We start from the raw sequence: 57,671 nt of genomic DNA on the forward strand, positions 1-57,671 counted from the left end.
CTGTTGAGTTCTCAAGGAACGAACGCTTCCTTCGTACTCACCCGAGAGACTCACTCTCGCGGCTTTCCTCCGGGCGCTTCCCTCCGGTCTTGCGTTTCCGACTCTATCAGATCTTTTCTCGACCTGATCCCCAGTCAGCGGGGTTTGCCTTCCCGGCCGTTGGGCCGTTCCGACGTCCCAAACTTTAGCGGATCCTCTCGGCAGTTCCTAATCGGAGCCGCCGAGCCCCATTCGAATTGAATTCGGGCACGCCGAATTCGACCCCATTGGGAGATCGTGCTGGTGGTTTGGGTGCCGCTGCTGCGGCGGAGGCGCTACCGCAGAACCGTTACGGCTCCGTGGCAACCCGAAGAACTCTACGGATCGACGGGCGGACTGTCAAGTCTCCCCCGAGAGACCTTCCGGCAAACGTCGAAGCCCGTCAGTCCAGGTCGTTGAGTCGCCCGCCGGCGTCCGGCTGAGCGTGCTCCACCCTACGGAGCAAACGGGTCAGGACCTCGCCGAGGGCGGTGCGCTCCCCCGGCGAGAGATCCTGGAGGAGGTCCTCCTCGAAGACCGAGGCGAGCCGCATCGCCTTGAGCCACTTCTCGCGGCCCTCCGCGGTGAGCTCGACGATGACGCGGACGCGGTTGGTCTCGTCGCGCTCCCTGGTGACCAGCCCCTCGGCGACCATGCGGTCGATCCGGTGGGTCATCGCGGCCGGTGTGAGGCCTAGGCGCTTGGCGAGGTCGCTGGGGCCCATGCGGTACGGGGCGCCCGAGAGGACGAGTGCCTTGAGTACCTCCCACTCGGCGTTGCTGATGCCGAGGGCGGCGGTCTGGCGGCCGTAGGCGACGTTCATACGGCGGTTGAGGCGGGACAGCGCCGAGACGATCTTCTCGACCTGGGGGTCGAGGTCCTGGAACTCGCGCTGGTAGGCGGCGATCTGCTCTTCGAGTGTCGGCTCGCTGAGGCCGGGGGTGTCGCCCATGAGTCGAAGTATCGCATGGGCCTGCTTGGCGTCGAAGTCCTTCAAGGTGTACTGTTTAGGTCTAATTTTAGCTTTGAAGTCTTCAGGTTTGAGAGAGGTGGACGTGTCCAGGGCGATGGGCGCAGCGATGCGCCGGATTCATGTGGGCAACGCGCTCAGCGCGTTCGGTCTCGGCTTCACCGTCCCGTATCTGTACGTCTATGTGGCGCAGGTGCGGGATCTTGGTGCTGTGACGGCGGGGCTCGTGCTCGCCGTGTTCGCCGTGGCCGCGCTGGTGGTCCTTCCGTTCGCCGGGCGGGCCATCGTCCGGCGCGGTCCACTGCCGGTGCTGCTCGCCGCCCTGGTCACCGCCGCCGTCGGAGCGCTGAGCCTGGGGCTGGCGGGCAGCGCGGCGACCGTGCTGCTCTCGGCGGCCGCGCTCGGGGCCGGGCAGGCCGTGATGCAGCCCGCGCTCGCGACGATGATCGTGGACTGTTCGACGGCCGACACGCGATCGCGGGCCTTCGCCACGCAGTTCTTCCTACAGAACCTGGGGCTGGGGGTCGGCGGGCTCATCGGGGGGCATCTCGTCGACGTCTCGCGCGCCGGGTCCTTCACTGTGCTGTTCGCGATCGAGGCGGCGATGTTCCTGCTGCTGGTGGCGGTGATGGCGACCGTACGACCGCCGCGCGCGCCGAAGATCGGGGACGACGCACAGGCGGGGACGGACAGCGGGAGTTGGAAGCAGCTGCTCGGCAATCGGGCCATGGTGCAGCTGTGTGTGCTGGGGTTCGTGCTGTTCTTCGCCTGCTACGGGCAGTTCGAGTCGGGGCTCAGTGCGTACGGGGTCGAGGCCGCCGGGATTTCGACGTCGGCGCTGGGGACCGCGCTGGCGGCGAACACGGCGGTGATCGTGGTCGCGCAGTTCGCCGTGCTGAGGTTCGTCGAGCGGCGCAGGCGGTCGCGGGTGATCGCGAGTGTCGGGCTGATCTGGGCCGTGGCGTGGGCGGTGGCCGGGTACGCGGGGCTGGGGCACGGCAGCCAGGCCATGGCGACGGCCGCGTTCGTGTCGACGTACGCGCTGTTCGGGCTCGGTGAGGCGATGCTGTCGCCGACCGTGGCGCCGCTGGTGGCCGATCTGGCGCCGACGGGGATGGCGGGGCAGTACAACGCCGCTTTCGCGCTGGTGAAGCAGCTCGCGCTGGCGGTGGGGCCGGCGGTGGGCGGGCCGATGGGGGCCTCGCTGCACGCGCCGTACATCGTGACGTTTCTGCTGTTCTCGCTGGGCATCGCCGTGCTCGCGGTCAGGCTCGGGCGGCAGCTGACCCCCGTGCAGAATCAGCCGTCGTCGGCGAAGAGCCGGGTGGTGGCTCGTGGCGGGGCGCCCGCGGAGCCCGTGTCGGCGGGCGCCTGAGCCCGGTCAGCGGATGGCGGTGGCCAGCAGGGCCGTGAACGGGAGGCGGGCCGTGCCGTCGGGGGCTCTGTGGTTGACGAGGAGGTCGCACAGGGCTCGGGCGGCGTGGGCCATGGTGTCCGGGCCTGCCTCGGCGAGTGAGCGGGTCCAGGGGACGGACGACAGCTGGCCCGGGACCCAGTAGGTGAGCGGCGGGGTGACGACGTCCCGGGTGAGTTCGTGGACGGTGCCCTCGCGCAGGCCGGCCGCGGTGAAGCCGGCGGTGAGGCGGTCGGCGGTGCAGGAGAAGGCCCGGGTGAAGGCCGCGGTCTCCTCGGGGGAGCCGTGCTCCTCGATGACCCGGTACTGGGCGTCGAAGTAGGGGCTGAGCTCCTTCGCGGCCCAGACGGTGAGGGCGATACGCCCGCTGGGGCGCAGGACGCGGGCCGCCTCGGTGAGGGCGGCGTCGAGGTCGGGGAAGAACTGGGCGCCCTGCGAGCAGATGATGACGTCGAAGGCGGCGTCCTCGTAGGGGAGCTTGTCGGCGGAGGCCTGCGTGAACTCGATGTCCGGGTACATGCGAGGCGCCTTGGCGGCGGCCACCTGGAGCATGCCCTCATTGATGTCGGCGGCGGCGACATGGCCGGTGGGGCCGACCCGGGCGGCCGCGGCGCGGGCCACGAAGCCGGTGCCGCAGGCCAGGTCGAGCACCTGGGCGCCGGGGAACAGGTCGACGGCGTCGTCGAGCACCGCCTCGATGAACGGCGCCACCATGGGGGCGATGAACTGCTCGTAGCGTTCGGGTGCGTTGCCCTTGAGCTGGAAGCCTGTTTCGTCTGTCGTCATGGCTTCAGCTACTAGCACCACCCGTCACGGACGAGAAGGTGCCGCGCGGAAACATGCTCCCTGGGGGCTACGTGGCGCGCGGCAGCGCGAACTCGCACCACACCGCCTTTCCACCACCCGGCGTACGGCGGGAGCCCCAGGCGGAGGCGATCGTCGCGATGATGGCGATGCCCCGGCCCGACTCGTCGCCCGGTTCGGCGCGGCGGCGGCGCGGGAGGTGGTCGTCGCCGTCCGTCACCTCGACGATCAGGCGGCGGTCGGTGCGGCGCAGGCGCAGGCGCATGGGCGGGGTGCCGTGCTGGAGGGAGTTGGCGACGAGTTCGCTGGCGGCCAGGACGCCCAGGTCGTGCAGGTCCGGTGGGAAGCGCCAGCTGGTCAGCACGCCGGAGGCGAAGGCACGCGCGCGTGGGGCCGCTTCGACGCCGCCGAGCAGTTCCAGGGCCGCGTTGCGGAAGAGCTCGCTCTCAGGGCCGGTGCGGGCCGGGTGCTGGAGGACCAGGACGGCCACGTCGTCGTCGTGGTCGGCGCGGACGCCCGCCGAGCGGACCAGGCGGTCGCAGACCACCTGAGGGGTGCCCGTGGCGCCCGCGAGGGCCCGCTGCAGGGAGGCGATCCCCTCGTCGAGGTCCTCGTCCCGGCGTTCGACCAGGCCGTCCGTGTAGAGGACCGCGGTGGAGCCGGGGCCGAGCGGGACCGAGCCCGAGGAGTGCATCCAGCCGCCGGTGCCGAGCGGGGGTCCGGTGGGCTCGTCGGCGCGCAGGACGGTGCCGCTCTCGTCGCGTACGAGGATCGGGAGGTGGCCGGCGGAGGCGTACACCAGGCGGCCCTCGTTGGGGTCGTGGACGGCGTACACGCATGTGGCGATCTGGTTGGCGTCGATCTCCGTGGCGAGGCCGTCCAGGAGCTGCAGGACCTCGTGCGGGGGCAGGTCGAGGCGGGCGTAGGCGCGGACGGCCGTGCGGAGCTGGCCCATCACCGCGGCCGCCCGTACGCCTCTGCCCATGACGTCGCCGATGACGAGGGCGGTGCGGCCGCCGCCGAGGGTGATGACGTCGTACCAGTCGCCGCCGACCGCGGCCTCCGTGCCGCCGGGGTGGTAGACGGCGGCGACGCGCAGGTCGTCGGGCTCCTCCAGCTCCTGGGGCAGCAGGGAGCGCTGGAGGGTGACGGCGGTCTCACGCTGCTGGCGCTCGCTGGTGCGCAGCCGTTCGGCGGCCTCGGCGTGGTCGGTGACGTCGGCGGCGAAGATGAGCACGCCGCCCGCCTTGCCGTCCGTGACGCCACTCCCTTCGGGAGTGGCGGGCAGGTCGACGGGGGTGCACGTGAACGTGTACGAGCGGCCGCCGGCCGCCTTGCGGGACTTGACCGTACGGGGCTTGGAGCTGCGCAGCACCTGGTCGAGGAGGGGCAGCAGGCCGAGTTCGCCGAGCTCGGGCAGGGCCTCGTGGGCGGGCTCGCCGACCGGGCGGGTGCCGAAGACCGCCACATAGGCGTCGTTGACGTAGGCGATGCGGTGGTCGGGGCCGTGCACGAGGGCGACGAGGGCCGGGATGCGGTCGAGGACCTCGCGGGTGCGCAGGTCGTCGACGGCGGGCGCGTCCGGCGCCCCGTCGTCCGTCTGTTCGGCGCGGGCCGCGGGCACCGATCCCTCCCCCGGCCGGTCCGGGGAGACCGCGAGTTCGGTCCGCGCCGCGGCGCGGCGCTGCGTTCCGGGGAGCCGGGCGCTCCAGCGGGTGAAGTTCACCGATTCCTTGCCTCATGTTGTCGTCTCGGCCGGCTCCCGGTCCGGCCGGGGTCCCCGGGGGTGCCCCCCGGGGAGATGCAGCACTTGAGAAGAAGCCTCGTGGATTTGGTAGGGCGAGGGGTGCCCGCCCAAGGTCGTGGACCAGTCTGGCCGACCGGACCGACAACCGTCAGACGCCGTCGTGATCGGTGGAGTTCCTGGATCCGGTCAGGACGACCCCTTCGGGTCCTGAGGAGGCTTTCCACCGGCAGCGAGTTCGAACTCCGCACGGGGATGTTCGAGCGAGCCGAGGGACACGATCTCCCTCTTGAAGAGCCCTGACAAGGTCCATTCGGCGAGTACTCGGGCCTTGCGGTTGAAGGTGGGGACCCTGCTCAGGTGGTAGAGGCGGTGCATGAACCAGGCAGGGTAGCCCTTCAGCTTGCGCCCGTAGACATGGGCGACGCCTTTGTGCAGCCCCAGGGAGGCGACCGAGCCGGCGTACTTGTGGGCGTACGTTTCGAGTTCCTCGCCGCGCAGGGAGCGGACGATGTTGTCGCCGAGGGCCCTGGCCTGGCGGACGGCGTGCTGCGCGTTGGGCGCGGTCTCCTTGCCGGGCTCCCCGGCGGTGACGTCCGGAACTGCGGCCGCGTCTCCCGCTGCCCACGCGTGCGTGACGCCCTCGACGGTCAGCCGGGGGGTGCACTTCAGGCGCCCGCGCTCGTTCAGCGGCAGGTCGGTCGCGGCGAGGACCGGGTGCGGTTTCACTCCGGCGGTCCACACGACCGTACGCGTCGGGAAGCGCGCCCCGTCGCTGAGGACGGCGACCCGGTCGGCGCAGGATTCGAGGCGGGTCTCCAGGCGTACGTCGATGTTGCGCTGCCGCAGCTGCGTGACCGTGTACTTGCCCATCACCTCGCCGACCTCGGGAAGGATGCGGTCCGAGGCCTCCACGAGAATCCACTTCATGTCCTCGGGCGTGACGTTGTGGTAGTAGCGCGCGGCGTAGCGGGCCATGTCCTCCAGCTCGCCGAGCGCCTCGACGCCCGCGAAACCGCCTCCTACGAAGACGAAGGTCAGGGCCGCGTCGCGGATCGCGGGGTCGCGGGTGGAGGAGGCGATGTCCATCTGCTCGATGACGTGGTTGCGCAGTCCGATGGCCTCCTCGACGGTCTTGAACCCGATGGCGTGCTCGGCGAGTCCGGGAATCGGGAGGGTCCGCGAGACCGAACCGGGGGCGAGGACCAGTTCGTCGTACGTCACCTGCTCCGCGCCCGCGCCCTCCTCCTTGGTGGCGAGAGTGGTGAGCGTGGCGGTGCGTTTGGCGTGGTCGATCGCGGTGGCCTCGCCGATGACGACCTTGCACAGGCCCAGGACGCGGCGCAGCGGCACCACGACGTGGCGCGGCGAGATGTTGCCCGCGGCGGCCTCGGGGAGGAATGGCTGATACGTCATATAGGGGTCGGGTGAGACAACGACGATCTCGATCTCGCCACGCCCGAGCTCCTCCTTCAGCTTCCGCTGGAGGCGCAGGGCGGTGTAGAGCCCGACATAGCCGCCGCCGACGATCAGAACGCGCACACACTTCGGGGGTTCGGGGGTCGTCCCCCGATGGATAGCAGCCGTCACCATCCCATGACGCACCCACCTCGTTGGTTTGTCCACAGGCCCGGCAATTTGTGTGACCGGCGGCGGCGAACGCGCGGGGTTGGCCGATTTGCCGGAGTGTGAGGGAGGTTCGCAGGTCAGATGGTGCGAGCCCGGTGACAGGAGGGGGCGCAATCAGGGCGTAATCGGCCCGTACTCCGATCGGGGGGCGCTCCGTGCGGAACCTGCCTCTTCTGAATTGACTCCCTCTCAACTATGTTCGTGTGTCGACGGGGTGTAGGGGGATGCGCTCACGGTCCGCGACGGGCGGGCCCGTGAACCCGCGTGTGTTCCGGACGCTCCGGCTTTCATGGCGGGGAGAGTCTCCGGGGGGAGACGTCATTACCGGGGGAACACATATGCACATTCAGGACTCTCATTGGTCATCCGCATCGGCCGTCGCATCCGGCGGCGGCACGGTGAGCGGAATGATGAGCGCGACGGTGGGCAGCGGACGCGGCGACGGATCGCGTTCGGCACCGCTGCGCGTGGACGCACAGCGCAACCTCGAACACGTGCTGCGCGCGGCGCGTGAGGTCTTCGGCGAGCTGGGCTACGGCGCGCCGATGGAGGACGTGGCCCGGCGTGCCCGGGTCGGCGTCGGCACGGTGTACCGGCGGTTCCCGAGCAAGGACGTCCTGGTCCGGCGGATAGCCGAGGAGGAGACCTCCCGGCTGACCGACCAGGCGCGGGCGGCGCTCGGCCAGGAGGACGAGCCGTGGTCGGCGCTGTCGCGCTTCCTGCGGACGTCGGTCGCCTCGGGCGCCGGGCGGCTGCTGCCGCCGCAGGTGCTGCGAGTGGGCGTCGCCGACGAGGGCACCGACGGCACGGACGGGATCGTCACGGACGAGGCGCGGGTGCCGCAGCAGCGGCCCCGGCCCGCGGCCGAGCTGCGGCTGGTGTCGGAGGAGTCGGCTGTGGCCGACGATGCCGGTGCGGCGGCGCTGCTCGACGTCGTGGGGCAGCTCGTGGAGCGGGCGCGCGCGGCGGGTGAGCTGCGGGCGGACGTGACCGTGGCGGACGTGCTGCTGGTCATCGCCACGGCGGCGCCCTCACTGCCGGACGCCGCCCAGCAGGCCGCGGCCTCGGCCCGGCTGCTGGACATCCTTCTGGAGGGGCTGCGGTCCCGGCCGGCGTGAAACCCGTCCCGGGGGCTCGCAGGGGCGCCCGGTGGGGGCACGGCGGTTCGTGACGCCACATCCCGTACGGGGAGAGCCGGTTGGGCTTGCCCCGTACGGGTGAACGCCAGTACATGCGATCCGGGAAGACCCCACGGACGAGTGGTTCCTCGTACAGCCCGGTCCTGAACAAAAGCCAATATGGCACTCTGACCCGGTGTTTCGGGACTGGGTGCGCAGGCGGCGGGGGCTTTCCGCGATGAGCGTTGACGGGCGGGACGAGTCACCCGGCGAGGGTGACGCGGAGACCGGCGGACAGACGTCGCCGCAGGTGCCGAGCCAGGGCAGTTCTTCCAGGGGTGCTGCATCCGGGGGTGCTCCAGTGGGCGCTCCGGGCGGTGCCGCGGCCCCGGCGGGCGGCGACGACACGGGCGTCGGGGACGTCCCGGGTGTCCCGGGTGTCCCGGGTGTCCCGGGTGTCAGCGTGCCCTCGCAGCGTGAACGGCTGGGCCGGTACGACGCCTACGACACCCACGACAGCGTCCTGCCACCCCCGCGTGAGCGGGACGAGCTGCCGCCCTCCGACGCCGATCTGATCGGGCGGATGCGCGGCGGCGACGACACGGCGTACGAGGAGCTGTACCGGCGCCACGCGGACGCCGTACGCCGGTACGCGCGCACCTGCTGCCGGGACGCGCACACCGCCGACGACCTCACCGCCGAGGTGTTCGCCCGCATGCTCCAGGCCGTGCGCGGCGGCTCCGGCCCCACGCACGCCGTACGCGCGTACCTGCTCACGACCGTCCGGCGCGTGGCCGCGACCTGGACGAAGTCGGCGAAGCGGGAGCACCTGGTCGACGACTTCGCGGTCTTCGCCCAGCAGGCCGCGCGCAGCTCCGAGGTGTCCGACGACGACACTCTGGACCTCGGCGCGGACGTACGCGCGATGCACGAGGCCGAGCAGTCGATGGCCATGCAGGCGTTCCGGTCGCTGCCGGAGCGGTGGCAGGCCGTGCTGTGGCACACCGAGGTCGAGGACGAGTCGCCGAGCGAGGTCGCCACGCTCTTCGGGCTCGACGCCAACGGCACGCGCGTACTCGCCAGCCGCGCCCGCGAGGGCCTCAAGCAGGCGTACCTCCAGGCCCACGTCAGCACCACGCTCGTCACCGACGAGGAGTGCGCGCGGTACGCCGACCGGCTCGGCGCGTACGCCCGCGGCGGCCTGCGTACGCGCGCCGAGCGGGGGTTGCGCAAGCACCTGGAGGAGTGCGCCAAGTGCCGACTGGCCGCCGGGCAGATCAAGGAGGTCGCGAGCGGCATTCCCGCTGTCGTACCGGTCGCGGTCATCGGGTGGTTCGGCGCCGCCGGGTACGCGAAGGCGGCCGCGCTCGTCGCCGGTGGCACGGGCGTGGGCGCGGCCGGTGCCGCGGGTGCCGCCTCCGCGGCGAGCGGCTCCGGCGGGGCGGGCTCCGGTGGCGGGGCGGCGGCCTCGGAGGGGCTGGGCGCGCCGGTGAAGGCCGGTATCGCGGCGGGTGTCGTCGCGGTGGCCGCGGCGGTGGTGGCGCTCGCGCTGGTGGGCGACGACCAGAGGCCGAAGGAGCCGGTGGCCAAGCCGCCCGCCTCGCAGCCGGAGGCGCCCACGCCGACGGCCACGCGGTCGCCGTCGCCGCTTCCGGAGGAGCCCGAACCGCTGGTGGCCCCGGTGGTGGCCCCGGTGCCGACGTCGAGCCCGACGCCACGCCGACTCCCACACCCACTCCCGCTCCTACCCCACCCACCAGGCCTTCTCCGGTGCCCACGTCGCCTTCCCCGAGCCCGTCGCCGACGACGCCGGCTCCACCTCCCCCACCCGCTCCTCCGGCGCCTCCGGCGGGCTTCCCGTGGAACGAGCTGGAGTACGGCGCCACCGGCGACGGCACCAAGCCCGAGAGGCGGCTCGCCGAGAGCAGCTGGGTCTGGCAGCGGTACGGGCTGTCGATCGCGGACCGGACGTACACGAAGGGTGTGACCGTCCACGGGCAGTCCTCCGTCACCATCGACCTCAACCGCGAGTGCACCGCGTACGACGCCCTCGTCGGCGTCGACGACATGACGCACGGCCTGGGCAAGGTCTACTTCTCCGTGTACGCCGACAGGGTCCTGCTGTGGAAGTCCGGGATGATCAAGGGTGGGGACCCGGCGGTGCCCGTCCATGTGGACCTCGGCGGGCGCGAGACCGTACGGCTGGTCGTGGAACCGCACAGCCACTTCGACACGTTGGCGCTGGCGGACTGGGCGGAGTCGTCGTTCATGTGTGAGTGACGTCCCAGGCATGTGTGAGTGGCGTGCGGGCGTGTGCGAGTGGCGTGCGGGTGGGCCTGTGGTCGGTCAGACGGGCGGGTGGGCTTTCAGTGCCTCGGCCAGGTCGTCCAGGGCGTCCGACGGGGTGAAGGCCGTGCCTGCGGTGCACTCGGTCGCGCAGCGGTCGGGGCCCAGGGCAGAGAGGGCGGCGGCCTCGACGCGCTCGGCCTCGTGGCGTTCCGGGACGAGGCGCGCGTACTCGCCGCGCCAACGGGTGGCGGCGGCGAGCAGGCGGACCGCGCGCGGGTGGTCGCCGAGCCGGGCCAGAACGGCGCCCGCCGCGTCGGCCACGGCCGCCGTGACCGCCTCGGCGCACCGGCTCTCCACCGCGGCGCGCAGGGTGTCGGCCAGCTTCGGCAGAGCGTGCTCCGGGCCCGACTCGGCGGCCGTGACCAGGCCGTCGACCAGTCCCAGATAGGCGTTGAACTGCGGTGGCGGTGTCCCCCGGCGGATCTCCCGGCGCGCCGCGTCCCACCACTCACGCGCGCGAGTGGTCTCCCCGTCCTCCAATGCCATGCTGGCGCGCAGGAGATGGACGAACGCGCGGGAGTCCGGCACCCCGAGACGGTCGGCCGTGGCGGTCGCCTCGTCCAGCGCGGCCAGGGCCGCGGGGCGGTCGCCCGCGCGGTAGGCGATCTCGCCGAGGCGGGCGATGAGGAACGGTGCCTCGGCGTGGGCGCCCACCTCGTGGGCCAGGCGCAGCGCCTCCTCGTACTCCCCCTTCGCCTCCGTCAACCGGCCGCGGGCCATCGCCGCCTCGCCCGCCGCGCTGCACACCTGGGCCCGCATCCAGCGGTCGCCCACACGGCGGCTGAGGGTGCGCAGTTCGGCGAGGTCCTCGTCCACGCCGTGCAGGTTGCCGGGGGAGTCGACGACCATGTGCGTACGGAACATCAGGATGACGCCGAGTTCCCAGTCACCGCCGTACTCGCGGCAGTTGACGACCGCGGCGTCCATCAGGGCGTGGATGTCGGTTGCCGCGCCGTCCAGCATGTACGAGGTCAGCGGCCAGACCAGGCCCGGGAAGCGGGCGGCGTCCGGGCCTGTGCGGCCGAACTCCGCGCGGAGCCTTGCCACGTACTCCCGTGCCCGGGGGTCCTCGGGCGGGCCCATCTGGCCCGAGTCCGCCACGAGGAAGAGGTGCAGCAGGCGGAGGTTCATGCGGGGGCGGTGGCGGGGGTGGCTCTTGGGGGTGGGGTCGGCGAGGAACGCGGTGATGAGGTCGGGGGGTCGGCCCGCCTCGGCTTCGCCTTCGGCGGGGGTGTGTTTCCCACCCGCACCACGCGTGCGGCTTTCGTGGTCGGGTGCGGGTGGCCCCTGTGAGGGGTACTCGACGTTGGCGGGTGCGGGTGCGGGATCTGTAGCGAACTCGCCGTGGGCCAGTGCGGGTGGCTGCTGCGGTGGCCGTTCGCCGGTGGAGGGTACGGGAGCGGGAACCGGCGCACCGGAGGCGGGTACGGGTGGCTTCTGCGAGGGACGCTCACCGGAAGCGAGCGCGAGCTGAGCCGGCTCACGGGAGGCGGGTACGGGTGGCTTCTGCGGAAGTCGTTCACCGCTGGAGGTCGCGGGAGCGGGAGCCGACTCACCGGGGGCGGGCACGGGTGGCTCCTGCGAGGGACGCTCACCAGAAGCAGGCGCGAGAGAGGGATCGGGAACGGACGCCCCGGAGGCGAGTACAGGTGACTCCTGCCAGGGACGCTCACCAGAAGCAGGCGCGAGAGGCGGCTCGGGAGCCGGCTCGCCGGAGGCGGATGAGGGTCGCTTCTGTGGAGGTCGTTCGCCGGCGGTGGGGGTGGCGTCCGAGGTTGTGGTCAGGTGGAGGACTCGGGTGGTCCACTGGGCGCCCTCGTGGCGGAAGTTGCGGAGCCACCAGAACCAGCCCATGGCGAGGGTGAGGTGGGTGGCGGTGTCCTCGTCGGCAGAGGTGATGGTGCGGTGGAGGGCGATGCGGATGTTGTCGAGGTCGGTCTCCAGGCGCTGGATCCAGGGGAGTTGGTCGGCGGAGCGGAGGCGGGGCTCGGCCTCCTCGACGAGGGCGCGGACCCAGGCGTGGTGGCGGTGTTCGGCGGCGGTGCGAAGGTCGGGGAGTTCGGCGGCGCGCTGGGTGGCGTACTCGTGGATCGTTTCCAGGAGGCGGTAGCGCATGCCAGCCAGGCCTCGTTCGCACGGAGTCGCCACGACCAGGGACTTGTCGACAAGGGCCCCGAGGAGGTCGGCCACGGGGCCGGTACAGACCGCCTCCGCGGCCTCCAGGTCCCAGCCGCCCGCGAAGACCGAGACCTCGCGAAGGACCGTGCGTTCGGGGTCGTCCAGCAGGTCCCAGGACCAGTCGACCACGGCCCTCAGGGTCTGCTGGCGGGGCAGGACCGTACGGCTGCCGCTGGTGAGCAGGCGGAAGCGGTCGTCCAGGCGGTCGGCGATCTGGCGGGGGGTCAGGAGCCGTAGGCGGGCGGCGGCCAGTTCGATGGCGAGGGGCAGGCCGTCGAGGCGTCGGCAGATCTCGTCGACGGCCTCGGTGTCGCGGAGGACCGTGTCCGCGTCGGGGCGTACGGCGGTCGCGCGCTCCCTGAAGAGGCGGTGCGCCGGGTCGGGGAGGAGGGGTTCGACCGGGCGCACGGACTCGCCGGGGACGCCCAGGGGTTCACGGCTGGTGGCGAGGATCGTGAGTCCTGGGCAGTGGGTGAGGAGGGTCTCGGCGAGTTCGGCCGCGGCGTCGATGACATGTTCGCAGTTGTCAAGGATCAGGAGCTGGCTGCGCGGTGCGCAGTGCTCGATGAGCAGGGCGACCGGGTCGTCCTGCGGCATCACCATCTCGTTGGTGATCAGCGCGGTCTCCCGCAGACCGAGCGCACTGACCACCGCGCCCACCACCGCCTCCGGCCGGTCGAGCGGGGCGAGCTCGGCCAGCCACGCCTGCGGATGCCCGGCGGCGGCTTCCTCGGCGAGGCGGGTCTTCCCGGAGCCGCCCGGTCCGGTGAGCGTGACGAGGCGGGCCCTGTGCAGATCGGAACGGATGGCGTCGAGTTCGAGTTCCCGGCCGACGAAAGATGTCAGACGGGGGCGGATGTTGCCGCTCCGCTCGGGGGTGGAGGGCTCGGGGGTGGAGGGCTCGGGGATCGGGGGTTCCGGGATGGACGGGTGAGGGGGTTCGCTCGGGTGCTGGTGCAGCAGCTTCGTGTGCAGCTCGCGCAGTTCCGGGCCCGGGTCGGTGCCGAGGTCGTCCAGCAGGGACCGGCGTACGGACTCGTAGGCCGCCAGGGCGTCCGCGGCGCGGCCCGTGTCGCGCAGGGCGCGGATGAGGAGGGCGTGCAGGGGCTCGTCGTACGGGTGGGTCTCGGTCAGTTCCCTGAGCTCCGGTACGACGTCGGGGGCGCGGCCGAGTCTCAGGTCCGCCTCGATGCGGGTGCGGGTCGCTTCCGCGCGCAGGGTCTCCGGGCGGGTTGCGGCAGTGCGGTCGGGGAGGTCGGCCAGGGCGGGGCCACGCCAGAGGGCGAGGGCCGTGCGGAGGGCGGTGGCGGCGGTCGTGGGGTCCTGGTGGGCCAGGGATGCCTTGGCCTCTCGTACGAGGCGCTCGAAGGTGAACAGGTCCACGTCTTCCGGGGCGGCGGCGAGGCGGTAGCCGCCGGGGGCCGAAGTGATCGTGTTCCTGCCGATGGCTCGGCGGAGGCGGCCGATGAGGGCCTGGAGGGCGGCGGGGGCGTCGGCGGGTGGATTGTCCGCCCATACCTCGTCGATCAGGGTCTCCGGGGCGACCGTGCGGTCGGCTCTGAGTGCCAGGGCGGTGAGCAGCGCGCGGACGCGGGGGCCGCCGACGGGCACAAGGGTCCCCTGACCGTCCTTGGCCTGGGTGACGCCCAGGATTTCGTACCGCACGGGGTCATTGTCGTCGGTGGGGGTGGGGGTGGGGGTGGGCACGGGGTTTCGGGGTGAGTCGGCGGATGGTGGGGGCGTGAGGAGGGACGGTGACGGCAGCGGCTCCGCCGCGGGCCCTCACCCCTCAGCCAGCGCCGCCAGTGCCCGACGCCCCACCTCCCGCCCGATCGGCAGCGAAGCCGTGGCCGCGGGCGACGGCGCGTTGAGCACATGCACCGTGCGCGCCCCCTCCCGGATCAGAAAGTCGTCCACCAGCGTCCCGTCCCGCAACACGGCCTGCGCCCGCACCCCCGCCGCCGCGGGCACGAGATCCCCCTCGCCCACCGCCGGCAGCAACCGCCGCACCGCCTCCGCGAACGCCCCCTTGGACACCGACCGCCGCAGCTCCCCCGCCCCGTACCGCCAGTGCCGCCGGGCTATCTGCCAGGCCCCGGGCCAGGCGAGCGTCGCGCCCAGCTCCCGAGGCCGTACGGTCCCCCATCCGTACCCCTCCCGCGCCAGCGCGGGCACGGCGTTGGGCCCGATGTGCACGCTCCCGTCGATCCCGCGCGTGAGGTGCACCCCGAGGAACGGAAACGCCGGATCCGGCACCGGATACACCAGCCTGTGCACCAGCTCGGGCCGCGCCAGCGTGTAGTACTCCCCGCGGAAGGGCACGATCCGCATCCCGGGCTCGTCCCCGGTCAGCCGGGCGACCTCGTCACAGTGCAGCCCGGCGCAGTTGACCAGCACGCGCGCGCGTACGACGTCTCCGTCCCCCGTCCGGACGGCGACCCCGAGCTCGGGGCGCCGGTCGATCCGCAGGACCTCCGCCCCGTAGCGGATCTCGGCCCCCGACGCCTCGGCGAGCTGCCGTGCGACGCCCACGAAGTCGCAGATTCCGGTGGTCCCCACGTGTATGGCCGCGAGCCCCCGGACCTCGGGCTCGTACTCGGCGATCTGGGCGGGCCCCAGCTCCCGTACCGGTATCCCGTTCTCCCGCCCGCGCTGTACCAGTGCGTGCAGCCGGGGCAGTTCGGCGCGCTCGGTGGCGACGATCAGCTTGCCGGTGACGGCGTGCGGGATGCCGTACTCGGCGCAGAACTTGACCATCTCGGCGGCGCCCTTCACCGCGTACCGGGCCTTGAGCGAGCCCGGGCGGTAGTAGATCCCGCTGTGGATGACCCCGCTGTTGCGCCCCGTCTGGTGGCGGGCCGGGCCCCGCTCCTTCTCCAGCACCATCACACGCGTGCCCGGCGCGGAACGCGTGATCGCATACGCCGTCGACAGGCCGACGATTCCGCCGCCGATCACCAGCACATCACAGTCGTACGCGATGCCGTACGCACTCCGCCGCCGCACGCGCTCCACCTCCCGGCTTCGATAGTGCACTGCGCCACTGACAATGCGCTCAAACCCGAAGCCCTGGAACGTCTGGCGGCCGCCACTCCTGCCGCCCGCCGAAGGTTCTCGCCCCCGCCGCCCCTACCCGTCCCATCCTCCAGGGGCTCCGCCCCTTCGACCCCGCTTGCCCGGTAGGGGGTGGGTGGTGGGGGTTGTCGGGGGCTGCGGGTTGTGTGTGGCTGGTCGCGCCCACGCGGCGGAGCCGCATATCGATACAGCCCCGCGCCCCTTGATGGGCGCGGCCCCACCCCGCACTCCCAGCAGAGGTCGAAGGGGTGGAGCCCCTGGGAATGGCCCCCTACGCCGGAGTCATCAGCAGCGGCCGTGCTCGCTCCCGCAGCTCCACCACGCGTGGCTCGTCCCCGTACGGCTCCAGCCGGTGGAGAAGATCCTTCACGTACTCGGTGGTACGGGCGGACGAAATGCGCCCGGCGACCTCCACCGCCCGTACGCCCTGCTCGCACGCGGCATCGAGATTGCCCGACTCGAGCTCGGCGACCGCCGAAACGACGAGCCGCAGCCCGTGCGAGCGTACGAATTCCTCCGTCGGCCGCGACAGCGCCTGCTCCGTGAAGCGGCGCACCTGACGCGGAGCCTTCAGATCCCGGTAGCACTCCGCCGCGTCCGCCGCGAAACGGTCGTACCCGTAGAAGCCGAGCCAGGACGGATCGTGGTCGCCGTCACGGGCCCGCTCCAGCCAGCCCTCGGCCGACTTCAGGGACGCCCCGGCCGCCTGGGCGTCACCCGCGCGCGCGTGGGCACGCGCTTCGACGAGCCGGAAGAAGCTCATGGTGCGGGCGGTGGCGAGCCCCCGGTTGCGTTCCAGGGCGGCCTGCGCGAGATCGACCCCCTCGTCACCGAAGCCGCGGTACGTCGCCTGCAACGACATGGAGGCGAGGACGTAGCCCCCCAGGGGTACGTCCGCCGCCGCGCGCGCGAGCCGTAAGGCCTGGATGTAGTACCGCTGCGCGGCCTCCTGTTGACCCGTGTCAAAAGCCATCCAGCCGGCGAGGCGGGTGAGTTCGGCGGAGGCTCCGAAGAGGGCTCTGCCGACCTCGTCCGAGTACGCGCCGAGCAGCAGCGGCGCCGCCTCGACCCGCAGACACTCGGGCACCATCGACGAACGCCAGTCGCCGCCCCCGTACTTGGAGTCCCAGCGCCTGGCGTCCTCAGCGGCCTCACGGAGCTTCTGCACATCGCTGTGGCCGACTTTCAGTGGTGCCCCGGAGCCCTCTGAGGGGTTCGCGTCGCGTGCCACCGAACTGTCGGCCGGGGTTATCAGCCACCGTGAGGCGGGCGTTGCGTACGCGCTTACTGCGAACGATCCGGCCAGCGACTGCCAGATGCCGCCGGAACCGGCCCGGCGGCCGGCGAGGTCGAGCCGGTACAGCTCCGTCGCCGACTTCACCGCCTGTCCGACGTCCCGGGGGAAGGCGAGGCCCACTTCGGGCGCGGGATCCGCGTCCGCCAGGCCGATCTCGTGGAGCGGCACCGGGCGGCCGAGTTTCTGGCCGATGGCGGCGGCGATGAGATGCGGCGCGGCGCCCTGCGGCACCATGCCCTTCGACACCCAGCGCGCCACCGACGTCTTGTCGTAGCGAAGAGTCAACCCGCGTTGGGCGCCAAGGTCGTTGACGCGTCGCGCGAGCCCTGCGTTGCTGATTCCCGCGAGGGCGAGAACGGCGCCGAGCTTTTCGTTCGGCCCGCGTTGCTCCCTGGACATGCGCCACCCCTCGAACAGACGGCTGCCGCGGCGGCATAGGCACGCGGCATTCGTAAACCCAGCGTAGTTCGCCGCATCCCAAGCGTTAAGGGGCGAAAATCCGGATGGCGGGATTGTGGTCCGTACCTCAGTACGGAGTGTTGCGGCGTGCTCCCGCTGTGTGGCTGTGCGCCCGTCCGTGCGCTCTTCTCCGGCCACGGGTGGAGCGCTTCGATGGGCCTGCGTGGGTCGGCCCGCTGTACTGGATCCAGCGGGCTGGGGGACACCGCCGCCTACATCCCCGCGGGCGGCGGAACGGTCCGGGAGGCGAACTCCGCCTCCCGGACTGCGCGTTGACTGTGCGTTGCGCAGAGCCTGTACGGAGCGTGTGCGAGCCGTGCCCTCCTCGACCGAATTGGCCGAAAATCGATGGTGCCCCTAGCGAGCGATTACCCCTCCGACCACGTCTCTTGACGGCGCGTAGGGCGTTTTTGGGGAGCGTATCGGGGGCGCATTCGCGTCGAAGATTCGAGTCGAAGATTCGATCAGCCCGCTTCGCGGCGGCTTGGCGATCACTGTTCCCCGTATGGTCGTTCGGGGGCGCGCGAGTCTTCGCAGTAGCGCATTCGGGGAGCTCCGGGGGCGGGTTCGAGGGCGTACGGCGGGTTCCTCGGGGACCCGTACGGCGGCTCCTCGGGGGTGCGTGAGGGGGCTCCTCCGGGACCGGCTGACGACTCCTTTGAGAGCGCACGACAACCCGCAGGGACGTACAACGAACCCCGCAGGGACGTACCCCACGGACCCCACGGACCCCTCAGGGACGTACCCACCAACCCCTCGGGGACGTCATGACAAGTCCCTCAGACGTACCTCGGGGCGCATTCGGGGAGCACTCCGGGGGCATTCCGGGGTGCACAAGCCTTCGCACAGCCCCCGCCGCGCGCTTCCTTCATGGCAGCATGGTGACCGGTTCGTTCGGTGCACTGGTTGTCCACAGCCTGTGGAGGCGTCGATGCGGTGGTTGGTGGGATGGAGCAGTACCGCCGCTGCGGCGCCCGAGACCGGCTCTGCCGGAGCCACCGGGAACGACGGCGAGGCCGTGCATCCGGTGGGTTCCCAACTCGTGTGGGGCGACCCGGACCCCCTGTGGGTGGTCGGCGACTGGCGCCCCGACGAGGTGCGCGTCGTGAAGGCCGACGCCCGGACGCGGATCGCGGTCCTCGGCACCTGCGGGGCGAGCGACGAGGAACTCAGGGTCGGCCTCTTCGCCGCGCGCGGCGGGGCACTTCGCCATCTGACCGCGTGGTCCGGCAGTTACACGGCCGTCGTCCAGGTCGGCCGCCGCCTCACGGTCTGCGGCGATCTGGCGGGCGCACGCCCGGTGTTCTACACCCCCTGGGCGGGCGGTACGGCATTCTCGACGGCCGCACTCCCCCTCGCCGACCTCATCGAGGCCAACCTCGACTTCGGGCACCTGGCGGCCCTCCTCGCGGCTCCCGACGTACCGGCCGCCCTGCACGACTCGACCCCTTACGACGGCGTACGGCGCATTCCGCCGGGGCACGCGCTGATCCTGCGCACCGGGGCGCGCGAGATCGCCGGGTACGAGCCTGTCGCCTCCCTAGCCGTCGCGGCCCCGCCCGCCGACCCCACGAGCGCGGTGGATGCCGTACGGGATGCCCTGGTCGAGGCCGTACGCGCGCGTCTGTCGGCTCCCCGGCACGTACCCGGGGCCGACATCGACCCCGGCCCGGTCCCCGGGATGGGCCCGGCGGAGCGGCGGGCGGCCCGCGGGATGCCGGTCCCGGGCATCGGCGCCGACCTCTCCGGAGGGCCCGCCTCCGGGACCCTGGCCCTGCTGGCGGCGGGTCTGCCGGGGGCACCTGGGACAGTGCTGGGCCACGGCACGGGCGCGGGAGAGCGGCTGCTCGCGGTCACCTTCAACGACCTGGCGGTCGGCGGCCGGGAGGCGGAACTGGAGCGCGCCGGCACCCTGGCGGCCAACCCGCGCCTGCACCACGTAGTGGTGGCCGGCGACGAGGAGACGCTCCCGTACGCCGACCTGGAGGGCCCGCTCACGGACGAGCCGGGTCCGTCCCTCGTGACGGCGGCGCGCCACCGCGCGCGCCTCGCCTCCGGCAGCGCGGACCACTTCACGGGCTACGGCGCCCGCCAGGTCATCGACGCCCACCCGGCCCGCCTCGCCGACCTCCTGATGGACCGCAAGCGGCGCCATCTGGTCCGCCCGGTCGCGGCGCTCGCCAAGGCGGACGGCTCTGTCATGGTCCCCGCGCGCGTGTACGGCGCGGCCCGCAAGCTGGCCCGTACCCCGTACCGCACCGGCGTCGACACCCTCGCCGACCGCCTCATGCAGCGCCGCTTCGAGGAGCCGGGCGGGGCGGTGGGGGCTTCGCTGGCGGCCCTGACATGGGCGCGTCCCGGCCCGGCGGCACGCTGGCTGACCGGTGAGGCCCTTGCTGAAGTATCGGTTCGCCTCCAGTCCGCCACCGGCCGCCCGAGCGTCGGCCCGGGCCAGCGCCCCGGCGACTTCCGCGCGCGTGCGGCGCTGGCCCGCCACGCGGCCGACCTCCGCGTCCTGGAACAGGCCGCCGAGATCCGCTTCCAGCGCCTGCACGCGCCCTTCCTCGACAACCAGGTCGTCCGCGCCTGCCGCACCCTCCCGGAGGCACTGCGCGTCCAGCCGGGCGCCCGCGCGGCCATACTCCGTACGGTGCTGGAGGGCGCGGGCGTGGCCGACCTCCCGCCCGGCTGGGGCGCCCCCTCCCACGCCTCCTCGGCGGCCGCGGCCCGCACGGGGCTCCGGGTGGCGGCGGACTCCCTGGTGACGCTCTTCGACACGCCGCTGCTTGCCGAGGCCGGCCTGGTCGAGGCCAGGGTCGTTCGCAAGGCCCTCCGGTCGGCGGCGGACGGCGAACCCCTGCCACTGGACGGCCTCGCGGACTTGGTCTCCCTCGAACTGTGGCTACGGCGCCTGCTGGCCCGCCGGGGAACCTGCTGGACGGGGACGCCCGCGCGACAGCGGGCGGTACCGGCGGGGATCGCGCCGCAGGGGAAGGCACTGGGGGCGGGGGCGACGGCTCGGCGGGTGTAGGGGGTTCGCATGTCCCGACGCCGACCGTGCGGCCACCGACCCGGACCCCGGCTCTCGGCTCTCGGCCTTCGGCTCTCAGCCCCCGGCCCCCGGCTCTCGGCTCTCGGCTCTCGGCCCCCGTAAAATCGTTCGCACTGTGACTGAGTCCCATTACACCGCCGCCCCCCACCACCACCCCCGCGCCAAAGGCGAACCCCGTTTCCCCGACGGGCCGCAGGCCGATCCGGCCGGGTCGCACTTCGAGCGGCGGATCCGGAGTTTTCAGCCTCGGCGGAGTCGGGTGACGGCGGGGCAGGCGGACGCGTTGCAGAGGCTGTGGCCGAAGTGGGGGCTGGACATCGACGGGCGGCGGACCCTCGATCTCGCCGAGCTGTTCGGGAACGCCAACCCCGTCGTCCTCGAAATCGGCTTCGGCATGGGCGAAGCGACCGCGCAGATGGCCGCCGAGGCCCCGGACACGAACATCCTCGCCGTCGACGTGCACACCCCTGGCCAGGGCAACCTGCTCAATCTCGCGGAGCGGAACGGACTGTCCAACATCCGGGTGGCCAACGGGGACGCGATCATCCTGCTGCGCGAGATGCTCGTACCGGACTCTCTCGACGGTCTGCGCGTCTACTTCCCCGACCCCTGGCCCAAGAAGCGGCACCACAAGCGGCGGCTGATCCAACCGGAATTCCTGACGCTGGCCGCGTCCCGGCTCCGGCCGGGGGCGATCGTGCACTGTGCGACCGACTGGGAGCCGTACGCCGAGCAGATGCTCGACGTGCTGACCGCGCATCCGGAATTCGAGAACACCCAGCCGGAGGGCGGGTTCGCGCCACGTCCGGCGTTCCGGCCGCTGACCCGTTTCGAGGGACAGGGACTGGACAAGGGTCATGTGGTGAACGACCTGCTCTTCCGGTGCGTACAGCACGACGGACAGAGCCAGGTACAGAACCGCGCACAGAACCAGGACTAGCACCCCACAGGCACCACAGAAGCCACAGTCAGCACAGAAGCACAGAAGCAGCACAGTCAGCAGAGACAGCACCGCACAACGCCCGACAACTCCCCGCCCCCGCCCCGCGAGGCATCCCCCGGCTCCGGCCAGGCCGGGCCTACGCGGCACCGTCGCGGGCAGCGCCCATCCCTCGTTAGGGTCGATGCCGTGGCCACCTTTCCTCCCTACCCGACGCACCCCAGCGGCCCCGGCGGTCAAGCCGCTTCTGTCGGCGGTGTGCGGCGGCCCGCGCACTGGTGGCAGAAGAAGTGGCTGCGGTACGGAGCCCTGATCACCCTGCTCGCGCTCTCCGGGCTGGTCATCCTCGCCCTCGTACGCGAACAGACCGGCACGGAAGGGTTCCTGGTCGGGCTCGGGCTCGCCGTACTGCCCGTACCCCTGCTGATAGCCGCGTTCCGCTGGCTGGACCGGGTGGAGCCCGGGCCCTGGCGGAACCTGCTCTTCTCCTTCGCCTGGGGCGCCTGCGCGGCGGCGCTCATAGCCATCGTCGCCAACAGCTTCGCGACCAGATGGATAGCGACGGCCACCGCCGACCCGTCCGGCGCCGACACCCTCGGGGCCACGGTCATCGCCCCCGTCGTCGAGGAGACCGCCAAGGCCGCGGCGATCTTATTGATCTTCCTCTTCCGCAGACGGGACTTCACCGGGATCGTCGACGGGGTCGTCATAGCCGGTGTCACCGCCACCGGCTTCGCCTTCACCGAGAACATCCTCTACCTCGGCACTGCCTTCGGCACCGACCAGCTCAGCGGCGACAGCGGGTTCGCGTCCGTCACTGCCGCCACCTTCTTCGTCCGCGTGATCATGTCGCCGTTCGCGCACCCGCTGTTCACCGTGCTCACCGGCATCGGCTTCGGGATCGCCGCCCTCTCCGCGGACCGCCATCACCTACGGCGCGCCCTGCTCCCCCTCTCCGGCCTGCTTCTCGCCATGGGCATGCACGCCCTCTGGAACGGGTCCTCGACCGTCGGGGAGTTCGGCTTCCTGGCCGTCTACGCCGTCTTCATGGTCCCCGCCTTCGGGCTGCTGACCTGGCTGGTCATCTGGACCCGGCAACGGGAACTGCGCACCGTACGCGAGGAGTTGCCCGCGTACGCCGCCGCCGGCTGGCTCACCCCGCCCGAGCCGTACGTCCTCGGCTCCATGCGGGCCCGGCGCCTCGCCCGGGAGTACGCCCGGCACCACTTCGGCCGCGCCGCGGCCCGCTCGGTCGCGGACTACGAGGCGTACGCGACCTCCCTGGCCTTCCTGCGGCACCGGGGCCGCCAGGGCCGCGCGGGCGTCGATTTCGTCGTACGGGAACGGGAGTTGCTCTTCGAGCTGTGGCGCCGCCGCGAGCTCGCCCGCCCCGCCCTGGCACACGCGGCCCGGTGCACGGCACCGACGCCGGTACCTGTGCCGATACCGCCACCGGTGCAGTGGCCCGGACACGGGCAGGGACACGGACAGGAAAACGGATACGGATACGGATACGGGCAGGGGTACGCGCCGACGGCGCCCTATCCCGCGTACACGGCGTACAACCCACACAACCCGTACAGGTCCTGACGGAACCTACGCCGAAGCCTCCGTCAGCCTCCCGGCCTCCTCCTCCGTCAGGGTCACGTCCGCCACCGCCAGCAGCGCCGGAAGCTGCTCCACCGTGCGCGCCGAGGCGATGGGGGCGGCGACCGTCGGCCGGCCGGCGATCCAGGCGAGGGCGACGGTGGCGGGCTCGACACCGCGGTCCCCGGCGATGTCGTCCAGGGCGGCCAGGACGCGTACGCCCCGGTCGGTCTCCAGGTGGGCGCCCGCGCCCACCGCACGCGGGCTCTCGACCGTCGTACCCGGCCGGTACTTGCCCGTGAGGAAGCCGCTGGCCAGGGCGAAGTACGGGACGGCGGACAGGCCGGAGGCGGCGACCACGTCCTGCAGGGCACCCTCGTACGTGGTGCGCGAGACCAGGTTGTAGTGGGGCTGCAGGGCCACGTAGCGTGCCAGACCCTCGCGGTCGGAGAACTCCAGGGAGGCCGTCAGGCGCTCCGGGGTGATGTTGGAGGCGGCGATCGCGCGGACCTTGCCGGCCTTCACCAGTTCGTCGAGGGCGGTGATGATCTCCTCGACCGGCACCTCGGGCTTGTCGAAGTGGGTGTAGTACAGGTCGATGTAATCGGTGCCGAGGCGGCGCAGGGAGGCGTCGGCGGCGGCCTTGATGTTGGCGGCGGACAGTCCCTGGTACTCGGGGTGCTGGCTGACCTTGGTGGCGATCACGACGTCATCGCGATTGCCGCGGGCCCGCACCCACTTGCCGATGACCGTCTCGGACTCCCCGCCCGAGTTGCCCTCGGCCCACGCCGAGTAATAGTCGGCCGAGTCGACGAAGTTGCCGCCCACCGCCGCGTACGCGTCCAGCACGGCGAAGGACTGTGCCTCGTCGGCGGTCCAGCCGAAGACGTTGCCGCCGAGGGAGAGCGGGAAGACCTCAAGGTCGGACGAGCCCAGCTTGCGCAGAGAAGTCATGGTCATGCTCTACGTCAACTGCCGGGCCGGGCAAGCGCATTCCGCACGACCGGCCCCAACAGCCTCGGGTTCCCCAAGATCCCGTAAAACCGGGAGCCTGGACTCACGACTCACGCCTTACGGGTTCAGCCCCTTGCTCTGCAGCCACGCCATCGGGTCGATCCCGGAGCTGCTGCCGGCGGTGTGGACCTCCAGGTGGAGGTGAGCGCCGGTGACGTTGCCGGTGGCGCCGACGCGGCCGATGATGTCGCCCGTGGCGACCTGCTGGCCGACGCTGACGTTGATGGAGGACTGGTGGGCGTACCAGATCTCCGTGCCGTCCTCCAGGGTGAGCACCGTCTTGTAGCCGTACGACCCGTCCCAGCCGGCCGACGTGATCGTGCCGCTGTGCACGGCCTTGATCAGCGTGCCCGTGGGGGCGGCGAAGTCGAGGCCGGTGTGGTAGCCGGAGGACCACAGGGCGCCGGCCTGGCCGAAGTAGGAGGTGATGGTGTACGAGGAGGTCGGCAGCGTGTACTGCCTGGCGAGCTCGGCGAGACGCTCCTCCTCGGCCTTCTGCCGGGCCTCCTCCTCCGCCTGCCTCTTCTCCTCGGCGGCCTTGGCCTCGGCCTCCTTCTTCTCCTTGGCGGCGAGTTCGGCGGCCTTCTCCGCGGCCTTGGCCTCGGCGGCCTTGGCGGCGGCGGTGTCGACCTGGTCCTGCTGGGACTCGGCCTGCTGGATGATGCGGGCGCGCAGTGCCTCACCGGCGTTGGTCGTACCGGAATCGGTGTCGGCCGTGGTCAGGCCGGCGCTGGTGAGCGGAGCCTCGGAAGCCTGCGGCTCTTCCTCCTCCTCGTCCGATTCCTCGAACACCGAGCCCACGCTCGGCAGGTCGGGCAGCGAGATGGACACCGGCGGCTTGCCGGTCTGCGCGGTGGCCATGCCGCCCGCGCCGACCGCGGCTATGACGCCGACGCCCAGAACCGTGGAGCTGCGGGCGAGTCCTCCCCCGCGCTGCTTGCTTACGCGGTGCCGGCCGCGAACGGGACGAATGGACTCCTCGGTGGGATTCCACTCCTGCCAGGGACCCTCGTCCTTGCTGTCGTAGCCGCCGTAGGCGAAGGTGTCGCCGCTGTGCTGGCTCGGCACGGACGGAGCTTCTGGGGCAGGCCGGTTGGACGCCACGTAGGCGTACTCCTTTCCTTCCTTCTCGCCTACCGGGTTAGCTGACGGGTTCGGAGCAGGAAGGTCTCCTACGCGCGTAAACCTGCCGTACTTCCACGGCGGCTTCCGCCCGATTCACCCCAAGGTGGTGGTTCCCCGGTTCCCTTACGGGATTCGGCGCGTGCGCACGGAGCCGCCTCTTGTGACGGCTGGGACAACCGCGCTGCGTTATCGAACGTTAATAGACCCCGGGGCCGTATTCCAAGCTGTTCCGGATGATCGATCAGTCTTTTGCGCTGGACTTACGGGCCATGAGGGGCCTAAATCGGGCGAGTTGACCTCGGCTCATAAACCTCGGCTCATCTGACGTTGTGTCAGTTGTTATGCGGAGGGGGGTCGGTCGGGCACGCTTTGTGACAACGATCAGCCGCGCAGAAAGCCGCCCACGCCCACGCAAAGCCGAGGGCCGGAACTCGAATGAGTTCCGGCCCTCGGCCATCAGTAGCGGGGACAGGATTTGAACCTGCGACCTCTGGGTTATGAGCCCAGCGAGCTACCGAGCTGCTCCACCCCGCGGCGATGTCTCAAGTGTACGCCATCCGCGGACCGCCCAGCACCAGGGTTTACGGCGGTGACCTGTCACCCGGGGATCGGCGACCTGTCACGCAGGAATCGGTGACCTGTCACCCGGGCAACAGGTGGCGGTTCGGCTCCTTCGCCCGCTGCTCGTACTCGGGCAGGACGAGCACGTCGACCCCGGCGTCCGCGAGGAGTCCGCTGCCGTCGGCGGCGGTGACGAAGGTGTCGGGCTCGCGCCAGGCGGTGACGACGCGCCGTACGCCCGCGTCGAGGATCAGTCGGGCGCAGGGGGAGGCGGGGCGGGAGGCGCGGCGGGCGCAGGGCTCCAGGCTGCTGTAGACGGTGGCGGAGGCGAGGCTCGGGTCGGCGGGGTCGAGCTTGGCGAGGGCGGCCTCCTCAGCGTGGACGACCGGGTCGGTGCCCTCGCGGGAGTGACCGCGGGCCAGCTCCGTGCCGTCGGCCGCGACGATCACCGCGCCCACACTGAAGGCCGTCCGCGAGGGCGGGCACTGCGCCGCCAGCTCGCAGGCCAGCTTCAGCCAGTGCCGGTCGGCGGCGGAGGGCTCGCTTCTGGCCCCCGGGACCGTGGGGACGTACCGCATGAGGACGACGTCACCGACGGGCCGGGTCTCCAGGAGCCGCATCCGGCCGGTCGGGCCGCCGGGGTACGGCCCCGTCCCGAACATGCGGGGCGCGTCCGCCTCCCCCACGAACACCGGGGCGACGGCGAGCTGCAGCTCGTCGGCGAGCCCCTGCTGGAGCAACTGGGTGTGGACCCGGCCGCCGCCCTCGACCATGAGACGCCCGATGCCGCGTACGGTGCCGAGGTGGTCGAGGACCGCCCGCCAGTCCAGCTCGGGGCCGAGGGCCACGACGTCGGCGGTGTCGCCGAGCCCGCGCAGCCGTTCGGCGCCCTTGTCCGTCGTATAGACGACCTTCTCGCCGCCCGTGTGCCAGAACTGTGCCGTCGGGTCGAGGTCCCCGGACGCGCTGACCGTGACCTTGAGCGGGTACGCCGGGAGCCCGGCGGCGACCCGGGCGGCGCGGCGGTCGGACGAGTTGACCAGGAGCCGGGGGTTGTCGGTGCGCAGGGTGCCAGCGCCGATCAGGATCGCGTCGCTGGCCGCCCGTACCTCGTCGACCCGGTCGAAGTCGGCCGGGCCCGAGAGCAGCAGCCGGTCGGGGCCGGTGTCGTCCAGGAAGCCGTCGAGGGAGACGGCGGCGGACAACAGGACGTAGGGGTGGGGCATGGGGCTCGCTCCCGTGGTCGTGGTCGTGGTCATCGTGGTCGTGACCGGTCGGCCGGGGGCGTGTCACTCACCCGGTCTTGGTTCAAGTTTTAAACAATAACTACACTGTCCGTATGACGACCCGCTGGCTCACCCCTGAGGAACAACGCGCCTGGCGCGCGTACATCGCCGCGCAGCTGCTCCTGGAGGACGCCCTCGACCGGCAGCTCCAGCAGGAGGCCGGCATGCCGCACCTGTACTACTCCGTCCTGGCCGGCCTCTCCGAGGCCCCGGACCGCCGACTGCGGATGACCGATCTCGCCGAGAGACTGAAGATCACGCGCAGCCGGCTGACGTACGCCGTGACCCGGCTGGAGAAGGACGGGGCGGTACGGCGCGAGGGCTGCACCTCGGACAAACGCGGAAGCCTCGCGGTGCTGACGGACGAGGGCATGGCCCTTCTGGAGCGTACGGCACCGGGGCATGTCGAGACGGTCCGGAAGGCGGTCTTCGATCACCTCACCCCGGAGCAGGTGGGGCAGCTGGAGCGGATCTGCTCGGGGATCGCGCAGGCGCTCCAGGGTGACGATCCCAAGGCGACGGCCCCCGACGACCTGCCGTGGCGTCGCCGGTCGTGCTCTTCGGGATAGCGCGCACGTCCGTCCATCCGTCCGTCCGTCCATCCGTGCGCCTCTCCGGGGAATGGCTCGCTCTCTACAGGGGTTGCTCCACGGGTTACTCCAGGGGTTGATCCACGAGTTACTCCAGGGGTTGATCCAGGGGTTGCTTGAAATTTGAAGCAGAGTTAGAGTCCCTGTGGACGATGTGCTTCAGTTTTGAAACGTATCGCCGACCCCGCACCCCGTCTGGACCGGAGAACCGCATGCCCGACTACCCCGCCGCCACCCCGCGCGCCCGCGTCCGGGTACCGCTGCGCTTCAACGACGGCTACAGCGTCGACGCCGAACTGGTCACCTTCCATGGCCTGACCGACGGCCAGGAGCACGTGGCCGTCGTACTCGGCGAACCAGGTCGCACAGGCCACGTGCCCTTGGTCCGCCTGCATTCCGAGTGCCTGACCGGCGACGTCTTCGGCTCGGCCCGCTGCGACTGCGGCCCGCAGCTGCGCGAGGCGGTGGAGCAGATCGCCGACCACGGGGGCGTGCTCCTCTACCTCCGCCAGGAGGGCCGGGGCATCGGCCTCTACAACAAGCTCGACGCGTACGCCCTCCAGGACCAGGGCCTCGACACATACGAGGCGAACGCGGCCCTCGGCCTCCCCGAGGACGCCCGCGACTACACGGCCGCCGCCCAGATGCTCCAGGCCCTCGGCATCCCCACCCTCGACCTGCTCTCCAACAACCCCGACAAGGCCGGCCAACTCCGCGACCTGGGCATCGACGTCCGCCACCGGGTCCCCACCGGCGTCTTCACCACGGCCCACAACGTCCGCTACCTCCGCGCGAAGGTCCTCCAGACCCAGCACACGCTGCCGCTGACGGAACTGACTGAGCTGAGTGAGTTGGGTGAGCGGAGTGAACTGACCAGTGACCTGAATGAGCGGACTGAGCTGAATGAGCTGAATGAGCTGGCGGAGCTGACGGCGGGTTGAGGCCACGGGGGTACTCAAGGGCACGCCTACGCCCCGGACGAGCCCCGAAACGCCGTGGCGGCGCCCGCCCCCGCCGGACAGGACCGACTCCGACCGCTGCGCAGCAGGTCAGATGGGGTGCACGTCCGCGAGCCGTAAGTCGGGACGGGCGGGCTCCGGACGGTGCGGATGGTGCCGGGGCGCATCCGGTCGCGGCAGGGCTGGTGACGGAGTAGACATGGTGGGGTGAGCGGCGAGAACGCGCCGGACACGGCACACGTCCCGGGGCAGGTTCCGGGCGCCGAGATCGACTACGCGGCGGTGTTCCAGGCTCTGCCGACCCCGGTGCTGCTCCTCACCCCCGACCTGATCATCGCCGCCGCGAACCGGGCGTACCTGCGGGTCTCAAGGCGCGGTGAGGAAGAGCTGCTCGGCCGGTACCTCTTCGACGTATTCCCCGACAACCCTTCCAACCCCCAGGCCGCCGGAGCCCGGAATCTGCGCGCGTCGCTGGAGCGGGTGCTGGCCACCGGCGAGTCGGACAGCATGGCCGTACAGAGGTACGACGTCGAAGTGCCCGGACAGCCCGGCGTGTTCGAGGAACGCTACTGGAACCCGGTCAACATCCCGGCCGTGGGCGCCGACGGCAAGGTGTGGCTCATCGCGCACCGGGTCGAGGAGGTCACCGCCCTGGTCCGCGCCCGTCGCGCGCTCCGCATGACGCCGGAGGCCCGGCTCAGCGCCGAGGACGCCATGACGGCCGACGTGCTGACCCGCTCCCAGGAACTCCAGGAACTCAACGAGCGGCTGCGTCAGGAGCACGCACGTGCCCACGAGGTCGCCGTCACGCTGCAACGGGCCATGCTGCCCGCGCGGCCGGGAAACGGGGAGCCGCACTGCGCCGTCCGCTACCGGCCGGCGGCCAGCTTCCTGCACGTCTGCGGCGACTGGTACGACCTGGTCGACCTGGACGCCGGCCGGCTGGCGGTCGCCGTCGGCGACGTCGTCGGCCACGGTCTGGAGGCCGCCAGCATCATGGGCCAGCTGCGCAGCGCCCTCAGCGCCGCCATCCGCGCCACCGGACAACCCGCCCTCGCCCTGCGAACCCTCGCCCAGTACGCGCACACCGTCGAGGGCGCCCTCGCCACCTCCGCCGCCCAGGCCGTCGTCGACCGCGCCACGCACACCCTCACCTACAGCTGCGCCGGCCACCCGCCACCGCTCCTGGCGGCATCCGACGGAACCGTCACCGTCCTCGACGCGGCCACCGACCCCCCGCTCGGCGCCTGCGACGACGACATGCCCAGGACCCAGACGACCGTCGCCTACTCCCCCGGAGCCACGCTCGTCGTCTACACCGACGGCCTGATCGAGAACCGCGGCGAAGACATCGACACCGGGGTCGCCCGGCTCGTCGACAGCGCGCGCCGACACCATGCCCTTCCCGCCGAGGAATGCGCCGACGCCCTGCTGGCCGACATGACGCAGGCCGCCTCGGGCCCGGACGACGACACCGCCCTCATCGTCCTCCGCCTCTGAGGAGTCCTGAGGGTCCTGAGGGGTCGTGAGGGTCTTGAGGGGTCGTGAGGGTCCGGAACGGCCTGAGGGGTTCTGAGGGGCCTGAGGGGTTCTGAGGGGTCGGGCGGGCCAGACACGGGCCGACGCTCACGTACGGCGGGCCCGTGACCAGGTGCGGTGCATCGCTCGCTGCCGGCTCCGTTCAGGTCTGCGGCTGGCTGATGTTGACCATCCAGGGGATGCCGAAACGGTCCGTGCACATGCCGAACACATCGCCCCACATCTGCTTCTCCATCGGCACGGAGACGGAACCGCCGGCGGACAGCTTCTCCCAGTAGCCGCGCAGTTCGGCGTCGTCGTCGCCACTCAGGCTCACCGAGAAGTTGTTTCCCACCGTGCGCTCCATGCCAGGCGGGTTGTCGGCGCCCATCAGAGTGAAGCCGCTCGGGGTTTCCAGCATGCCGTGCATGATCCTTTCGGCGTGCGGGGTGTCCGGGGCGTCCGACTGGCCGAACTCACCGTAGGTGTTCAGCGCCAGCGTGCCGCCGAAGACCTGCTGGTAGAACTCCATCGCCTGGCGGGCATCGCCGTCGAAGCTGATGTAGGGATTGAGACGCGAAGCCATGAAACCCTCCTGGAACTGGACAAACGGCTGAATACGCGGAGACTAACGCGGGCCACTGACAATGGCCCGCCGTGCGCGCCCACCAGAGGGCGGGGTTGCTGATGGCCCAGCGAGTCGGGAGGTCGGTTCGTCCGGGCCGGACGGGGTGGCCAGTCCGACGAACCGTCAGGCCCCTGCTTCTTCCACGGCATTCACGATCACGCGCGTACCGTCGGACAGCTCCGTGTCCTTGACGGACGGGTGGACGGGTGGACGGTTTGCGGGAGGGAGTGGCCCAGCGCGCTCATTGCCCCACTGGCTTCGGCGTTCGACGGAGTGGGGGCTTCAGCGAGCGCCGTGACCGGTGGCGGGCGGTCGCACTTCACCGAGTCGCAGACGGACCCGGGGCGCGGGGCCTGGTTGCCTACACGCGGTACCGGGGAGCCGGGGAGCCGGAGCCACGAGGCGATGGTGCTGCCGGACATGGCGGAGCCGCGCGAGACGCCCGCGGCTCCGCCCTTGGGTCACTTCGGCTCGTGGCCGGGGGCATACACCATGAACGTACCGATCCCTCCCACAGTGCACGTGGGGACCTTCTGCACCAGCCGGTCAGAAATCGCGAAGGGCGTGTCCTCGCCGTCCCTGAACTCGACCGCGAGGAGCAGCGTCTCGCCGTTCCGGATCCGCTCCGGGTTGATGCGGGCCTTCCCGGGGGCGCCCGGGAGCTCGTACGTCACCGGCTGGCGTTGGGAGGACCCGGGGACCATGGGCGGCTTGCCCGTGGAGCAGTCCTCGTCCGCCTTCATGATGACCGCACGCACGCCCATCTTCTTCAGCTGCTTCTCGAGGCCGGGCATGCCCTCGGCGCGCTTCAGGTCCAGGACCAGCGAGCCGTCGCCCTGCTGGGTAACGGCGTACGCGGGCGAGCCCCCCGAGCCGGTCAGCGTCGGTACGACCACCGCCGTCGCGACGGCGGCCGTCGCCACCGCCGCGATGGTGAGCGGTACGCGGAGACGACGGGCCGGGGCCCGGGTGGCCGGGGCGGGGGCCGGGTGCGTGGCCATGGCCGACAGCTCCGACGCCAGGCGCCGCTTGAATCCGGTGGGCGTGCTCATGAGACAACCTCCAGCATGGGTTCTGTGTGTTCGGTGACGGACGGACGTTCGGCGCGCAGCGCGCGCTTCGCGCGGTGCAGGCGGGACCGCACCGTCGCCTGGTTGAGCCCGAGGACCTGGGCGGCCTGGCGCGGGGTGAGGCCGTCGACGGTCACCAGATCGAGGACCTCCCGCAATGGCTCACTCAGCGCGCTGTGCCGCTCGGCCAGCTCACGCGCCGCCCGTTCCGCGTCGATCCGCTCCTCCAGCGCGGCGATGTCCTCCTCGTCGAGGATGCGGTGCCCGTTCAGCCGGGCCACCGCGTGCTGCTCGCGGGCGCTGCCCCGGAAGTGGGAGGCCAGGGCGTTGCGGGCGATTCCGTACAGCCAGGCGGCGGGTGCGCCACGCCTCGGGTCGTACTGGCCGGCGGCCTCCAGCGCGGAGACGAAGATGTCGGCGGTGAGGTCCGCGGCCACCTGCGGGCAGGTCGTGCGCCGGGCCACGAAGCCGAGTACGGCGTCGAAGTTCTCCTCATAGAACGCCGCGAATCCGGCGGCGTCCGGCCGCGGCGGCGCGGCCCGGCTCGCACGTAGTTTGGGCACTGCGGCCCCTTCGGGTATTAAAGGCACCCGATCCTCCAAGGTGTCGGTGGTCCTTCACCCGGTACTAGGCCGGACGGCGGCCAACCGTTGCATCGGTGCCCGCCCCGGGGCGCGCGCCGCGGTGGCAGCGCGACCGTCCTGGGCGCCTCGTCCACCCCCGGACCTGGGCTGTCTATGAGGCCCCCCGCCCACCTCGTGGCATCCGTGTGACATCCGTCCGCAGGTCAGGTGCCGTACGGCTGGGGGGACCATCCATCGAGCAGGTGTGGGGCCACCCCCGAACAGGGGGCAGGCAATCCGATGAGCCCGAGGCCGACGACGCCCACACACCCGCATGAACCGAACGAGACCGCGCCCCGCCGACGGACCTCCCCTGGCTCCCGGCCACGGCGGCGGCCGAAGCCCTACCCGACCCGCGGACGCACGCCGCAGGCCCGAACCACCGACAGGGAGCCCGCGCCGCCAGGAGCCGAAGGCCGGCTCGTGCGGCTCATCCGCCGCGTACGCGCCGCACGAGATCGTGGGCGGCCTCTGGCCACTGGGCGTGGTCGAAGGCGAAGCCCGCGTCGAGCAGGCGGCCGGGGACGACGCGACGGCTCTTGAGCAGGAGTTCGGTGTCCGAGCGCATCACGAACGCGCCCAGCTCGGCCATCCACCTCGTTGCCGCCAGGCCCACGGGAACACCCCACGCTGCGCGCAGCGCGCGCATGAACGTGCGCTGCGGCACCGGAGCGGGAGCGGCGAGATTCACCGGCCCGGCGATGTCGTCCCGGTCGGTCAGGAACTCCACAGCGCGGACGAAGTCACGATCGTGGATCCAGGACACGTACTGTGCGCCACCCGCGACCGGCCCGCCGAGGCCGAGCCGCGCCAGCCGCAGCAACACGTCGAAGACACCGCCGCGGTCGGGGCTCATCACCATGGCAGAGCGCAGGGCGACCTTGCGGGTGTGCGGGGTTTCGGCTTGTTCCTGCTCCCGTTCCCACGCTTTCGCGATCTCGACGCTGTAGGCCCAGTAGCCCGGGACGCCGGGTTCCGTGCCGCCGAGCACACCGGTCGCCTCATCATTGGGCGCGTCGAAACGGTGGGCGTAGACGGTGGCCGTGCTCATCTGCAGCCAGACCCTGGGAGGCCGTACGGCGGCGGCGATCGCCTCACCCACGACTCGTGCGGAGTTCACCCGAGAATCCATCATGGCCTGCAGATTGGCCGTGCTGTATCGGCAGCTCACACTGCGTCCGGCCAGGTTGATCACGACATCGCTGCCGTTCAGCGCCTCGGCCCAGGGCCCCAGGGTCTCGCCGTCCCAGTGGATTTCGCTCTCGCGCCCCGGCCGTCTGCTCAGGACCACGACATCATGCCCCGCCGCAGTCAGCTCACGGTTCAGGATCGCCCCCACCTGCCCGGTTCCCCCAGGTATCACGATCTTCATCAGGCTCCCCCTCGGCGTGTGGGAGCGAACCTAGCAGAGAAAATTGAACACGTTCAAAAAACGAGTCCGGAAGCCTACAGGGGATACCCCCGCCCTTGCCCCCGCCTGCTACGCGGTAGGCCCTGTGGGACTCGAACCCACAACCAATGGATCAAAAGTCTCCGCGGCCTTCTGCCGGGCGGCTCCAAGTGGTCCCCCACTGTCCGGTCATGCCTGGCCAACGTGGGTGGAGCGGGATGCCGGGTCTGGTTCGTGACGGCCTGTGCGGCGTCGTCCGCTCACGCATCGCTCACGCAAGCCGCCGAGCTGACCAGCACAGACGGCCACAGAGCCGGGACCTTGGCAGGTCACTGCACCTTGTCGGTCTGTTCCTTGACACTGCTCGCTCGCAGCGCCGGGAGGCCGCCCGTGATGACCCGCGCCCTGCACGATGTGGATGTTCGGCTCAACCGGTGCCGACGTGGATCGTTGGGGCGATACCACTTCTCGTGCACGATGATCCTGCCCCGCCGCCTTGACCGCGTACTGACAGAGACCTGTGCGCAGCCCGTCGGAGCCCGGCAGGTGCCGGTGCGGGGTGGCGCAGACCCAGGGTTCGGGGTCGATGACCGAGGCGCCGGTCGCGGCGGCGGCATTGCGGACGGCGGTGTGGCGGGTCGCGTCGTGAATCGCGTCCGGCAGATGGTTCGCGCAGGCACGTTACGACTGACGGTTGAACCGGTCGGTCTGACGCCTCGGGTCAACCCGAATCAGGCAGCCGATTCGGACGGAAAGGTGCGGGATCGGGACGACGAGGATCTCGGACGGTTTGGACCTTAGGCATCACGCGCCTCTCCCGGTACTCACCTTGGGGAGAGTTCGCGCACCAGTTCGCCGAGCGGCCCTCGCCGCATCCGCACATGGAGAGAGACCCGCAGGCCGGTCACGGACCGGGTCCAGGCCACGCGGTATTCGTCCCGGAGCACACTGATCTTGTCCCTGTCCGTCGTGAATGAGACGGGTATCACCCCAGATCGGTCGATGACCCAGACCCGGTCATGGCCCTCCAGCAGCCGACGTACCTCGTCGGCGTTCGCCTCCCGCCCGCCCAGGGTCCCGGCAGCCATCGGCGTCTCGACCTGCAGCACATCGCTGACCTCAGAAAATTCCCGTTGGTAGACGTACTCGACACCGCGCTTGGTCGCGGGCACGAACACCACCGCGTCACCGCGCCGGGCGTGGGCGCCGATCAGCCGGGCCGCAGCGGTCTGGTCGTCGTTGCGCGACCCGGCGGTGCGCTCCGCCAGTTGACCGGGTAATTGGAGGGCCAGCAGGCAGGTGACCAGGGCGACCGCACAGCCGTAGGCCGCCCGTGGGGCGTTCGGTCCACTCCGACGCCGTGTCAGCCGCGCTGCCGCGACTCGGACAGCGGTGTCCAGACCGACCCCGGCGAGCAGCGCCATCGCGGGCAGTGAGTGCAGCACGTAGCGCAGGTGGTAGGCGGGATGGACGAGCGAGTACGTCAGCAGCACACCAGCGGGGACGACAAGCCACGGCAGAGCGAGTACGCGCACCATGAGCGGGCCCCGGACTCCGCCGACGATCACCAGTGCCGACACGACGACCACCGCGGCGATGCCCGGACCGGTGAACTCGAGGGCGAGCGCGCGGACCGTCTTCCAGGTCGGCGACCGAAGCCTGCCCACCTGGTTCGCCTGCCCCACGGCGTACAGCGTGTACGGCAGCATGCCCACACAGACGACCAGGGCTACCGCCAGCCAACGCCGCACGAGCGGCCACGGTGAGCGGATCGCGAGCAGACAGCCCCCGTGCGCGAGGAGGACCAGGACCGCGAACAGGTGCAGTGCCGTCGCCAGCAGCACGGCTGCCGCGTAGCCGACCCACCGCGCGAGCGACGGCTTCTCCAGCGCACGCAGGAAGAGCAGGGAGGCAAGCACGACGGCTGCCGTCACCAGCGCGTACGAGCGCCCCTCCTGGGCATAGTGCGAGGCGAGCGGGGAGACGGCAAGGACGAGCCCGGCCAGCACGCCCACCGATGGCCCCGCAAGCCTGCGTCCGATCGCCGCGGTGCCCGCAACGGCAAGGGTCATGCCGACGACCGAGGGAAGCCTGAGCAGGACCGCGTCACCTTCGCCCCGGGGCAGGAAGGTGTGCATGAGCAGGTAGTACAGGCCATGCACGGCGTCGACCGTGTGCAACAGCCGCCAGAGGTCACCGAGGCTTCGAGTGGAAGCCTCGTACGTGGTGGTCTCGTCCCACCACATGCCGCGATCGAGCCACCATAAGCCCAAGGCCAGCATCACTGCCGCCGGTATGAGCGTCACCGCAACGGGAGTGAGCGGTGCGGGTGGCGGCCACGGCGGCTTGGAGTGGGGCAGGCTTTTCGTGTCGTCGGGCAGCCGTTTGCTCTGGGTAGTCATCGCGGAATGGCTTCCTCAGGTCGAAGCGGGCCCCATCAACTCGGTAGCCGGAAGCAGAGAACCAGGATTCTGCCATCGCGCATCCGTTCGCATTGAGGTTTGACTCGGTTGGCTGAAGGTTTCTCATCCTGAGCACCAGGCGATCTCGATGGCGTGAACGGCGGCGACGGTCCGCCGGATCCGGCTCGTACCGCAACGGGCCTCGCGGAAGATTCGCCACGAGGCGCGCGGCGAGGGAATCTCCTCTTTGGACAGCTCCCGGACCAGTGCCCTCTTCCGGCATGCGGCAGCATTGCGGTCTTCTCGGCAACGTGAAGGTTTCGGTGCGTGACGGCCTTGTGGGCGACGGGAGGTGACCTGGCGTCAGGCAGAAGTGAGGCCCCTGGTAGGAACAGGTCTGCCAAGATCGAGTTCCGTACACCCAGAGGCTCCACGTGCCGTCCACCACGCATCGCGCACGCACGGAGGGGTATGAGCACGGGCAATTGCCATAGGGCCCGCGCCCACCGGACTGGAGGCGCGGGTTTTCGCGGGGCGGTCGGGTAGCCGGCCGTCGGTGGTCGTGGGGGTGCCTACCTCGCCCGGGAAGGAGTGGCTGGCGTCAGATGTGGTCGGGCTGCCACGGCTCCATGTCCGCAGTGGCACGGATCAGCTGGGTCAGAGCGTCCACGGATCTGGCCACGACACCGGCGAGGTCCGCTGCGGCCGCTGTTCGGTGTACTCCTGCCACAGCGTCTCCTCGGCCTTCATGATGCGGACCGGTTCAGGCATGCGGTGCCCCTCCTCCTAGTAGTTGGTGTGGTCGCGGACGGTGTCGGCGTCGGCGGGGACGAAGAAACTGCGGGTGAAGGTGATGACGGTGTTGCCGTCCTGGTTGTGGCCGGTGGTACGGCAGGTGACAACCCCGGTGTCCGGCCTGCTCTTCGACAGGCGGCGACCGGTGATCTCCGTGGCCGCGTAGAGGGTGTCGCCCACGAGCGCCGGGGCACGGGAGCGGACTTCCTCAAAGCCAAGGTTTCCGGTGGTGAGGCCGCTCGTGCTGCGGACGGTCGTCCCTCCGACAAGGTGGACGGCGATGCTGCTGCACGCCGGTCTACGCGCGCACTCTCCCGTCGGCCGACGAGCCCGTGCACAGCCTGGCGTTTCCGCTCTGCCAGTGCCCGCGGTGCAGGGCCAGGGAGCCGAGCGGATGAGCCCGATGTCGGACAACGAGCCCGAGCGGGCCGCGGGCGTCTGCGTGGCCTGCGGCATCCACACCGGCGACGGGACAGTCCGCTGGCTGCCCACGACTCAGGGCCCGACGTCCGCCTGATCGTCCATGCGAGGGGCGAGGACTGCACTCCGCCCGAGCCCGTCGAGCCCATTCGGCCGGCCCACCACCACACCAGCCGCTGAAGACTCCTCCCGCCCCGCGCGGGAGGGCCCAGCCCTGGATGTGGCCGAGGCGGAGCACCATGCGACCCTCCCGCCCCGCGCGGGAGGGCCCAGCACCTCCAGCCCCGGGAGTGCTCGTCCATAACAGGAGGAAGACGTGACCATCACGTTAGAACGTCCCGTGGGCACCACCGACCCGGTCGCCCTGGTCGACCCCGAGGTGATGAACCGGCTCGTCCGCCGCGTCACCGCCGACCACCCGGAGATCACCGAGGAAACAGCGCGCCGCATCGTCGGCCAGGCCGCCGCGTTCATCGCTACCTCCGGCAAGCTGCCAGGCCGCTCTCTCGCGCCGAGCGAGCTGGTCGATTACGGCTGGCACGCGTTCATCCTGCACACCGTCGACTACGCGGCCTTCTGTCAGCGCGTCGTCGGCCGGTTCGTCCACCACGTTCCCACCGACGAGGACGAGCAGGTGCCCTGCGGCGCGCTGGAGGCGCGCGAGCGGACCGTGCGCGCCATCCAGGCCGCCGGGTACACAGTCGACGCCGAGCTGTGGCATTCGGCCGCCGACTGCAACCAGTGCCACGCCGGATGCCACGACAGTCCCAAGAGCGGCTGACAACCGGCGCCACATGTAAGACACTCCAGCCGTCCGGCGTCGGTGCCGGGCGGCTGGCCCTATGAGCGGAGCAAGCCGTGACAGACACGAGCGTCGCGTGGGACACCTACTCTGCCCAGCGCCCCGAGCGCCGGGCGGTCAACAGCCGCGGTGAGACGACGTGGTTCAACTGGACCCAGTACGAGGACCACGGGCCCGGCGTGGAGCTGCTCGGCAGCCTTGAAGCCGGCGCGCGCGCCCTGGACCTGGGGTGCGGGAAGGGTGGCAACGCGGCGCACTTGGCATCGTTGGGCATGCGTGCGACTGGCGTCGACGTCTCGCCCGCCCAGCTGCGGGCCGCCCGTGAGCGGTGGGCAGGGGCGCCGGGGCTGGACCTGTGTCAGACGGAGGCAGCCGTTTTCCTGCGCAAGACCGCGGACGTGTACGACGCCGTGTACTCCGTGTACGGGGCCCTCTGGTTCACCGACCCGGCCGTCCTCCTGCCCGCCATCCGTGAGCGTCTGCGGCCGGGAGGCGTGCTCGTGTTCTCGCAGCGGCCGGCCGTCGAGGGCTGCTACGGCTGCCAGGCCTCGTACATCCCACGCGGCGCAGACGAGGACCCGCTCGTCGTCAAGCGCTGGGACTTCGAGCCCCAAGCGTGGGAGCGGCTGCTGAAGGAGTACGGCTACACGGACGTGCGGGCGGAGGTGCTCGCCGCTCCGCCCGGTCGGCGGAAGATCGGCACACTCATCGTCCAAGCGCGCCTGAACCGGTGAATTCAGCTTTGGCTGAGCTAACGATCTCCGAGTGCCCTCAGAACGCGGGTCAGCCCCTCGCCTACGGCTTCCGTCGCAGGTGAGGGGCTGATCATCTGGTAGGCCCTGTGGGACTCGAACCCACAACCAATGGATTAAAAGTCAACGCACGTTTCCACCAAGACTTCTCAAGTCTGCTCACTCTATGCAGTAATCGCAGGTCAGGCGCGCGGTGCTTCGATCATCATGCTTGGTCCTACTCGATCGTTCTCAATCATTGCGTTCCCATGAGGTTCCCCTTGGGCCCCCTCATTCGGCTGCCGGAGAGACGCCGAGCCAAATTCGCAGGTGGATGGGAGCGCAGGAACCCTGCACCAATGGATTCACGTTCGCATGAGCTGGAGCTCCACCCCCTTCGCCCGGAGGGAGAGCCCATGACCGTTTTCGCAGGTCAGCCGCGTTACAGCAGCTTAGCGTGATGGCGAGCCGACCGTCTCTGCGCATGGGAACCGGCCCAGGACCATCGCCTATCCTCCGGAACACACGGGACGGATCTCGTGCCCCGATGCGCCCGGGGGACCTACCCGAATACCGGGAACCACTGTTCTGAGCGGACCTCGGCCCCGAGAACTGACGGTGTGACAGACGACCGCCTTCAGCAGATGGTCACCACTCCGGATCACCTCCGCCTGCGTGGAGAGCACCTAAGCATTGCCGCTGCCATTGTCGGAATGAACGGGTCACCTCTGCTTGCGCGGAGAGCACGGTTCCAGGGTTTCCGCGGGATCGGACGAGTCCGGGTCACCTCCGCTTGCGCGGAGAGCACCCGGGCTGCCACTCCTTGTGACCGATGGCAGACGGGTCGCCTCCGCTTGCGCGGAGAGCACGTCGTCGATGCGGAAGATGACGCGTTCGTGGGCGGGTCACCTCCGCTTGCGCGGAGAGCACGAGACGGGCCGTCCGAGGATGGTCATCGGGTACGGGTCACCTCCGCTTGCGCGGAGAGCACGGCAGTGCGGGCGAGCTGGAGCATCTCGCGGGCGGGTCACCTCCGCTTGCGCGGAGAGCACGAATTCGCCGAGGTCGTCGTAGTACTGCCAGGCGGGTCACCTCCGCTTGCGCGGAGAGCACCTTCCTGACCTGCGGCGTTAGAGTCGGTTTGCTGTTTCTTTGCCTGCTGCATGGAACGCGACCAGCGTCATACCGTCGAAGTCGACTGGGTGGCGTCGGCGGGTTCCGGCTGTGCGGAGTTCGAAGCCCTGTTCGTTGTCGGTGGGGTAGACCAGGACGGCGATGCCGTCGCCTGTGGATGCCGCTACGGAAGCCCAGAGTTCGTCGCGTACGCGGGCGGAGACGGTGCCCACGTAGAGCTCGGGTGTTACTTCGAGGAGCCAGCGGGTGAGGGCGCCGCGGAGGTGGTCGGGGACCGCGGTGGCGGAGATGGTGATCATGGAGGCCATGGCGGTGTGCTCTTCCTGCGCGCGGTATGGGTGGTCAGTCAGTCGTCGATGGCGTGGTTGATGCCGCCGGGCACGGGCCGGTCACCGGGTCCCAGAGGTCGACGAGTTGCTCTTCGGGGTCGGGGATGTCCGGGCTTGATCCGGGGGCGAGGAGTTCCTGGATGTCGGTGACGATCTTGGGGAGGAGTTTGAACAGGCGCAGGCCGTTACGGAAGGAGCGGCGGGCTTCGGCCTCGGGGTTGGTGGAGTTGTGGAGGGAAAAGGCCAGGGGGATCGTGAGGTCGGCTTTGTACAGGTCGGCGATGTCGTAGACGAAGGCCTGCTGGTTGCCGTTGTGGACGTAACCGAGGGCCGGGGAGCAGCCGAGGGCGAGGATGGCGGCGTGGACGATGCCGTAGAGGCAGGTGTTGGCGGAGGAGAGGGCGAGGTTGACGGGGTCCTGGGTGTCCCAGGAGGCGGGGTCGTAGGCGCGGCGGAATCGGCCGATGCGGTACTGCTGGGCGAGGAGGCGGTAGTGGGCCTTGACGCGCTGGCCTTCGAGGCCGCGGAGTTGCGCGAGGCTGGTGCCGGGTGGGACGGTGCCGGGTCCGAAACGTTTCTCGTACATCGCGGTGGCCGCGGCAAGGCGTTGGGTGTCGTCGGCCCAGGCACGGGTCTGGCGTTCGAGCCAGGTGGTGGTCAGGGAGTCGGGGAGGGCTGCGGCGTAGGTGCGGACTCCGCCTGAGCCGGTGATGACGACGGTGGTGCCGTGGCGGGCGAAGGTGGCGAGTGCTCGGGCGGTGATGGAGGTGCCGGGGCCGAGGAGGACGCAGCTGAGGGTGGCGGTGGGTATGTAGACGGTTTCCGTGCCGCGTTGTTCGGTGGTGACTTCGGCGCGGACTCCGGTGTCGTCCTGGTGGATGCGCACGATGTCCAGGTACAGGAAGGACAGGGAGTCGGCGATGCGGGGGAGCATGGCGACGGTGGGGGCTGCGAGTTTGCGTCGTGCCTGGCTGGGGGTTTGTGCGGTGGCGGGGCGGGTCACGGTGTGTTCTTCGCGGGGGCGATGCTGAGGAGGCCGCAGCCGTATGCCTTGCCGCGGCCGATGCCTTCGGTGATCTTCTGGCGGAGGAGGTCGGGGTCGGTGATGGTGGCGGAGCCGTCGAAGCGTGTGCGGGCGTGGCGGATGCGCTGGGGGGTGCCGGAGGGGGGTGTGCGGGTGGCTTGGGCGGTGTCGAGGGGGTGGGAGTGGAGGGTGAGGGGTTTGAGGCCAGCGGTGTCGGCTTGGCGGGTCCACCATTCGTCGGCGTGGGCGCCTGTGAGGGGGACGACGGCGGGGAGGTTGTACAGGGCGCGGGTGGTGGCGCCAGGTTTGCGGACGGGGCTGGCGGCGCAGCGGTAGCGGATGGTCAGGCCGGGTTTGAGGGCGTCGAGGAGAGCGTCGAGGGGGCGGCTCTGGGTGGTGCCGTAGCCGTTGGGGAGGCGGGTGAGGTCGGGCTGGTGGGTGCTCTGCAGGAGGATGTGCGGTCCGGCGGGGGTGTCGTCGATGCGGAAGAGGATGCCGTATCGGGCGCGGGGGTCGGGTCCGGCATCGGGGGGATACAGGGACATCAGGCGGCGGTGCAGGTTCATGGCCGCGGCGCTGCCGGCGAGGTCGCGGCGGACGTCCTGGCAGCGGGGGTTGGGGATGATGCGGGTCAGCCAGACGCTCAACGGGGGCTCCCTTCGGACTGGTTGAGGTGATGGTTCAGGTAGGTGGCGAGGGCGTGGAGGTGGTCGGTACCCAGGCCGGTGTGCTGGGCTGCGGGGAGGTGGAGGGTGCGCCGGTACAGGGGGCGGGCGCGGTAGGCGCGGTGGCGTGAGTGGAAGGTGAGCGGTTGGTCGTTGACCTCGCCGACCGGGTGGGCGCCGGTCTCGGTGTCGGGTGGGGTGCTGGTGTCGGGTGCGGGCAGGTGGTCGAGGGGGTGGTCGGCGAGGAACTCGATGCCGCGTGTGACCTGCGGGGGTGGGGGTGCGGCGATGGGCAGGTGGACGAGGTGGTGCAGTACGTCGTCGAAGTGGCCCAGGAAAAGGGGGCCTTCGGGCGGGCAGGAGCGGCGGCCGAGGTAGGGCGGCCAGTGCGGGGCGGCGAGGGCTGCTGCGGTTTGGTCGAGCAGGTTGGTGTCGCCGTCTGCGGTGAGAGCGAGGGTGAAGGCGGCGTCGGCGAGATAGCTGCGGTGGGTCAGGAGGGTGCCGGTGTCGCCGCTGCGTTTCTTGCCCTCGGCGGTGGTGACGGTGGCCTTGGCGGGCAGGCCGCCGCCGACGGTGTGCAGGTCGCGCAGGAGTACGCCGGGCCGGTCGGCGCGGACCGTGATGGACAGGTGGGCGAGGTCGTCGAGGTTTTCGCCGCGGTGGCGTCCCAGGGCGGCGGCGAGCAGGCCGATGATGCCGGAGCGGGTGGGGAAGCCAGCGGTGTCGCGTTCGTTGAAGTGGCTGCGCTCGCCCCAGGACTGCAGTGGTCCGGCGAGGCGCAGCAGCAGTCCCGGCTCGGCGGTGGCGCTCACGCCGCGGCCTCGGCGGTGAGGGCGGCGTCCAGGACGGTGGTGATGAGGTTGTCGAAGGAGTCGCGGCGCTCACCGAGGCCGGTGGGGTTCTTGGTGTCCAGGCCGGCCCAGCCCGAGGTGAGGATGGCGCGGGTGCCGAGCAGGGTGTTGGCGGTCTGGGCGTAGTCGGCGAGCTGACTGCGGGAGATGTCGGCGAAGCCGCCCTGGGGGTCGGCTTGGACGGGCTTTTCGAAGGCGGCCGCGTAGGACAGGGGCCGGTCGGTGCGGACGGAGATGTGGACCAGGTCGGGGATGGTGTGCGGGGCGGTGGAGTTCTTCTTGGCCTGGGGCAGTGAGGTGATGAAGGAGACCAGGAACGCGGCCGTGAGGTCTCGGGCGGCGGCGGGATCGTCGCCGATGTTGACGGTCAGGTCGCGCAGGTCGAGGGTGGCGTAGCGGTAGAAGGTTCCGGCGCTGAACTCGGCGTGGCCCATGTGTCCGCTGCCGGAGGCGTCGTCCCACAGGGCGGTGACGTCGTCGACGGCGGAGAAGTAGTCGAGTTCGACGTCGGTTTCGTGGGTGGTCAGGGCGTGGGCGACCTGGACGGCGCCGTCGACGCCCGCTTCGTCGATCTCGGCGAGCATCCGGCCGAAGAGGTTGATGACGCCGTTGCGGGAGCGCAGCACGGCTTCCACATCGCGCGTGGGCAGGATGCTCTTGTCGGCGGGCTTTTTGATGTCCTTGGCCTGTTCCAGGGCGTCACGGTGCTGTTCGGCGAGGTCGGCCAGCTCGATGACCGCGGCTTCCGGCACGTACACCAGGGCGTTGGTCAGCACCTTGTTGGGGACGGTCTGCTTGGCATCGCCGGGCACCTTGGCGAGCTCGAACTTGATGCCGCTCGCTGCTGCGGTGTGGCCGCCGGCCCGCTGGGCGAGCTCGGTGGGCCAGCCACGGTGCTCCAGTTCGCGGGTGACGCGCTCCCCGATGCGGCGGGTGCGTAGGGCGGCCTCGCCGATGTGTTCCTCGAAGACGGCGCGGACGGCGCGCTTCCAGCACTGGCTGCTGACTCGGGTACGCAGGGTGTTGCCGTACTGGACGGTCTTGACGGAGTTGGTGTCGTCCCGGTTGAGGTTGGCGAAGGGGACGGACTGCAGGACGTGGATGTCGATGAAGCGGGCCGGTGCGGGCATGGAGGGTTCCTCGTTCCTGGGGTGTGTGAGAAGTGCGGGGTGGCGTGGTGACCTGCTGGCCTGTTAGGCGGTGGGGTGGGGGTTCTCGGTTTCGTCCTGGTCGGTGCGATCGGCGTGCTCGTGCAGGGCCCGGGTGCGTTGGATGTAGTAGTGCTGCAGCCAGCGCCGGGAGATCGTTCCGGAGTGGGTGGGCCAGGCGATGAGGTCGGCCAGCAGTTGGGCCCAGTCGATGGGTACGCCCACCTCGCGCAGGTAGCCGACGGCGGCGGGCAGGTGCCGGTGGAGGCCGTTGACGCTCTGCCGGGTGAGCAGGTTCAGTCGGGACTCGGCGGTGGACTCCCTCATCTCTCGTTCCCGGCCAGGGCTTTGGGTCACGGCGAGCGCGAACGCATGGCCCAGGCTGGTGCCGTAGCGCGCTGCGGGTGCCTCGTCCGGCGCGGGAGCATCGTCAGCCGAGGTCGCCACATCCACATCAGCGGCGGCTTCCTCCTCGGGGGCGGCGTAGCTGCCGCGGGGCTGCGCGGCGATCATCGCGGCGACCGCGTAGTACGCCCGCTGCTCCGCGTCCGGCACCTGCCCGTTCCGGGGCAGCCAGGGCGCGACGAAGCGGTGCATGCGGGGCACGTCGTCCAGGCTGCGGCGCAGTCCGCTGCGCAGCGCGGTACGAGCTCCGGGATCGTCCCGGCACAGCTCCTCGATCCAACGAGTGTAGGCGACAAGTCGTCGGCGCCGGGCCGTACCTCGTTCAATGGTGACGGTCTGGGTGGTCATCTTTCGCGTTCCTCTGCTGCTTGGCCGGGTGGGGTGTGGCGTCGTCACGTGGCTGGCACGTTCGCCGTCTTCTTGCGTACGCCGCCGAACAGTTCGACGCGGGCGTTGGAGACCGCCCTCGCACCGCGCTGGGTACGGGTGACGGAGGCGGTCACCGTCTCGTACGCGTCGATGGCCAGCCGCAGGAACGCAGCCCGGGCCGCGGCCGGATCGAAACCGGCGTTCGGCTCCTGGCCGGTTGCGTCGAGCTGGCGGAAGCGGTTCCAGAACTCGGCCTCGGCGCCGGGCCAGTAGCGGGCCGCGGCCGCGGCCGCCCAGGTGTCGCCGTTGGCCTTCGCGTCGTCGGTGTACTCGGCCCAGGCGCGTTTGACCGCCCGCTCCAGGCGGCGCCCGTACATCTCGCCGAGCTCCCGCATCCGGCCCACGGCCGGCGCGGTCGCCGGCGACTTGTCCTCAGTGAAGCCGAGGACGGGGGGCGTGACGGCGTCGACGAACTGGATGTCCTTGGCCTGGCCTTCCTGTTCGAAGCCGAGCGCGCGCACCCGCAGGTCCTCGGAGACCTCGCTCGCGTACTCGAACACCTTCGGACGTCTGGGCTGGGCGGTGCCGGGTGGTTCCTGGAGGAGCAGGGCGTCCAGGTCGCGCCACAGCGCGCGCCGGGAGTCGGCCGGGCGCGGGTAGCGGTTGTTCTGCTGACTGATCTGCCAGATCAGGTAGTTGTCGTCGCGGGGGATACGGCCGGTGCGATACGCCCAGGTGATGTAGGCGTCCCGTACCAGCTGGGGGTTGTTCTCGTCCGGGACGAGCAGCATGGCGTGCTGCGAGCATGCGGTCAGCCGCGAACACGGGCCGGTCGGCAGGAGCGGTGCCTCATCCGGGTCGGGGAGTTCCTCCCACTCCCACGGGCAGAGATCGTCCTCGCGTCGTACGGTCTGCGGCGGCTGGACCAGGCCGGCCAGCAGCGTCTCGAAGAGGGTCTCTCCCTCGGGGTGGTAGGACAGGGCGGTGCGCAGCGGCCCGGCCGTCGCGCTGGCGGTCTTGACCCCGTTCACCTCACGGGCCGAGCAGCGGCCGGAGGGTCCGTAGTAGTGCCACACCAGCAGGTTCAGCACCGCCTCAGACGCCGTGGGCAGGTCGGGGCGGGCGTCGCTGCCGTGCCGGAACCAGGCGTGGGTGTTTCCCGCCGGGCGCGTCACGATCAGCTTGTTCACCCCGGCGGTCTTGTCCGCGTCGCACTGCTGTGCCAGCCGGGCGTCCTGCATCCACGGACGGCCGCCCTCGGGGTCGTACAGGAAGAACCGGTGCCGGTAGCGGGAGATGTAGGTGTCGATCCTCTCGGGAGGCAACTGCTCGGCGTCCTGGATGTCCAGGCGCCGCTGCCCCCAGTCGCCGGGCCCGGCCTCGTCCAGTGTGGTCACCCGGGCTGTGAGGGCGTACAGGATGCGCAGCAGCGCGGAGTGCGCCGGAGGGTCGGAGATCGCGAGAGTGGCGATGTCTCCGCTGCGCAGCAGCAGCTCCCGCAGCCCGATCCGCGGGGGTTGGTCGTCCGGTATGCCGGGGACCCACCGGACGGGGATCCACGGTTCGTCGAACAAGTTGTACATGCTGGTCGGCATCGGACTCCTATCGCCGGATCGCCGGTCACAATGAGGGCGGGGTCTCCGCACGCGCGGAGGTGAGCCATGAGCTGTCCACCGGAGTGCTGTGCCTCGCTCCCCCCGGCCCGCGCCAGCGGGCTGACGCCGTCCCGGCCCCAGTGCCAGAGAACACCCGTGACCGGGACGGATGTTGAGCACAGTAGAGAAGTGAGCAGTCCACCGAACAAATTTCTCGAAAGCCGTCACCCGAATGGGTTAATCGGCTTCCAGTCCGACACTCGACATCCGGATCGTGCGGGTGCCGTGGCGGCAGCTCCATACGAGGTCGGTGCCGTCGTCGTCGGCAGGCTGCATCAGCAGGAGGACCAGGTCGCGCAGCACGGGATGCCTGTCCCAGCCCGTCGGGGCCGGTTGTCCCTCGGCTCCGCGAAGCCAGCTGCCCGGCACCGGCGTCACGTGCGCCATCACCTGCGCCAACGCGGCGTGGCGCAGCCCGTGTCGGCCGCCGTCAGGCAGGGGAAGCGTGCCGGTCGCATCGAGGGTGAGGGTCCCGTCTGGCTGCTCGTGCAGGCACAGCACACGTCCACTGTCGGCGCCCAGCCTGGTGGTCAGCAGTTCCTCGGTGACCCCGGCGTCCCGGCGGCTGAGCTTGTGGAGGTCTCCGGCCACGTCGGCGGGGGCGCAGATGGCGACCATCTCGGCCATGTGCGCCTCGGCCGCCTCTTGCGCCTGCCGTTCGGCGTCCATTCTCCGCGACTCCCGCTGGGCGGCCCCGTCCAGTTGGTCGACGAAGTCCTCCGCGTAGACCGCATCGACGAGTTCCTGCACCTTCTGCGGCACCGCGATGCCCGTCGCCGTCCTCGCGCGCAGCAGGTGCGCCGTGCGGTGGAGCAGTCCGGCGTCGTACACCGATCCCCAGGTACGCGGCACCAGCGTCGTACCGCTCTCCCCCACCGGCTCCAGCACAACCAGGCGGGGCGCCCCCTCCGGCAGCGCCCACGACGGGCGCCCGGTGGCGCCGCGGGCATGGCGGCGTCCGCGTCCGGCCCGCTGCAGGAGCTGAGCCAGCGGGGCGAGGTCGCTGACGATCAGATCGAAGTCGAAGTCCAGGGACTGCTCCACCACCTGGGTGGCGACCAGGATGGAGGCCGGGCGCGGTCGGGCGATGTCGGTGGCCGCACGGGGTTTGCCGTAGGCCGCCTCGCAATCGGCCGTAATGCGCTGGCGGGCGTGCGCCGGGTAGCGAGAGTGCAGCAGCCGCAACCCGCCCTCGCGTTCGGCGAGTTCGGGGAAGGCGGCGCGCAGGTCACGGAAGGTCTGTTGGGCTTCGGCCACCGTTGTGCAGCACACCAGGGCGGTGCCGCCGTGTGCGGCGACCGGCTCAAGCGCCTCGCGCAGGGCCTGGCGGCGTCCTTCGGCGCGCACAGGGCTGCCTGCAGGAGCCGCGGTGTCCCAGACCACGGGGCGCATCTGCACATCCAGGGTGCGTTCGCGCCCGCTGGCGACCGTGCGCGGTGCGCAGACGTCGCCGGTCGCAGCGTCAGTGAACAGCCAGCCCGGGTAGCAGGGCGTGACGCCGGACGGCTCGAGGAATCCGGCCCCACGGCGGTAGGCGTCCACCAAGGACGAGGCCGTACGGCCGGACAGGGTCGCGGACAGCAGGACCACGGGGGCGCCGAACGCGCCGAGCCACTCCAGCAGGCGGGTCAGCAGCTGGTGCATCCACGGCCCGTACGCGTGCGCCTCGTCCACCACGAGCACCTTGTCCGACAGCCCGAACAGTCGCAGCGCGTTGTGGGTGAACGGCAGCACCGCGCTGAGTGCCTGGTCGATGGTGCCCGCACTCAGCGGGGCGAGCAGCCCCCGCCTCCGCCCGCGCAGCCACGCCCCGGCCTCGGTCGCGGTGGACGCATCGGCGCTCACCTCACTCGCTGCCGACAGCATGCCTTCGGACTGACCTGGGGCGTAGGCAGGGCTGAGCCAGGCCATGGAGTGCAGCAGCGTCAAGGCCCGCTCACCGCTCAGGGCGTGCCTCGCGAAGGCACTCACCCGTGGATACATGGCGTCGGCGGTGGCCATGGTCGGTAGCGCGAAGAACAGACCCCGCGCCTGCGCCGCGTGCCCCAGTACCGACGCCGCGTAGAGGGCAGCTTCGGTCTTCCCGTCACCGGTCGGCGCCGTGACCAGCAGTAGCCCCGACCCCTTCTCTTTCACCATCCGCGGCAGGTGCGCGACCAGGTCGCCCTGGAGGGTGTTGGGCGGGAACGGGAACATGTCCTCGAACCTCTCGGTACCGAACTGGGCCCGCCCCAGTTGCGCTCCCGCCACCAGCCCGGGGGCCGCCTTCTGCGTACGCTCCCAGTGCGCGTCGACCTCCTCCGGCGTCGCCCGCCACCCCGCCGACGGCAGCAGCGGGACGATCGCCTCCGTCTGACTGGCCAGCCAGTCCGCCACGACCACCAGCCCCGTGACGATCACCGCCAGCTCCGCCGGAAGCCCCCGCTCCGGCACCGCCTCCGCACCTGTGACGCGTCGCAACTCCTCGAAATGCGCACGCCGTTGGGCCGCCCACCCTTCTCCGCCGAGCCCCGGCGCGTAGGCACTCGCATGGGCGACCTTCTTGGCCTGTAGGACGGCACCGAAACACCCGTGGTGACCCCCGAGCAGCTGCGCGACCTGGTGACTCACCGCAGACCGCATCGCCCGGCGGTCGCCCGGATACCCCGCCTCGTCCAGCAGGTACGCCAAGGCCAAGTGGGAAGCCATCTCATGGCGAAACGCCCGCTCCCTCTCCGCCCCGGGAGTGAACACATAGGCCGGGTCGCCCCGCACCGCCGCGAACGCCTCCGGAACCTGGGCCTGGAACGGAGGCGTGATCTTCCCCAGATCGTGCAACCCCGCCCAGAACGCCAGGACCCGGCGGGCCTCGGCCACCGTCAACCCCAGCGCCCGCGCGATGTTCCCACGCACCTGATCGCTCAGCAGGACATCCCACAGGGCGCCGAACACCCCTGCGGTGTCCAGCAGATGACAGATCACCGGATACGGGCGCGGCAGACCATGCTCTTTACCCCACAGCCGGGTATCGACGGTCGGGTGCCCCGGCGGGACAGACTCGCGCTTCATCATGACGGCAAGGCATAACAGGCCCTACTGACAATGCGTCCCCACCTGCGCGAAGACCGGATCGCAGCGAGTGCACAAGCGTAGACTCCACGCTGTGGGCCCTGAGTTGACGCATCGATACGCCAGTCCAGAGCGAACCCGTCTACCTGCCGTAAAGAAATTGCAAAGCACCTGAAGAAGCGCAGGTCAGCAAGTGTTCTCTCCGCGCGAGCGGAGGTGATCCCCCTCGCCGCACGCCACCAGCACTGGGGGCAGCGTTCTCTCCGCGCGAGCGGAGGTGATCCGTCGGTGGTGGCCGCCTTGGGGTTGTAGCGCCAGTTCTCTCCGCGCGAGCGGAGGTGATCCGGTGCGCGACCCGGATGGGGAGGTCGAGGAGCAGTTCTCTCCGCGCGAGCGGAGGTGATCCGCCGTGCCCGAGGCGCTCGGACATCCACGGCAAGTTCTCTCCGCGCGAGCGGAGGTGATCCGGACTCCGGGCAGACCGCGAACACGATCACGTGGTTCTCTCCGCGCGAGCGGAGGTGATCCGCTGCTCCGGAAACTGGAAGACACCTACAAGCAGTTCTCTCCGCGCGAGCGGAGGTGATCCGTCTGGGTTGCGGCCTGCGTCGTTGCCGGGGACGTTCTCTCCGCGCGAGCGGAGGTGATCCGACGGCCGCGACGTCTGCCACAAGTACTTCACCGTTCTCTCCGCGCGAGCGGAGGTGATCCGTCGATGGACCCGCTGTCGAAGAAGGCCCTGGAGTTCTCTCCGCGCGAGCGGAGGTGATCCGTTCGGCCGCATGCTCCTGCGCCCCCTCGCCGAGTTCTCTCCGCGCGAGCGGAGGTGATCCGCAGATCGCCGCCGCAGCCAGCCTCAACAGCGCGTTCTCTCCGCGCGAGCGGAGGTGATCCGTCGCCGACAAGATCCTCGCTGTCACCCTCGACGTTCTCTCCGCGCGAGCGGAGGTGATCCGGCGGCCACCGCCCGCCGTCTGCTGATCTCCGAGTTCTCTCCGCGCGAGCGGAGGTGATCCGATCGATCCGGCGGGGATCGACTGGGTGACGATGTTCTCTCCGCGCGAGCGGAGGTGATCCGAAGATTATCCTGGCGACCGTCCGTATGGGCGGGTTCTCTCCGCGCGAGCGGAGGTGATCCGGGGTGAGCAGAGGCCCTGTAGGGCCTCCCTGAGTTCTCTCCGCGCGAGCGGAGGTGATCCGGCCCTCCGGTTCGTGCTCAACGGGCGCGTCGTGTTCTCTCCGCGCGAGCGGAGGTGATCCGATGCGGGCCCGGGTCGCTTCGGGTGAGCCTCAGTTCTCTCCGCGCGAGCGGAGGTGATCCGGACGGAGAGACCACGTTCTGGCCCGTCACCGTGTTCTCTCCGCGCGAGCGGAGGTGATCCGCCCGTGGTGTTCGCCCGAGGCGGGGACTTCATGTTCTCTCCGCGCGAGCGGAGGTGATCCCAGGTCTCGATCGCGACGCGGGACGGCGGACGCGTTCTCTCCGCGCGAGCGGAGGTGATCCGTCGCCGAGCATGCCGATGTAGTCGTCATCGGCGTTCTCTCCGCGCGAGCGGAGGTGATCCGACCAGGGAACTGACCCCGGGGACCGTCTCCTTGTTCTCTCCGCGCGAGCGGAGGTGATCCGACCCGCGAGCAGCTCCGCGCAGAGGTCCGCGAGTTCTCTCCGCGCGAGCGGAGGTGATCCATTGACGGTGACCTTGCCCGGCGGGCGTTCGCCGTTCTCTCCGCGCGAGCGGAGGTGATCCGCGCGCCGAGCGCAAGCAGCGGGCGTGGGGTGGGTTCTCTCCGCGCGAGCGGAGGTGAACCAGCGCCGGTGGAGGCGCTGATGCCGCTGTGTCTGTCCCATCCGTGCGGGTGGAGGTGACCCGGCGAGGCAGGCCCTGTTGCCGGGGCGGTGGCCGTTCTCTCCGCGCGAGCGGAGGTAATGCGGGAGTACCCTGCCACCGCTTCCTGGGCCTCCAACTCCTCGGACAGCGAGCCCATCTGTCTCATCGTCCACCGCCACGGAGACGGCGAAACTGCCAGGTCGCAGCCCGGATGAGCGTTCATGAGCGAGACACGACGCGTGCCAGCTTCCCAGGCTCCGGTTCCCAACTACCCACAATTTCCGCCGAAACAGCGGCGGAGGAGATAGTTGGTCAGCCGTGAACGGGCTTTCTCTGGGCTGAGTCCGAGACGCTTCCCGATCGTCTCCGGCGACAGCTCGTCGTCCTGCGCAGCGTAGGCGGCTTCCCGGCCGATGTCGCAGGTGAGGCGTTCCAGCGCAGCAACTGCCTTCAGCGCGGCCACAGGTGCCTGCTCGGCGAGCCTGGTCAGTTGGTCCTTCACCCGGGACAGGTTGTTGCCCCAAACCCACCGGAACGGACTGCGTGCCGGTGCGCCGACCAGGCCTCCGGCGGTACCGGAGGCCCTCGCTGGTTCGGCTCGGTCAGGGCGCGTCGCGGACCATGCGCTGGGTGCCTGGGTCCCAACGGCATTCGCGGTAGAGGCGGTTCACGTCAGGGAGAGCGTCCGGGGTATCGGCCGTACAGGGCTGCCAGCCCTTACCCGGGACGAGATGGGCGAAGAAGCCGTACTCCGTGGCTTCGGCGAAGCCGGGCCACTGTCCCGTCCACCGGGTGTTGCAGTCGGTTCCGCTGTGTCCGCAGCCACGCCGCTGCCGGCCGAGGAGGGCGCAGCGGGCTACGTCGCAGCGTTCCTGGTGAAGTTGGCCTGGGAGGACGGAGCAGTCGGGACAGCGTTGGGCGCGGTCGGTGGTCACTTCGTGTTTCTCTTTCTGGGCGCTCGGCGGGTCGCAGGCTTCCGCGGGGTGGGGGTGGTGGCTGGTACTGGGGCGTGGGTGGGCTCGGTCGAGGCTGGCTCCGGCTGGGGTTCGGGCTTGGGCTGGAGGATGAGGACGTTTTGCGGCTTCTTGATCAGGGCCGGGATGAGCTGGCCGTGTAGGACGTCGAGGAGGGCCTGGTCAAGGTCGGTGACGTGGTTGATGCGGATGGTGATGTGCCATGAGCGCCCAGGCTGCAAGCGGGCGTTGCGTGCGGTGAGGGCCTTGGCGTCCTTCTTCGGGTCTCCGGTTTCGGCGAGGTCGGGAAGAGGTCCGGCGGTGATCCAGGTCTGGAGGATCGGTCCGATGGCGCGTATGCCGATGCGGTGGCCGCCGGGGTGGGTGAGGTAGGCGGCTCCGGGTGGTCCGGACTGGTCCGGATCGTGGGTCCACTCGCCGCCGAGGACGACAGCGGCTCCGCCGAGGAGTTCGCTCGTGGACGTGGACGTCTTCACGCGGCTGCTCCTTCGAAGAGGCGGTCGAAGGCCTTGATCGCCCGCCGCACCTTGTGCTCGAAGATGGCCTGCTCCACTACGTCGTTGCGGTGCTTGATGACGGCTGCGCGTTCCGTGAGGGCCTTGGCCACGCCCGCTCCGTCTTCGCTATGGGCGAGTGAGTCCGCACACCAGATGGCGGTTTGAGGGCCGAGGTCCCACACGATGGCGTTGACGGCGGCGCAGGCTGTCGACAGCGGGTCGATGTCGTTGCCGAACCACCGGAAGTCGGCGGGGTTGAGATCGCGTTCGCGCAGCAGTTGTACGGCGGACCGGAACATACTGCCGCTGCCGACGCAGGGCTCCCTAAACGATGAGCCGGGCTTCGGGTCCTCGGGGATGAGCATGCGAGCCATCAGGTCGGCGACGCTCGGCGGGGTGTGGTACTCGCCGCGCCACTTCTTGTCGCTCTTGTGCCTCAACCCGGTGAGCAGGGGGCCCATGACATCGGCGCGGGAGCGCATGTACGGGTCGTCGTCGGCTGTGAGGTCGAGCAGACCGGTGTTCACGGCCGCGTGTACGACCGCCTGGACGGCACGCAGTTGGTATTCGTCGGGGTCTTCCTCGACCCAGTTGTGCAGGGGGCGGGCTTGCTCGATCAGGTCGGGGCGGCAGAACCACTGGACGCCCCAGACCTCCTTGAGGAGTGGTGGGAAGTGCTGGGGTTCGAGGGTGAGCAGCCAGTCCCCGACGAGGGGTTCGCGGAAGAACGTGAGGGCGGCAACGGTACCCAAGGGGATGTCGATGCGGCTGCCTCCGTGGTGGCTGTACCAGGCGTCCATCACGTTCTCCGCGATCTTGCTCGTGTGCTGGTGCGGGTCACTGGGCGCGGCGTACCGCTTGCGTCGTCGGATGGCGACGGCTTCGGCACGTGCCTCGCTGACCTTGGCCCGGGTAACCCACTCGGGCACGGGGCGAGGCGTCATCGCGGGGGCCGCGCCTGGAAGAAATGGTTCGGAGTCGTCGTCCGGGCTGGGCGGGCTGAACTGCATCGTCTCTCCTTTTCCTCGTGTTCAGACATGGATGGGTAGAGGGCCGGCCGGTGTCGTGGGCACGGCCCCCTGGTGTGGTGTGGGTGAGGTCGGGCTATCCGCCGTGTTCGGCGCGCCAACCGGTGGCGTACGCGGCTACCGCGTCGGCGAGGGGTTCGAGGCACATGTCGCCAGGTGGCTCGCCCTCGTCGGTGGTGGTGTCGTAGATGACCTTGGCCGTGCCGTACGTGTTGTCGATGTGTACGGCCTTCCAGCCGCCGAGCTCGGTGCGGTCCTCGTGCCAGGGCAGTGCTTTGCGGCCCGCTATCGCGACGTACTGCTCGCCGTCGCCGGAGAGTTGGACGGTGACGTTCAGCTCGTTGGCCTGCCAGTCCACGTCGACGTCCGTGCAGTGCTGTTCGAGGGCTTCCAGGACGTCGGCGTACAGGGCGCGGGCCTCTTCCTCGTCTGCCTTGCGCAGGAGCTGGACGGCGCTGAGGTAGTGGAGGGCCATCACTCGGCCTCCGGAGTCGGAACGGAGCCGGAGTCTTCCTCGCCGCTGTAATCGGATGTGTGGTTGGCGCAGACGAAGGACAGAGGTTCACCGTCGCGTGGAAGGTCGAGTTCGAGGTCCTCGTGGGTTCCACACAGAAGGCACGTCATGGACACAGTGCGGAGCATGCGCAGGGCCCGGACGGCGGTGTTCGCCGGGAGGCTCAGTGGTTGGTCGCGGCCGGTGACGGTGAGTGTCACCAGGGTGAGCTCGTGCGAGAGGGCTGTCTTGTCGACCGCCGCCACCGTGAGCGGGGTGTGAGGAGCGTCGGGGAAGGTGAACACGTCGCCGGGGCGTAGTCCGTTTGCGCGTACGGATCGGTTGAAGGCGACGCTGATCACGGTCTGGCTGTTCATGGTGGTTGTGCTTCTTTCACTCGTCGATCAGGTGTGCAGATCCGCGGCGCAGCCAGCGGTCGAGTTCGGCGGCGATGTCCGGCGGGACTCGGGGCACCTGGGTGGCGTGGAGGGCGAGCTCGACGTCGGCCAGGTCTTCAGCACGTTCGCTGCGATCGTCTGGGCGGGCATGCATGGCGGGCACGGCGGGCACGGAAGGAGTGGCCGGGCGGTTGCCGGGCAGGAGCATGACAGCTCATTCCTTGTCGGAGTCGGTCGGAGGGTGAGGGAGCAGGAGGAGTGCCGTGCGCTCCACCGGGCCGCCGACGCGCGCGAGGTAGCGGGCGCGCAGGTGCGGGAGGGCGTGGATCTGCCGGACCAGTGCGGAGATCTGCCGCTCGGTCTCCGCCGACCACAGCGAGCGCTCGTCGCCGGACTGCGGCCGGACAGGACCGCTCGCGGCTTCCGTGGTGTCCGTGGTGTCGGTGCAGGTGACGTGCAGTACGCGGCATGTGTCGCCGGTGAATTCGACGGTGATGAGCCTGGCCTGGGGGTGGTAGGCGCGTACGAGTTCGGCGATCCGTACGGCGCGGTCGGCCGGCGGGAGGTCGAGCACCCACCGCCCGTCCGGTCTCGGAGCTGGCCGCACGGCGGTCCAGGCGGCCGAGTGCAGCCCGGCGAGCGCGTCGCTCAACTCGTCGGCGAGTTCCTCCAGGTCGAGCCCAGTCGTGTCGGCGTTGCGGCCTACGTCGAGGATGAGCTCCTCGCTGCCACCGGGGTGGGTGGTCCACAGGCCGTGCGGTTCGATCGTTCGGTCGTGTGTGGAGTGGCCGAAGGTGAGGTGGGTCGCCTGCGGGTACGCCTCGACGAGGCGTGCGGTGACGTGGTCGAGGACCGCGATCTCGTACTGCGCCTGGGCCTTGTTGAAGGCGTCGACGGCGAGCTTTCGGTGGCGGAGGGCCGTGGTAATCCGGTTCGCTGCGGTGTCGGTCATCAGTGGCGTGTTCTTCCGGGGCGGGGCCGTGGTCAGGGGCGGGGGGTCTTGGTGAGGGTGGGTTCGCGTTACGGGAAATGCAGCTGCCACAGCTGGTCCCCGTGGTCCGCGGTGGCGTCCATGCACGGGGTCAGATGGCGGCTGCGCAGGTGGGGCAGGGCGTAGAGCTGGCCGAGGAGCCGGGCGAGTGCGTGGGAGACGTGGTGCGGCCATGGGACGCCCTCGGTCTCCGGCGAGCAGGCCGGGCACGGGACGTCCACCGTTCCGCCGCCGCTGAGGGTGGCCCGTTCCAAGCCGACGGAGATGCGATCGGGTCTCGCTTCGAAGCGGCAGATCAGCGAGTCGGCGTCGGGGACGTAGTGGCGGACGGTGTCGGCGACGGTGGCCGCGCGGTCAGCCGGCGGGAGGGTGATCCAGAGGCGATCGCGGTGCTCGGGCAGGGGATGCGCCTCGACCACACCCCAGTACCGGAGGAAGGGGCCGGTCAGCACCAGGCCGAGTTCGTCTTCGAGGTGGTCGATGTCCAGCGGGCCGTCACGCCGCTCGTGCTCCGCGTCGCCGTGGGGAGCGTGCAGGAGAGGGCAGGTACCGATCGCGGACTCCTGTGCGCCCCAGATGCCGTCGAGCCGCACGTCACCGTCGACGTCCGGGGTGACCTCCAGGTACTCGGCCTCGGGGTGGGCCAGGCGTACGCGGGCCGCGATGTCGTCGTGGACGGCTAGGAAGAGGGTCCGGCCCGCCTGAACGTAGGCGGTCTTGAGGTCGTCGAGGGGAAGCTGGGTCGGGCGAAGTCGTCGCTCGTTCATGGGGATTGGCTCCTTGGGTTGGTTGATTCGGGGTGCCACCCGCTCGGGGCCGGACCGCTTACGTCGGCGCGGCCCCGAGCGGGTGGCGTGTAGGGCTACGGGGCGCCGACCGCGATGTGCGGGGCGGCCGGGGCGATGAACCACGGGCAGGAGCCGAAGCGTTCATGCAAGGCGTGCTCCCGCTCCCACTGACCGCAGCGCGCGCAGGCTGACTGGGCGCGCCCGGGGGCAGGGCGCGCGACGTACGCGCCGCGCAGATCTCCGTCGGTGAAGACGACTACCCCGGCGGCCTCCTCGATGCTCGCGGCCCCCTTGCCGCGTTCAACAGCCGTGCGCAGGGTGTGACGCAGCAGGGTTCCGGACCAGTCGAAGCCAAGGCTGGCGTCGGCCCGCGGGTCCTCGTGGATGACGCGATACGCGGGGAACGCCGCCTCCGCGGGGTCGGTGAGGGGGCGGGCCCGGAACTGGACGGGACGGTCGTCGTGGCGACGTCCAGGTGCCGGGACAATGCTCATGTTCACGTCCTCGGGTTTGTCGGTGACTCGGGTCATAGTGGTGTCTCCAAGAGGCATGGATGGGCGCGCCCTGGACCGATCCGGGGCGCTGACGTGCTCGATTACGAAGCCCCGATTGAGGTGGGGCGACCTGGCCGGCGAACTCCCTCTTTGGAGTAGCGCCAGATTCCTTGAACCTTCACTTATGCCTTAGTCGCAATACTGCCTAATGCAATATCGGATTCAAGGAGCTGAATACGGAATTACCCGCACTCTTCCGAGAGCGCTGATCACGGCTTATCTTCGACAACTCGCTGTACGGCTTCGATTTCTGCAGCGAGGCTGTCGCGAGCCTCCCGCAGTTTCTTCTCCGCTTCCTTCCGCGCGGTTCGGGTGCGCTCCACCGCTGCGGTGTACTTGGCTTCCAGCGCCGTGAGACGCTCGATCTGCGCTTCCCAGTGGGCGATCCTGCCTGTCTCGATAACAGTGCGGGGGCGCCTCGGTGCTGGTTTTCTTCGCCTCTTTCTCCTGCTGGAATTCCTTCGGGCGGCGAAGGTGACGAACTCCTCTCGCACCACGAACTTCTGACGGCGCGGCTGCACTCCGGCAAGCATGACGATCTCGGGAAAGTCGCTGTACCGCTGTGCCCAGTTGGACACTGCCGAGCGGGTTACACCGACCAGTTCAGCGGCGCCCGCCAGGTGGATGAGCTCTTGCTCACGGCCTTGCCATTCGGGGCGCAGCCATGTCACGGATTCCATGAGGTCTCCTCGGTACGGGTTCGGGTTGTCCGGGTGCCCCGGAATAGAGGTGCCGAGGGGCGGCGGGTCTCGGCACAAGTCGCCGCTTCGGCTGGGCACAGACCGCGGTCGTCAGAGTGGCGACGGGCTCGCACAGTGCCTGGGCGGATTCGCCCGAGGTGCGGATAGCCCGAGGTCGAGTTCGGTCACGTCATGCACCAGCCGGATTCGCAGGCACCGTCGTCCTCGTCGAACATGGGCAGCAGGTCGAGGCCATCGGGGAT

45 protein-coding genes, 1 tRNA gene, 2 pseudogenes, 2 CRISPR repeat arrays and 1 riboswitch (1 of these 51 running past the window's edge) are annotated in these 57,671 nt (G+C 70.6%); of the genes and pseudogenes, 11 read left to right on the plus strand and 37 right to left on the minus strand.

The window, feature by feature from the left end; all coding sequences use genetic code 11:
* Window positions 1–421: 421 nt before the first annotated feature.
* Window positions 422–970 carry a MarR family winged helix-turn-helix transcriptional regulator gene (locus ACWD3C_RS14545; protein ID WP_451143949.1) on the minus strand — a complete coding sequence of 183 codons (549 nt, stop codon included), beginning with the start codon at window positions 968–970 and terminating at the stop codon, window positions 422–424.
* Window positions 971–1,085: 115 nt separating this feature from the next.
* Between ACWD3C_RS14545 and ACWD3C_RS14550 the strand changes: the two genes are divergently transcribed.
* The gene (locus ACWD3C_RS14550) at window positions 1,086–2,363 is read left to right on the plus strand and encodes an MFS transporter (RefSeq protein WP_451143951.1); all 1,278 of its coding nucleotides are present in this window, start codon (window positions 1,086–1,088) and stop codon (window positions 2,361–2,363) included.
* Window positions 2,364–2,369: 6 nt separating this feature from the next.
* On the opposite strand, the gene ACWD3C_RS14555 is transcribed toward ACWD3C_RS14550, so the two are convergent.
* The 3 genes from ACWD3C_RS14555 to ACWD3C_RS14565 form a co-directional block, all read right to left on the minus strand.
* On the minus strand, window positions 2,370–3,188 hold the full coding sequence (locus ACWD3C_RS14555) for a class I SAM-dependent methyltransferase (protein WP_451143689.1): 819 nt from the start codon (window positions 3,186–3,188) through the stop codon (window positions 2,370–2,372).
* A 67-nt stretch (window positions 3,189–3,255) separates the two neighbouring features.
* On the minus strand, window positions 3,256–4,932 hold the full coding sequence (locus ACWD3C_RS14560; protein ID WP_451143691.1) for an ATP-binding SpoIIE family protein phosphatase: 1,677 nt from the start codon (window positions 4,930–4,932) through the stop codon (window positions 3,256–3,258).
* Between the two features lie 207 nt (window positions 4,933–5,139).
* Entirely contained in the window at window positions 5,140–6,543 is a 1,404-nt protein-coding gene (locus ACWD3C_RS14565) for an NAD(P)/FAD-dependent oxidoreductase (protein WP_451143693.1), read from the minus strand.
* Window positions 6,544–6,917: 374 nt separating this feature from the next.
* Here ACWD3C_RS14565 and ACWD3C_RS14570 point away from each other — a divergent pair, with 374 nt between their 5' ends.
* Window positions 6,918–7,697: a TetR/AcrR family transcriptional regulator gene (locus ACWD3C_RS14570; protein ID WP_451143695.1), complete on the plus strand. Its 780-nt coding sequence runs from the start codon at window positions 6,918–6,920 to the stop codon at window positions 7,695–7,697.
* A 238-nt stretch (window positions 7,698–7,935) separates the two neighbouring features.
* Window positions 7,936–9,977 (plus strand): annotated as a pseudogene (locus ACWD3C_RS14575) (sigma-70 family RNA polymerase sigma factor).
* A 66-nt stretch (window positions 9,978–10,043) separates the two neighbouring features.
* Here the strand turns inward: ACWD3C_RS14575 and ACWD3C_RS14580 are convergent.
* The 3 genes from ACWD3C_RS14580 to ACWD3C_RS14590 form a co-directional block, all read right to left on the minus strand.
* Complete coding sequence (locus tag ACWD3C_RS14580; protein ID WP_451143697.1) at window positions 10,044–13,889, minus strand: BTAD domain-containing putative transcriptional regulator; 3,846 nt, start codon at window positions 13,887–13,889, stop codon at window positions 10,044–10,046.
* 117 nt (window positions 13,890–14,006) lie between these two features.
* Window positions 14,007–15,260: an L-2-hydroxyglutarate oxidase gene (gene lhgO, locus ACWD3C_RS14585; protein ID WP_451143699.1), complete on the minus strand. Its 1,254-nt coding sequence runs from the start codon at window positions 15,258–15,260 to the stop codon at window positions 14,007–14,009.
* 310 nt (window positions 15,261–15,570) lie between these two features.
* Window positions 15,571–16,995 carry an MFS transporter gene (locus ACWD3C_RS14590; RefSeq protein WP_451143701.1) on the minus strand — a complete coding sequence of 475 codons (1,425 nt, stop codon included), beginning with the start codon at window positions 16,993–16,995 and terminating at the stop codon, window positions 15,571–15,573.
* Window positions 16,996–17,986: 991 nt separating this feature from the next.
* Between ACWD3C_RS14590 and ACWD3C_RS14595 the strand changes: the two genes are divergently transcribed.
* The 3 genes from ACWD3C_RS14595 to ACWD3C_RS14605 all read left to right on the plus strand — a co-directional run bounded on the left by ACWD3C_RS14595 (window position 17,987) and on the right by ACWD3C_RS14605 (window position 22,637).
* Window positions 17,987–20,086, plus strand: a complete 2,100-nt coding sequence (locus ACWD3C_RS14595; protein WP_451143703.1) for an asparagine synthase-related protein — start codon at window positions 17,987–17,989, stop codon at window positions 20,084–20,086.
* Window positions 20,087–20,222: 136 nt separating this feature from the next.
* A complete protein-coding gene (gene trmB / locus ACWD3C_RS14600; RefSeq protein WP_451143705.1) occupies window positions 20,223–21,047 on the plus strand; it encodes a tRNA (guanosine(46)-N7)-methyltransferase TrmB in 825 nt (274 codons plus the stop codon).
* A gap of 189 nt (window positions 21,048–21,236) precedes the next feature.
* Window positions 21,237–22,637 carry a PrsW family intramembrane metalloprotease gene (locus tag ACWD3C_RS14605; RefSeq protein WP_451143707.1) on the plus strand — a complete coding sequence of 467 codons (1,401 nt, stop codon included), beginning with the start codon at window positions 21,237–21,239 and terminating at the stop codon, window positions 22,635–22,637.
* 6 nt (window positions 22,638–22,643) lie between these two features.
* Here the strand turns inward: ACWD3C_RS14605 and ACWD3C_RS14610 are convergent, their stop codons facing one another.
* From ACWD3C_RS14610 to ACWD3C_RS14625, 4 genes are all read right to left on the minus strand, one after another.
* On the minus strand, window positions 22,644–23,588 hold the full coding sequence (locus ACWD3C_RS14610) for an aldo/keto reductase (RefSeq protein WP_451143709.1): 945 nt from the start codon (window positions 23,586–23,588) through the stop codon (window positions 22,644–22,646).
* Window positions 23,589–23,705: 117 nt separating this feature from the next.
* Window positions 23,706–24,752: a M23 family metallopeptidase gene (locus ACWD3C_RS14615; protein ID WP_451143711.1), complete on the minus strand. Its 1,047-nt coding sequence runs from the start codon at window positions 24,750–24,752 to the stop codon at window positions 23,706–23,708.
* 11 nt (window positions 24,753–24,763) lie between these two features.
* Window positions 24,764–24,921, minus strand: a riboswitch (cyclic di-AMP (ydaO/yuaA leader).
* Window positions 24,922–25,233: 312 nt separating this feature from the next.
* Window positions 25,234–25,307: transfer RNA gene (locus ACWD3C_RS14620), tRNA-Met, on the minus strand.
* A gap of 107 nt (window positions 25,308–25,414) precedes the next feature.
* On the minus strand, window positions 25,415–26,560 hold the full coding sequence (locus ACWD3C_RS14625; RefSeq protein ID WP_451143713.1) for a dihydrofolate reductase family protein: 1,146 nt from the start codon (window positions 26,558–26,560) through the stop codon (window positions 25,415–25,417).
* A gap of 113 nt (window positions 26,561–26,673) precedes the next feature.
* On the opposite strand from ACWD3C_RS14625, the gene ACWD3C_RS14630 reads away from it, so the two are divergent.
* From ACWD3C_RS14630 to ACWD3C_RS14640, 3 genes are all read left to right on the plus strand, one after another.
* Complete coding sequence (locus ACWD3C_RS14630) at window positions 26,674–27,189, plus strand: MarR family winged helix-turn-helix transcriptional regulator (RefSeq protein ID WP_451143715.1); 516 nt, start codon at window positions 26,674–26,676, stop codon at window positions 27,187–27,189.
* Between the two features lie 233 nt (window positions 27,190–27,422).
* Window positions 27,423–28,151, plus strand: coding sequence for a GTP cyclohydrolase II (locus ACWD3C_RS14635; protein WP_451143717.1), 729 nt, complete (start codon window positions 27,423–27,425; stop codon window positions 28,149–28,151).
* Between the two features lie 225 nt (window positions 28,152–28,376).
* Window positions 28,377–29,669, plus strand: a complete 1,293-nt coding sequence (locus ACWD3C_RS14640) for a PP2C family protein-serine/threonine phosphatase (protein WP_451143719.1) — start codon at window positions 28,377–28,379, stop codon at window positions 29,667–29,669.
* Window positions 29,670–29,850: 181 nt separating this feature from the next.
* On the opposite strand, the gene ACWD3C_RS14645 is transcribed toward ACWD3C_RS14640, so the two are convergent.
* The 6 genes from ACWD3C_RS14645 to ACWD3C_RS14670 form a co-directional block, all read right to left on the minus strand.
* Window positions 29,851–30,273 carry a VOC family protein gene (locus ACWD3C_RS14645; protein ID WP_451143721.1) on the minus strand — a complete coding sequence of 141 codons (423 nt, stop codon included), beginning with the start codon at window positions 30,271–30,273 and terminating at the stop codon, window positions 29,851–29,853.
* 503 nt (window positions 30,274–30,776) lie between these two features.
* Window positions 30,777–31,367: a hypothetical protein gene (locus tag ACWD3C_RS14650; RefSeq protein ID WP_451143723.1), complete on the minus strand. Its 591-nt coding sequence runs from the start codon at window positions 31,365–31,367 to the stop codon at window positions 30,777–30,779.
* Window positions 31,364–31,948 carry an RNA polymerase sigma factor gene (locus ACWD3C_RS14655; RefSeq protein ID WP_451143725.1) on the minus strand — a complete coding sequence of 195 codons (585 nt, stop codon included), beginning with the start codon at window positions 31,946–31,948 and terminating at the stop codon, window positions 31,364–31,366. The genes ACWD3C_RS14650 and ACWD3C_RS14655 overlap by 4 nt, the downstream gene beginning before the upstream one ends.
* 490 nt (window positions 31,949–32,438) lie before the next feature.
* A complete protein-coding gene (locus ACWD3C_RS14660) occupies window positions 32,439–33,380 on the minus strand; it encodes a TIGR01777 family oxidoreductase (RefSeq protein ID WP_451143727.1) in 942 nt (313 codons plus the stop codon).
* Between the two features lie 842 nt (window positions 33,381–34,222).
* A complete protein-coding gene (locus tag ACWD3C_RS14665) occupies window positions 34,223–35,800 on the minus strand; it encodes a glycosyltransferase family 39 protein (protein ID WP_451143729.1) in 1,578 nt (525 codons plus the stop codon).
* A gap of 786 nt (window positions 35,801–36,586) precedes the next feature.
* Complete coding sequence (locus ACWD3C_RS14670) at window positions 36,587–37,051, minus strand: hypothetical protein (protein ID WP_451143731.1); 465 nt, start codon at window positions 37,049–37,051, stop codon at window positions 36,587–36,589.
* Between the two features lie 280 nt (window positions 37,052–37,331).
* Here ACWD3C_RS14670 and ACWD3C_RS14675 point away from each other — a divergent pair, with 280 nt between their 5' ends.
* Window positions 37,332–37,796 (plus strand): glycine-rich domain-containing protein, encoded by a 465-nt coding sequence (locus ACWD3C_RS14675; RefSeq protein WP_451143733.1) that lies wholly within the window; start codon window positions 37,332–37,334, stop codon window positions 37,794–37,796.
* Between the two features lie 77 nt (window positions 37,797–37,873).
* Entirely contained in the window at window positions 37,874–38,551 is a 678-nt protein-coding gene (locus ACWD3C_RS14680) for a class I SAM-dependent methyltransferase (RefSeq protein ID WP_451143735.1), read from the plus strand.
* Window positions 38,552–39,205: 654 nt separating this feature from the next.
* Window positions 39,206–39,662: direct repeats of the CRISPR family, unit length 30 nt; unit sequence CGGGTCACCTCCGCTTGCGCGGAGAGCACG.
* Between the two features lie 16 nt (window positions 39,663–39,678).
* Here ACWD3C_RS14680 and cas2e read toward each other — a convergent pair.
* The 20 genes and pseudogenes from cas2e to ACWD3C_RS14780 all read right to left on the minus strand — a co-directional run.
* Entirely contained in the window at window positions 39,679–39,990 is a 312-nt protein-coding gene (gene cas2e, locus ACWD3C_RS14685; protein WP_451143737.1) for a type I-E CRISPR-associated endoribonuclease Cas2e, read from the minus strand.
* 38 nt (window positions 39,991–40,028) lie between these two features.
* Window positions 40,029–40,945 (minus strand): annotated as a pseudogene (gene cas1e / locus ACWD3C_RS14690) (type I-E CRISPR-associated endonuclease Cas1e).
* Window positions 40,946–41,010: 65 nt separating this feature from the next.
* Window positions 41,011–41,682, minus strand: a complete 672-nt coding sequence (cas6e, locus tag ACWD3C_RS14695) for a type I-E CRISPR-associated protein Cas6/Cse3/CasE (RefSeq protein ID WP_451143739.1) — start codon at window positions 41,680–41,682, stop codon at window positions 41,011–41,013.
* Window positions 41,679–42,512 (minus strand): type I-E CRISPR-associated protein Cas5/CasD, encoded by an 834-nt coding sequence (gene cas5e, locus ACWD3C_RS14700; RefSeq protein WP_451143740.1) that lies wholly within the window; start codon window positions 42,510–42,512, stop codon window positions 41,679–41,681. The genes cas6e and cas5e overlap by 4 nt, the downstream gene beginning before the upstream one ends.
* On the minus strand, window positions 42,509–43,681 hold the full coding sequence (gene cas7e / locus ACWD3C_RS14705) for a type I-E CRISPR-associated protein Cas7/Cse4/CasC (RefSeq protein WP_451143742.1): 1,173 nt from the start codon (window positions 43,679–43,681) through the stop codon (window positions 42,509–42,511). The genes cas5e and cas7e overlap by 4 nt, the downstream gene beginning before the upstream one ends.
* Window positions 43,682–43,744: 63 nt before the next feature.
* Window positions 43,745–44,452, minus strand: a complete 708-nt coding sequence (gene casB, locus ACWD3C_RS14710) for a type I-E CRISPR-associated protein Cse2/CasB (RefSeq protein ID WP_451143744.1) — start codon at window positions 44,450–44,452, stop codon at window positions 43,745–43,747.
* Window positions 44,453–44,496: 44 nt separating this feature from the next.
* Window positions 44,497–46,068, minus strand: a complete 1,572-nt coding sequence (gene casA / locus ACWD3C_RS14715; protein ID WP_451143746.1) for a type I-E CRISPR-associated protein Cse1/CasA — start codon at window positions 46,066–46,068, stop codon at window positions 44,497–44,499.
* A 237-nt stretch (window positions 46,069–46,305) separates the two neighbouring features.
* Entirely contained in the window at window positions 46,306–49,179 is a 2,874-nt protein-coding gene (locus ACWD3C_RS14720) for a CRISPR-associated endonuclease Cas3'' (RefSeq protein WP_451143748.1), read from the minus strand.
* Between the two features lie 192 nt (window positions 49,180–49,371).
* Window positions 49,372–50,986: a CRISPR direct-repeat array (repeat unit 29 nt; unit sequence GTTCTCTCCGCGCGAGCGGAGGTGATCCG).
* A 287-nt stretch (window positions 50,987–51,273) separates the two neighbouring features.
* Window positions 51,274–51,507, minus strand: coding sequence for a hypothetical protein (locus ACWD3C_RS14725; RefSeq protein ID WP_451143750.1), 234 nt, complete (start codon window positions 51,505–51,507; stop codon window positions 51,274–51,276).
* Window positions 51,508–51,607: 100 nt separating this feature from the next.
* The gene (locus ACWD3C_RS14730) at window positions 51,608–51,940 is read right to left on the minus strand and encodes a hypothetical protein (protein ID WP_451143752.1); all 333 of its coding nucleotides are present in this window, start codon (window positions 51,938–51,940) and stop codon (window positions 51,608–51,610) included.
* Complete coding sequence (locus ACWD3C_RS14735; protein ID WP_451143754.1) at window positions 51,937–52,455, minus strand: hypothetical protein; 519 nt, start codon at window positions 52,453–52,455, stop codon at window positions 51,937–51,939. Before ACWD3C_RS14735 ends, ACWD3C_RS14730 begins: the two co-directional genes overlap by 4 nt.
* The gene (locus ACWD3C_RS14740) at window positions 52,452–53,486 is read right to left on the minus strand and encodes an N-6 DNA methylase (RefSeq protein ID WP_451143756.1); all 1,035 of its coding nucleotides are present in this window, start codon (window positions 53,484–53,486) and stop codon (window positions 52,452–52,454) included. The genes ACWD3C_RS14735 and ACWD3C_RS14740 overlap by 4 nt, the downstream gene beginning before the upstream one ends.
* 94 nt (window positions 53,487–53,580) lie before the next feature.
* Window positions 53,581–53,979 (minus strand): hypothetical protein, encoded by a 399-nt coding sequence (locus tag ACWD3C_RS14745; protein WP_451143758.1) that lies wholly within the window; start codon window positions 53,977–53,979, stop codon window positions 53,581–53,583.
* Window positions 53,979–54,374 (minus strand): hypothetical protein, encoded by a 396-nt coding sequence (locus ACWD3C_RS14750; protein WP_451143760.1) that lies wholly within the window; start codon window positions 54,372–54,374, stop codon window positions 53,979–53,981. Before ACWD3C_RS14750 ends, ACWD3C_RS14745 begins: the two co-directional genes overlap by 1 nt.
* Before the next feature lie 16 nt (window positions 54,375–54,390).
* Complete coding sequence (locus ACWD3C_RS14755) at window positions 54,391–54,603, minus strand: hypothetical protein (protein WP_451143762.1); 213 nt, start codon at window positions 54,601–54,603, stop codon at window positions 54,391–54,393.
* A 6-nt stretch (window positions 54,604–54,609) separates the two neighbouring features.
* Window positions 54,610–55,347 carry a hypothetical protein gene (locus tag ACWD3C_RS14760; protein ID WP_451143764.1) on the minus strand — a complete coding sequence of 246 codons (738 nt, stop codon included), beginning with the start codon at window positions 55,345–55,347 and terminating at the stop codon, window positions 54,610–54,612.
* A gap of 68 nt (window positions 55,348–55,415) precedes the next feature.
* On the minus strand, window positions 55,416–56,153 hold the full coding sequence (locus ACWD3C_RS14765; protein WP_451143766.1) for a hypothetical protein: 738 nt from the start codon (window positions 56,151–56,153) through the stop codon (window positions 55,416–55,418).
* A 95-nt stretch (window positions 56,154–56,248) separates the two neighbouring features.
* Window positions 56,249–56,668 (minus strand): hypothetical protein, encoded by a 420-nt coding sequence (locus tag ACWD3C_RS14770; protein ID WP_451143768.1) that lies wholly within the window; start codon window positions 56,666–56,668, stop codon window positions 56,249–56,251.
* 269 nt (window positions 56,669–56,937) lie between these two features.
* Window positions 56,938–57,408 carry a hypothetical protein gene (locus tag ACWD3C_RS14775; protein ID WP_451143770.1) on the minus strand — a complete coding sequence of 157 codons (471 nt, stop codon included), beginning with the start codon at window positions 57,406–57,408 and terminating at the stop codon, window positions 56,938–56,940.
* A 185-nt stretch (window positions 57,409–57,593) separates the two neighbouring features.
* Window positions 57,594–57,671, minus strand: the 3' portion of a protein-coding gene (locus ACWD3C_RS14780) for a phosphoadenosine phosphosulfate reductase (protein ID WP_451143772.1). Its footprint extends 735 nt past the window's final position; the window shows 78 of its 813 coding nt (coding positions 736–813); its start codon lies off the right edge, out of view; its stop codon occupies window positions 57,594–57,596.

The organism is Streptomyces sp. NPDC002845, assembly GCF_053591955.1.

Coding starts and splice junctions, on each gene's coding strand:
- ACWD3C_RS14545 (WP_451143949.1), bottom strand. CDS start 970: ATGGGCGACACCCCCGGCCTCAGCGAGCCGACACTCGAAGAGCAGATC.
- ACWD3C_RS14550 (WP_451143951.1), top strand. CDS start 1,086: ATGGGCGCAGCGATGCGCCGGATTCATGTGGGCAACGCGCTCAGCGCG.
- ACWD3C_RS14555 (WP_451143689.1), bottom strand. CDS start 3,188: ATGACGACAGACGAAACAGGCTTCCAGCTCAAGGGCAACGCACCCGAA.
- ACWD3C_RS14565 (WP_451143693.1), bottom strand. CDS start 6,543: ATGGTGACGGCTGCTATCCATCGGGGGACGACCCCCGAACCCCCGAAG.
- ACWD3C_RS14570 (WP_451143695.1), top strand. CDS start 6,918: ATGCACATTCAGGACTCTCATTGGTCATCCGCATCGGCCGTCGCATCC.
- ACWD3C_RS14590 (WP_451143701.1), bottom strand. CDS start 16,995: ATGTCCAGGGAGCAACGCGGGCCGAACGAAAAGCTCGGCGCCGTTCTC.
- ACWD3C_RS14595 (WP_451143703.1), top strand. CDS start 17,987: ATGCGGTGGTTGGTGGGATGGAGCAGTACCGCCGCTGCGGCGCCCGAG.
- ACWD3C_RS14610 (WP_451143709.1), bottom strand. CDS start 23,588: ATGACTTCTCTGCGCAAGCTGGGCTCGTCCGACCTTGAGGTCTTCCCG.
- ACWD3C_RS14625 (WP_451143713.1), bottom strand. CDS start 26,560: ATGCCCCACCCCTACGTCCTGTTGTCCGCCGCCGTCTCCCTCGACGGC.
- ACWD3C_RS14630 (WP_451143715.1), top strand. CDS start 26,674: ATGACGACCCGCTGGCTCACCCCTGAGGAACAACGCGCCTGGCGCGCG.
- ACWD3C_RS14635 (WP_451143717.1), top strand. CDS start 27,423: ATGCCCGACTACCCCGCCGCCACCCCGCGCGCCCGCGTCCGGGTACCG.
- ACWD3C_RS14645 (WP_451143721.1), bottom strand. CDS start 30,273: ATGGCTTCGCGTCTCAATCCCTACATCAGCTTCGACGGCGATGCCCGC.
- ACWD3C_RS14650 (WP_451143723.1), bottom strand. CDS start 31,367: ATGAGCACGCCCACCGGATTCAAGCGGCGCCTGGCGTCGGAGCTGTCG.
- ACWD3C_RS14660 (WP_451143727.1), bottom strand. CDS start 33,380: ATGAAGATCGTGATACCTGGGGGAACCGGGCAGGTGGGGGCGATCCTG.
- ACWD3C_RS14665 (WP_451143729.1), bottom strand. CDS start 35,800: ATGACTACCCAGAGCAAACGGCTGCCCGACGACACGAAAAGCCTGCCC.
- ACWD3C_RS14670 (WP_451143731.1), bottom strand. CDS start 37,051: ATGCCGCAGGCCACGCAGACGCCCGCGGCCCGCTCGGGCTCGTTGTCC.
- cas2e (WP_451143737.1), bottom strand. CDS start 39,990: ATGGCCTCCATGATCACCATCTCCGCCACCGCGGTCCCCGACCACCTC.
- cas7e (WP_451143742.1), bottom strand. CDS start 43,681: ATGCCCGCACCGGCCCGCTTCATCGACATCCACGTCCTGCAGTCCGTC.
- casB (WP_451143744.1), bottom strand. CDS start 44,452: ATGACCACCCAGACCGTCACCATTGAACGAGGTACGGCCCGGCGCCGA.
- casA (WP_451143746.1), bottom strand. CDS start 46,068: ATGCCGACCAGCATGTACAACTTGTTCGACGAACCGTGGATCCCCGTC.
- ACWD3C_RS14720 (WP_451143748.1), bottom strand. CDS start 49,179: ATGATGAAGCGCGAGTCTGTCCCGCCGGGGCACCCGACCGTCGATACC.
- ACWD3C_RS14740 (WP_451143756.1), bottom strand. CDS start 53,486: ATGCAGTTCAGCCCGCCCAGCCCGGACGACGACTCCGAACCATTTCTT.
- ACWD3C_RS14745 (WP_451143758.1), bottom strand. CDS start 53,979: ATGGCCCTCCACTACCTCAGCGCCGTCCAGCTCCTGCGCAAGGCAGAC.
- ACWD3C_RS14750 (WP_451143760.1), bottom strand. CDS start 54,374: ATGAACAGCCAGACCGTGATCAGCGTCGCCTTCAACCGATCCGTACGC.
- ACWD3C_RS14755 (WP_451143762.1), bottom strand. CDS start 54,603: ATGCTCCTGCCCGGCAACCGCCCGGCCACTCCTTCCGTGCCCGCCGTG.
- ACWD3C_RS14760 (WP_451143764.1), bottom strand. CDS start 55,347: ATGACCGACACCGCAGCGAACCGGATTACCACGGCCCTCCGCCACCGA.
- ACWD3C_RS14765 (WP_451143766.1), bottom strand. CDS start 56,153: ATGAACGAGCGACGACTTCGCCCGACCCAGCTTCCCCTCGACGACCTC.
- ACWD3C_RS14770 (WP_451143768.1), bottom strand. CDS start 56,668: ATGAGCATTGTCCCGGCACCTGGACGTCGCCACGACGACCGTCCCGTC.
- ACWD3C_RS14775 (WP_451143770.1), bottom strand. CDS start 57,408: ATGGAATCCGTGACATGGCTGCGCCCCGAATGGCAAGGCCGTGAGCAA.